This is a genomic window from Streptomyces sp. NPDC057486, assembly GCF_042802415.1.
GTDB classification, from domain to species: Bacteria; Actinomycetota; Actinomycetes; order Streptomycetales; family Streptomycetaceae; genus Streptomyces; species Streptomyces yanii.
In genome coordinates this window covers 1-55504 of sequence record NZ_JBHVEE010000044.1, presented here as the reverse complement: position 1 = coordinate 55504, position 55504 = coordinate 1, and the positions used below count along the sequence as shown (strand labels likewise).

The following is a 55504-nucleotide window of genomic DNA, read 5'->3' as shown; positions in this document are numbered from 1 at the left end:
CGGCGGCCTGTGGATGCCGAGCGCGACCTTCCCGCAGTGGCTCCAGAACATCTCCGAGTGGCTCCCGACCCACGCGTACGCTTCACTCGGCCAGGCAGTCGAGATGGGCGGCTCGCCGCATGCCAAGGACGTCGCCATCCTCTGCGTCTACTTCCTGCTCTTCGCGGGCGGCGCGGCCTGGCTCTACCGGAAGGACACCCTGAAGGCGTGAACGACGACGAGACGTTCGTGGGGATCGGGCGCCCGCCGACCGACCGCCGTCAGGTGGGCGTCAAACTGCTCTGGATCGGCATCTGGCTCGCGTTCATGAGCGCCCCGGTCAAGGACCTCATCGACGGCAACCACACCCCGTGGGCCACCGGGCTGGGAGCTCTCGGCCTGCTGGTCTTCGTCGGGACATACCTGGTCCTGGTCTTCCGCCACACCTCGAAGGCACTGGACCGCCGCCGGGTCGGGGCGGCGATCACCTTCCTCGGCGCGCTGGCAGCCGTCCTCTCCCTGTCGCTGGGCACCCCGTGGCTGGTCCTCTTCGTGTACGTCTCCGTCACCGTCGGGGCCACCCTGCCTCTGAGGACCGCCGGCTGGCTGATCCCCGTCGTCACCGCCGTACTCGTCGGCATCGGCCTGACCGGTGACCACCCGCGTGAGGTCATCACCGCCCTGGTCTTCCCCGCCCTGCTCGGCGGGTTCGCCATGACCGGCGTACGGCAGATGATCCGTACGACGATCGAGCTGCGCGAGGCCCGCGCCACCGTCGCCCAACTCGCCGCCAACGAGGAGCGGCTGCGGCTCGCCCGTGATCTGCACGACCTGCTCGGCCACTCCCTCTCCCTGATCACGCTCAAGAGCGAGCTGGCGGGGCGGATGCTCCCCGACCACCCCGAGCAGGCGGCGCTCCAGGTCGCCGACATCGAACAGGTCAGCCGCCAGGCGCTGGTGGACGTCCGCAGCGCGGTCACCGGCTATCGACGGCCCACGCTCCCCGGCGAGCTGGCCGGGGCCCGTACCGCACTCGTCGCCGCGGGCATCGTCGCCGACATCCCGACGGACGCCCCCGCCGAGCTGCCCGAGAAGCCGGAGGAGGTCCTCGCCTGGGCGCTGCGGGAAGCCGTCACCAATGTCGTACGCCACAGCGGCGCCCGCCGCTGCGCGGTCACGCTCACCCCCCGCCAGACGCTCGACGGCCGGGTCCTCGAACTCACGGTGGCGGACGACGGCCGGGGCGGCTCCGGAACGAAGGCGGGCAACGGCCTCACCGGCATCAGCGAACGACTCGCCACGATCGATGGCATGTTGACCACCCGGGCCACCGACTCCGTTTCCGGTAAAGGCTTCACACTCACCCTCAGTGTTCCACTCGGATCCGGCCTAGGATCCGGTGAATGAGCATGATCAGACTCCTCCTTGCCGAGGACCAGTCCATGGTGCGCGAGGCCCTTGCGGCGCTGCTCGGTCTGGAACCCGACATCGAGGTGGTGGCCCAGGTCGCCCGTGGTGACGAAGTCCTCGTGGCGGCTCGCGAGAATGCCGTCGATGTCGCCCTCCTCGACATCGAGATGCCGGGCATGACCGGCATCGAAGCGGCGGGCGTGCTGCGCCGGGAACTCCCGGCCGTGAAGGTCGTCGTCGTCACGACCTTCGGTCGCCCCGGCTATCTGCGCCGGGCGATGGAGTCGGGCGCGGACGCGTTCCTGGTGAAGGACGCGCCGGCGTCCCAGCTCGCGGAAGCGGTACGGAAGGTGCTCGCCGGCGAACGCGTCATCGATCCGACCCTGGCGGCCGCCGCGCTCGCCGACGGCGCGAGCCCACTGACCGAGCGCGAACGCGACGTGCTGCGCACGGCGGCCGACGGCTCCACCAACGCGGAGATCGCCGCAGCGCTCCATCTCTCGCAGGGCACGGTCCGCAACTACCTGTCCACGGCGATCCAGAAGACGACGGCACGCAACCGGGCGGAAGCGGTGCGGATCGCGAGCGAGAAGGGCTGGTTGTAGGGCCGCCCCCGGGGGTTCGGAACGGACGGAGAACGTCAGCTGCGGGGCAGCCGAGGGCTGTCCCGCAGTTCAGGTGGTTCAGGCGCGCGTCGCCTTGTCGAGATGGGCGAACACCACCACGTTGTCCTTGTAGTCCTTGGCCTTCCTGTCGTAGTTGCCGCCGCACGTGATCAGGCGGAGCTGGGCGGACGGGGTGTCGGCGTACACCCGCTTGTCGGGGAAGTTCGCCTTGCTGAAGGTCTCCACCGAATCGACCTTGAACGAGGCGACGCTGCCGTCCGCCCTCGTGATGTCGACCGTGGCGCCCGGTTTCAGGAACTGGAGCTGCAGGAACACCGCCGGGCCGGTCGTCGTGTCGACGTGGCCCGCGACGATGGACGCGCCGCGCTCACCGGGCGTCGCGCCGTCCTTGAACCAGCCCACCAGGTTCTTGTCGTTGGGGGGCGGGGCATTGAGCTGTCCGGTAGGGCCGATGGACAGGGGGGTGAAGGGGGCGTCGACGGCGATCGTCGGGATCCGGAGCCGCTTGGGCTTGGAAGCGGGCATGGACAGGCCCTGGAGAGAAGCGGAGGCCGAGGGGGTGGTGGGGGCTGGTGGGGCGGGTGCGGGGGCCGCGGGAACGTCGGGCCCGGGGATGGCGGGTGCGAGCACCGCGGGGGTGGTCAACGGCTTGTTGTCGTCCGAGACGCCGAGGGAGTTGTAGATCAGGAGCAGGCCCAGCCCTGCCGCTGCTGCGGGCCAGAGAAGGGCGCGGCCGATGGCGGGGGAGCCGGGCTGGGAGGGGGTGGAATCGGACGACTGCGGGGCGGCCATGGAAGCGTGCCTTTCTTCTGTCCTTCTTCTGTGTGGCATCGGTCGGTCGGTGCTCGGCCAGTCGGCGGAACCGGGGAAACGCAGCCGCCGCGACCGCCGCCCCGGGGGACGGCGACCGCGACAGCTGCGCGCGATCAGCGGTTCAGTCCGTTCAGGCCACCGCGCCGCCCGTGGCCTGACGGCGGCGCACCTTGTATGCACCGACGCCCAGCCCACCGATGAGCAGCGCCGAACCGGCAGCCAGACCGCCGCCGGTCATCGCGGTCCCGCCGCCACCGGTGTGGACGCCACCGCGGGGCTTGCCCTCGTCGCCGCCACGGCCGCCGCCGTAGCCGCCCTCGCTGCCGCCACGGCCGCCGCCGTAGCCGCCCTCGCTGCCGCTACGGCCGCCGCCGTAGCCGCCCTCGTCGCCGCCGCCGTAGCTGCCTTCGTCGTCGCCGCCGTAGCCGCCCTCGTCGCCGCCGCGGCCGCCCTTCTTCGAGTTGTCGTCGGAGGCGTTGCCGGGCTGCCACTCCTTGGCCACCGTCATGGCCATGGCGCCGCCACCGGTGTGGACGCCACCGCGAGGCTTCTCGCCCTTCTCGCCCTTGCCGCCGTGGTGGCCCTTGTCGCCGTGGTCGTCCTTGCGCCCGTGGTCGTCCTTGCGCCCGTGGTCGTCCTTGCGCCCGTGGTCGTCCTTGCCCTTGTTGCCGTGCTTCTCGGCCCAGCCGCCCTTGCCGTGGTCGGGCCGGGCGTCCTTGTCGCCGTAGCCGCCCTCGTCGTCGCCGCCGTAGCCGCCTTCGTCGTCGCCGCCGTAGCCGCCTTCGTCGTCGCCGCCGTAGCCGCCTTCGTCGTCGCCGCCGTAGCCGCCCTTGTCGCCGCCCCAGCTGCCCTTGTCGCCGCGGTCGTCTCCGCCCTTCTTCGAGTTGTCGTCGGAGGCGTTGCCGGGCTGCCACTCCTTGGCCACCATCATGGCCATGGCGCCGCCACCGGTGCGGACGCCACCGCGGGGCTTGTCGCCCTTCTCGCCCTTCTCGCCCTTGCCGCCGTGGTGGCCCTTGTCGCCCCAGCCGCCCTTCTCGCCCCAGCCGCCCTTCTCGCCGTGGCCGCCCTTGTCGCCCCAGCCGCCCTTCTCGCCGTCGTCGTCCTTCTCGCCGTGGTGGCCCTTCTTGCCGTGGTCGTCCTTCTCGCCGTGGTGGCCCTTGCCGCCGTTGTCGTCCTCGCGGTCGCCGCCGCGGTCGCCGTTGTCGTCGCCGCGGTCGCCGCCGCGGTCGCCGTTGTCGTCGCCGCGGTCATCGCCGCGGCCGCCGTGATCGTCACTGCTGGAGGAGGAACCGCCGTCCCAGTCATCGGCCAGCGTGATGGCATGGGCAGCAGGAGTGGTGATGGCGAGGACCGCGGTGATCGCGGCCGAAGCGAACAGTGTGCGGGCAGAGCGCATCTGAACACATTCCTTTCGACGCGACTGCGATGAGTGACGGGGTGCCGACTCAAGGTGACGCAGTTGCGACGTGATCCACCGTTAACCGGAACGCGACTCGGCGCCATCGGGGAGCTGTGCATTGGAGCTATGCCGTGGGCCCTTCGGGTGGCGATCTACCGATAATCACCCATCGGACTGCATATCGTGGCGTAATCAGGTTTGGCCCCGCACAGCCGCCTTTTTTCTGATGCTTCCTCATGGTGACGCGCCGTGCGATCGGTGCGGCGAGACCCTGACGGTCGGCCTGAACTCGCCTGCAGTAATGGCTGGTTGATGGTGTGCCCCGTGCGCGTGTGATCGCCTGGGGGTGTCCTCCGCGTCACTCGTGAGGCGCTGCGGGGCCGGTGCGAGGAGCGGCGCCAGTGGCGCGCAGGAGAGACCGGGCGCCCGCTCGGGCGACCTCCGGACATGCGCCGCTCCCCCTCCGACCCGATGGAGGCTTGCCGCACTCGGCCCGGAGCTTCAGCTGCCGTGTTCGGTACGGGAGACGGGGGTTCCGCCGTGGCGCCTGTGCACCGGGCCCGGCCTGCGACCGAGGTCCGAACGGCCGCCGGACCACCCCGGTCCCCCAAAGTTGCACACCCCTAATTCAGCAAGGCCCGCGCCGCTCGTGCCCGCCCCCGAACCATCTCCGCCGCCGCCGGCTCCACCGCTTCCACCAGCTCCGCGTACTCCTCCATCTCCTCCGCCCCGCGAAGGAACTGCCCGCTCTGTACCAGCAGCTGCGCCCGCTCGTAGCGCAGCCGCGCCGGATGCGAGGGCAGCAGCAGTGACAGTTCCACCGCCCACAGCGCCACCCGAGTGCACTCCGGGCGGACCGCCGCCCACGCCCTGATGTTGTTCAGGATCCGCAGCACGATCTCCAGCGGCCGGGCCGGCACCAGCATCGACGGCTCGAGCGGCGCCCCGGTCGCCCCCGTCACCAGCAATTCCGCGTCCTGGCCGGTCATCGGCCTGCCGCCGGCGAACGGGTCGGCCAGCACCTGTTCCGCCGGATCGCCGAACCCGACGACGAAATGACCCGGCAGCGCCACCCCGTACACCGGAGCGCCCGCCCGCCGCGCCACCTCGATCCACACCACCGACAGCAGGATCGGCAGCCCGCGCCGGCGCCGCAACACCTCGTGCAGCAGCGACGACTGCAGCCGTTGGTAGTCCGTCGACGAGCCCACGAACCCGCACCGCTCGCCGAGCAGTTCGGCCAGTGCCGAGGCCCAGGCGCGCCCGCCCCGTACCCCGTACGGAAGCAGTCCCGCAAGCCGGTCCAGTTCGATCTGTGCGGCGTCGATGCCGTCCGCGTCCAGGGCCGGGTCGGCCTCCGCGGCCAGCAGCAGGCAGAGCAACGCCAGGTCGGGCCGTTCGGCGCGCGCCTCCTCGGCGAACTGCTGCCGGGGGTTCAGCCGAGGGTTCATGGGGGACATGCTCCTGTCCCTAGGCGGACCGGAAGTGGTGGTACAGGTGATGGGTCACGAACCCCATCCGGTCGTACAGCGCATGTGCCCCCTCATTGTCCGCCTCCACCTGCAGCCACGCCGCCGACGCCCCCTCGTCCAGCGCCCGCCGGGCCAGTGCGGTCATGACCGCGGAGGCCAGACCCCGCCGCCGGTACGCGGCATCGACCTCGACAGCCATGAAGCCCGCCCAGCGCCCGTCCACGACACACCGTCCGATCGCGGCAGGCGCGTCGCCCGCCGCGTCACCCGGCACGGTCGCGAACCACACCGAGGGCCCGCTGCCCAGCACCTTCAGTACATGAGGGCCCGGAGTGTCGAAGCGCTGGTACCGGGAGAGCCACGCCTCGTCGATCCCCCGGCTCAGCCGCACCCGCGCGATGTCCGCGTCCAGATCGCCGATCGGCGCCAGAGCCGCGATCCGCACCTGCGCCGTGACCTCGCGCCGCCACCCGTGCTCCTCCAGCTCCGCGCACAGATTCTCCTGTGTGCCCTCCGCGCCCGTCGCGGTCTGGATGTAGGCGGGCAGCCCGCGGTCCTCGTACCAGCGCTCCACCCGCGCGAGCGCCTCGTCGAGCGGCACCCCGGGGTCGCCGAGCGGCAGCACGGAGTTGGCGCGCCGGGTGAAACCCTCCGCCGCGCGCAGCTGCCAGTCGCCGAGCGGTTCGCTCTCCACCGGCTGCCAGGCGCGGGCGCAGACGTGGGCGAGTTCCGCGAACGTGGCCGACGGGCCCCGGCGCCGGGCCGGCGCGGAGGGGACGACCTTGCCCGCCACCAGCGAGGATTCCGCGATGTGGACGGATTCACCGCTCTTCGGTGTGATCGACAGCACATGATTGTTCCAGGATGTGAGAACCCCGACGGTGTCGGTGAATCTCCAGCCCGCCGCGCCGCCTTCCGAACGACGTCGGACTGATACCCGTTTGCCCACGTCAGCCGGGGTAATCCGGACCTCAGCCCGTCCGCCCATGGTGAATTCCACAGCTCTCTCCGCCCCTCCTGTTCGGTTCGCGCCCAGGAACGGAGATACTAGGTGCGGGCATCGACGACGCCGCGCTCCCGCGCGAGAGCCAACGCCCTACCGAGGAGGAACGACAGCGTGACCTACGTCATCGCGCAGCCTTGTGTCGACGTAAAGGACAAGGCCTGCATCGAAGAGTGCCCCGTCGACTGCATCTACGAGGGCCAGCGGTCCTTGTACATCCACCCGGACGAGTGCGTCGACTGTGGAGCCTGTGAGCCGGTCTGCCCGGTCGAGGCGATCTTCTACGAGGACGACACCCCGGAGGAGTGGAAGGACTACTACAAGGCGAACGTCGAGTTCTTCGACGACCTCGGTTCGCCGGGTGGTGCCTCCAAGCTGGGTCTGATCGAGCGCGACCATCCGTTCATCGCAGCATTGCCGCCGCAGAACCAGTAACCAGCGGCCAGCACGTGCGCCGCCCCGGTCCCGTACGGCTCGTCACCGTGCGGGACCGAGGTGTTTTCCGGTCCGGGCCGCAGGCAGACCCGGCGCCGCACGAACCACCCGAATCACCTCGTCACCCTCGTACGAGAAAGCAGAGAGCCGTGTCCGCAGCAGTCTCCTCCCGCCTCCCGGTCTTCCCCTGGGACAAGCTCGCGCCCTACAAGTCGACCGCTGCGGCCCACCCGGACGGCATCGTCGATCTTTCCGTCGGCACGCCCGTCGACCCGGTGCCGGAGCTGATCCAGCAGGCGCTCGTCGCCGCCGCGGACAGCCCCGGCTATCCGACGGTGTGGGGGACGACCGAACTCCGCGACGCCCTCACCGGCTGGGTGGAGCGGAGGCTCGGTGCGGTCTCCGTGGCGCACGAGAACGTGCTGCCGGTCGTCGGCTCCAAGGAGCTCGTCGCCTGGCTGCCGACCCAGCTCGGCCTCGGCGCGGGCGACAAGGTGGCATACCCGCGGCTCGCCTACCCGACGTACGAGGTGGGTGCCCGGCTCTGCGGCGCCGAGCCCGTCGTCTACGACGACCCCACCGAGCTCGACCCGGCCGGACTCAAGCTGCTCTGGCTGAACTCGCCGTCCAACCCCACCGGCCGGGTCCTGTCCAAGGACGAGTTGACCCGGATCGTCGCCTGGGCGCGCGAGCACGACGTGCTGGTCTTCAGCGACGAGTGCTACCTGGAGCTCGGCTGGGAGGCCGAACCGGTCTCCGTGCTTCACCCCGACGTCTGCGGCGGCACGTACGAGGGCATCGTCGCCGTCCACTCCCTCTCCAAGCGCTCCAACCTCGCCGGATACCGTGCGGCGTTCATCGCGGGCGACGCGGCCGTCCTCGGCGAACTGCTGCTGATCCGCAAGCACGGCGGGATGATGACGCCCGCCCCGGTCCAGGCCGCCACCGTCGCGGCGCTCGGCGACGACGCGCACGTGGCCGAGCAGCGGACCCGGTACGCGGACCGGCGCACCGCGCTGCGGGCGGCGCTGGAGGCCCACGGCTTCCGGATCGAGCACAGCGAGGCGAGCCTCTACCTGTGGGCGACCCGCGACGAACCCTGCTGGGACACCGTGGCGTACCTTGCGGAGCTCGGCATCCTGGTGGCGCCGGGCGACTTCTACGGACCGGCGGGCGACCACTTCGTGCGGGTGGCGTTCACGGCGACGGACGAGCGTGTGGCAGCCGCGGTCAAGCGGCTGTCCTGACTCCGTACCGGACATGCGTGAGGGCCTCGGGAACGCGCATTCCCGAGGCCCTCACGCACATCCGGTACGGAGTCAGCCGATCGGCAGGCCCTGGGTGGGCAGGCCGTGCGTCGTCGGCAGACTGCCCTTGGCCGCCGCACCGGTGGCCCCGCCGACCAGCTCACCGGCGTTGCCCGCCGCCTCGCCGGCGACCTTCTGCGCCGCGGGGGCGGCCTTGCTGCCGACAGTCCTGCCCGCGGCCGGGACGGCCGTCCCGACGATCTTGCCGCCGGTGGCACCCGCGATCTTGGCACCCTGCTCGGACGCGCCGTCGACGGTCTTGCCGAGACCTGCGCCGTCGACGGTCGTCAGACCGCCGAGCTCCGGGGCCTGCGGGAGCTCCGCGGCACCTGCGGCGCCGGCCGCACCGACCACGGGGGCTGCACCCGCCGCGATCAGCAGCGCGGCACGGGCGATCCGACGGGTCAGGGGGAGGGACATGATGCTCCTTCGACGGGGTTGAGTCTGTCTGTCCGTTGACCGGACGCAGTGACAACCGTCGTGGGGGCGGGGGAGGTTGCGGTGGACCGAAGTAAAGAGTCGGTAATGCGTCACATAATCCGCAACGGAGGAACCCGGGCAAACATTGCATTCCCCAAAGGCTGAATGAGTCGTCACTTCCCTTTTCCCGCAAGGGAACCGGCGCATGAAGCGGAGGCCGTCGGAGGTGTGTGGCGGCGGCAGCTTCCCGACGGGCTGGATGGCCCCTACGAGGGATCCTCCGTACTAGCGAACGAGTCGCATGCGTACCTGTGTGGTGCCTGATTCCGCACGGTCCGTCCGCCAGCCCGAGCCGGTGCTCCATACCCGGCCCGCGTACGCGACCTCGTCGATGCCCAGTGATTCGGCCTGCGCCACCGCCCAGTGCGCGAGCTCCCAGCCGCGCTGCGCCCTGCCGCCGTCCCCGGCGGTTTGCGCCGCCTTCACCGGCACCGTGACCGTGCCCGCAGTCGCCGCCCCGCCCGACGCCCCGTCGCCCGCCTTGCCCGAGGAGGGCAGCACACTCTTGCCGAAGGCCCGTACCAGCGCCGACCGCACCTTTGCCGCATCGGCGGGCCCTGCCGCCGTCTGCGTCGGCGTGCAGGTCAGCGCGGCGGGCGTACGGCCGGTCAGCGCGGCGGACAGCAGCGCGGCATCCGGCTCGTGCTTCGCGTACGCCTGCGGGAAACCACTGCGCTGCACCCGCTGCGCGGCGACCGTCAGCGGCAGCCGCGAGTAACCGGGGACCTCGGCCAGATGCTGGTAGAACTTCCCGGCCGAGTAGACCGGGTCCAGGATCTGCTTCTCGGTGCCCCAGCCCTGCGAGGGGCGCTGCTGGAACAGCCCCAGCGAGTCCCGGTCGCCGTGCTCGATATTGCGCAGCCCTGACTCCTGCAACGCCGTCGCCAACGCGATCGTCACCGCACGCTCAGGCATCCCGCGCGTGGTGCCGACCGCGGAGATCGTCGCGGCGTTCGCGGCCTGCTCCAGGCTCAGCCGGTACGTACGTCCCCGGCCCGACGAACCGTCGGCGGACTGCACGGTGCACCGCTCGACGCCCTTGTTGCCCGAGATGTACTGAACGGTCAGGTAGCCGGCCAGGGCCACGAGCACGGCAAAGGCCGCCATGATGCGGAAGAGGCGACTGCGGCCGGTGTGTCGGCGGGCGGAGGAGGCGGTCCGGGGCACGCGCCCACCGTACTGGAGGGCCCGAGCGCGGCCGACGGCGAAGTCCCTCAGGGACTTTTCCTCCGGATCCTGCCGGACTCGCGGGGCCCCGGTCCGGCCTGGTCCACAAGGAAGTCCCCAGGCCCGTCCGGCGGGTCAGGGCCGCACAGGCCTTAGGGTCGGGGCCATGCCCGAAAGCACCCTTGACCTCACCCTGGACGGCCCGGCCCTCACCGCTCGCCTCGTCGACTTCCCGTCGGTCAGCGGGGACGAGAAGGAACTGGCCGACGCGATCGAGACGGCCCTGCGCACGCTCCCGCACCTGACCGTCGACCGGCACGGCAACAACGTCGTGGCCCGGACGAACCTCGGCCGGGACGAGCGCGTCGTACTCGCCGGACACATCGACACCGTGCCGATCGCCGACAACGTCCCGTCCCGGCTCGACGAGAACGGCGTGCTCTGGGGCTGCGGCACCTCCGACATGAAGTCGGGCGTCGCCGTCCAGCTGCGGATCGCCGCGACCGTGCCCGAGCCCAACCGCGACCTCACCTTCGTCTTCTACGACAACGAAGAAGTCGCCGCCCACCTCAATGGGCTCGGCCATGTCGCAGACGCCCACCCCGACTGGCTGGAGGGCGACTTCGCCGTCCTCCTCGAACCGTCCGACGCCCAGGTCGAGGGCGGCTGTCAGGGCACCCTGCGGGTCTTTCTCCGTACGGAAGGGGAGCGGGCGCACTCCGCGCGCAGCTGGATGGGGTCCAACGCCATCCACGCCGCCGCCCCGATCCTCACCCGCCTCGCCGCCTACGAACCGCGCCGGCCGGTCATCGACGGGCTGGAGTACCGCGAGGGTCTGAACGCCGTACGCATCGAGGCCGGCGTCGCCAACAACGTCATCCCGGACGCCTGCACCGTCGTCGTCAACTACCGGTACGCCCCCGACCGCAGCCCCGAGGACGCCCTCGCCCACGTCCACGAGGTCTTTGCGGACTGCGGCGTCGTCGAATTCACCGTCGACGACCACTCCGGCGCGGCGATGCCCGGCCTCTCCCACCCGGCGGCCAAGGCGTTCATGGAGGCGGTCGGCGGCACCGCGCAGCCGAAGTTCGGCTGGACGGACGTCTCCCGCTTCGGCGCGCTGGGCGTCCCCGCCGTGAACTACGGGCCCGGTGATCCGCTCCTCGCGCACAAGCGCAACGAGCACGTGGCGGTCGACCGGATCACCCACTGCGAGGACCGGCTCCGCTCCTGGCTCACCAGCTGACTCACGGCATACCCCTCCCCGTAACCTCCGTAGATCTACCCTGACCTGACACAGCACGTCGTCATGGCGTCACGTCGTCGGAGGGAGCAGGTCATGGGCATCCCCGAAGAAGCTCACGTCCCCGAGGAGCAGCGGCTCGGTCCGGTACTGCGCCGCAGGGAACAGGTACAGCCCGGTACCACCGATCAGCGCTTGCTGGATTCCGAGGGCGATTCCGAGTGGGTGCACACCGATCCCTGGCGGGTGATGCGCATCCAGTCGGAGTTCGTCGAGGGCTTCGGCGCGCTGGCCGAGCTGCCGAGCGCGATCAGTGTCTTCGGCTCGGCCCGCAGCCCGGCCGACGGCCCGGACTACGAGGCGGGCGTACAGATCGGCAAGGCGCTGGTCGAGGCCGGTTTCGCGGTGATCACCGGGGGCGGTCCGGGAGCGATGGAGGCGGCGAACAAGGGGGCGCGGGAGGCGAGGGGCATCTCGGTCGGCCTCGGTATCGAGCTGCCCTTCGAGTCCGGGCTCAACCCGCACGTCGACATCGGCGTGAACTTCCGCTACTTCTTCGTCCGCAAGACGATGTTCGTGAAGTACGCGCAGGGTTTCGTCGTCCTGCCCGGCGGCCTCGGCACACTCGACGAGCTCTTCGAGGCGCTCACCCTCGTCCAGACGGGCAAGGTGACCCGCTTCCCGATCGTGCTCTTCGGCACCGCGTACTGGGGCGGCCTGGTGGACTGGCTGCGGAACACGGTGGTGGCGCAGGGGAAGGCGTCCGAGAGGGACCTGCTGCTGTTCCACGTCACGGACGACGTGCACGAGGCGGTCGACCTCGTCACGAAGGAAGTCGGCCGCTGACCACGGTGAGTCCCTCCGGCGACTGAGGGGTGGGATCCGGAGCGGGGCCCCGGACCGGGCAGGGGCGGGCAGGGGAGGCGTCTGACGCAGCGGCCCCGGCTCGCGCCCGTCCCGCCCCGCTGCCTCACCGCCGCTACGCCAGCCCGCGCCGGGCCACCGCCGGCTCCCGGTGTCCCGCGATCGACGCCACCATGTCCAGCACCTGCCGCGTCTCCGCCACCTCGTGCACCCGGTAGACCTGCGCGCCCAGCCACGCCGAGACCGCGGTCGTCGCCAGCGTCCCGATCACCCGTTCCTTCACGGGCCGGTCGAGCGTCTCCCCGACGAAGTCCTTGTTGGACAGCGATACGAGGACGGGCCAGCCGGTCTCCGTCATCTCACCGAGGCGACGCGTCGCCTCCAGGGAGTGCCGGGTGTTCTTCCCGAAGTCATGACCGGGGTCGATCATGATGCCGTCCGGCCTGACCCCGAGCTCCACGGCCCGCTCGGCCAGCCCCACCGTCACCCGCAGGATGTCCGCCATCACGTCGTCGTACGCGACCCGGTGCGGCCGGGTCCGCGGTTCGGCTCCGCCCGCGTGCGTGCACACCAGCCCCGCTCCGTACCGCGCGGCCACCTCCGCGAGCTTCGGATCGACACCGCCCCACGCGTCGTTCAGCACATCGGCGCCGGCCTCGCAGACCGCCTCACCGACCTCGTGGCGCCAGGTGTCGACGCTGATCACCACATCGGGGTGACGCCGCCGCACCTCGGCGACGAACCCGACGGTGCGGCGGGCCTCCTCCGCGGCGGTCACCTCCTCGCCGGGACCGGCCTTCACCCCGCCGATGTCGATGATCGCTGCGCCGTCGGCGACGGCCTGCTCGACCCGGGCGAGCGCGGGCTCGTCGCGGAAGGTCGCGCCCTGGTCGTAGAAGGAATCCGGAGTACGGTTCACGATCGCCATGATCACTGGCTCGTGCGCCCCGAATTCGCGCCGCCCCAGCCTGAGCGCACCGCTTCGCATCCTGTGTTTCTCCTCTGGATAGATCGCCCACCGCCGCCTGCGACCCTAACTGTCGGTACCGCATGGCACGATCGGAGGCGGACAGGTTTCCGCCCAGGGGAGATGCGCGTGTTCTGGTTCTTGCTGCTGGCGATGGTGGTGGTCGTGGCCGCGGTCACCCTCGCGGTGGTCGGCGGAGGAAAGAGTGCCGTCCTGCAGGACGTGGCGCCCGAGCAGCTGACCGACCCGCTGCCCGCGACCCGTCCGGTCGGCCGCGCGGACGTCGAGGCGCTGCGGCTGCCGGTGACGGCACGTGGATACCGGATGGCGGACGTCGACGACGCACTCGGCCGGCTGGGCGCCGAGCTTGCCGAGCGTGACGCGCGGATCGCCGAGCTGGAGTCGGCGCTCGCCGGAGCGCAGGCGACGGCGGTGGGCGGTGTCGGGCTCCTCAAGGAGCCGCAGGACCGGCCGCGGCCCGAGCGGACACCCTGGGCGGCGCCGCAGTCCGGCCGGCAGCCCGACCAGGAGCCGGAGCCGCGTGCCTGGCCTCCGTCCGGACCCCGGTACGGACCGCAGTACGGGCCCCGGTCCGGATCCCGGCAGGAGCCGCCGCCCGGTCCGGAGTCCGGGCCCCGGTCCGGCGAGGAGCCGCGGCGATGAGCGGCGGCGCCGAAGCGGGCGCGGACGGCAGGCTGCGCTGTCCGTGGGGACTGTCCACCGATGACTACCTCGCCTACCACGACACGGAATGGGGCCGTCCCGTCCACGGCGACGACGCCCTGTTCGAGCGGCTCTGCCTGGAGGCGTTCCAGTCCGGGCTGTCCTGGCTGACGATCCTGCGCCGCCGGGAAGGATTCCGCAGCGCCTTCGCCGGGTTCAAGATCCGGGCGGTGGCGGATTTCACCGACGCCGACAAGGATCGCCTCCTGGCCGACGCCGGAATCATCCGCAACCGCGCGAAGATCGAGGCGACGCTGGCCAATGCCAAGGTGTTGGCCGCATGGCCGGACGGCGACCTGGACGAGCTGATCTGGTCGTACGCCCCGGACCCGGCCACCCGCCCCGCCCCGCGCGTCCTCGGAGACGTACCGGCGGTCACGCCGGAGTCCACCGCGCTCGCCAAGGACCTCAAGAAGCGTGGCCTGCGCTTCGTCGGCCCCACCACGGCCTACGCCCTGATGCAGGCGTGCGGCCTGGTCGACGACCACCTGGCCGACTGCGTGGCCCGGGGCACCGGGGCATAGCCACGCTGCGGGGCCGGCGGTGCCGTGGAGGAAGCCACCCACCGGTGAGCGACCGTCCACGGCACCGGCCCCTGCCAGGCCCTATCGCCCCAGATACTTCGGCTTCGCCTTGTCCAGGAAGGCCTGTACCGCGATGGTGTGGTCCTCCGAGGCGCCCGCCTTCGTCTGGAGTTCGTCCTCCTTCTCCAGCGTCTCGCCCAGCGTGTGCCCGGCGCCGTAGGCCAGCGACGCCTTGAGCGCGGCATACGCCACCGTCGGGCCGTCCGCCAGCTTGCGGGCCACTGCCAGGGCCTCCGCGGCGAGGTCGGCCGCGGGCACCAGCTTGTTCACGATGCCCAGCTCGTACGCGTCCTGAGCCGAGATCGACCGCGGGAAGAGCAGCAGATCGGCTGCGCGGCTCTGGCCGATCAGCCGGGGCAGCGTCCACGAGACACCTGAGTCCGCGGTGAGGGCGACCCCGGCGAACGAGGTGTTGAACGACGCGTTGTCGGCGACCACCCGGTAGTCGCAGGCGAGCGCGAAGCCGAAGCCCGCACCGGCGGCGACCCCGTTCACCCCGGCGACGACCGGCTTCTCCATCCCGGTGATCGCCCGCACGACGGGGTTGTAGTGCTCCTGCACGGTGCTCAGCGCATTGCCGGAACCCGATTCGCGGGTGGCGGTCAGCGTGGCGACGTGTTCCTTGAGGTCCTGGCCGACGCAGAAGGCGCGCGAGCCGGCCGCCGTGAGCAGAACCGCCCGGACAGCGGTATCGGCCGCGGCCGACTGCAGCGCGTCACGGAGGGCCACCTTGGCCGCTGTGTTCATGGCGTTCATCGCGTCGGGACGGTTGATCGTGATCGTCGCGAGTCCGTCCGTCACTTCGTAGAGCACGGTGTCGGCCACGTGGTCCGCCATTTGCTGTCCCCTCTGCGCCTCGGGCAATGCCTGTTCAGGCAAGCATGGCCGACATCATCGAGGCGGAACATGTGACCTGCGTCTAACAATTGCGCCCCGATGGAGGGGCGAGGGCGACGGAGTATCGCAGTCGGATCGCCGAATTGGGTGGTTTTGCGAGAGCGCGTTGCGCAAGCGATGCAGACCGATGTTGGTCATCGGGGTCTGTGATGCGGGATAATGGCCTGGAAGCAATGTGTTCGATGCCGGTGAGACAGCGCCTGTCATGGGGCCGCCGGTTGTTATGAGCTGGTTTCAGGAAGGGGAACGAGCATGGCGGCCATGAAGCCGCGGACGGGCGACGGCCCGCTCGAGGTGACAAAGGAGGGGCGGGGCATCGTCATGCGCGTTCCGCTCGAAGGCGGCGGTCGGCTTGTTGTGGAGCTGACTCCGGACGAGGCCGATGCACTCGGCGACGCCCTCAAGAAGGTCGTCGGCTGACGCGGAGGCGCCCACACTTCATCACTGCCCCGGCACGGACCCGTGCCGGGGCAGTGATGCATTCGGAACCAGTGCCGTGACCGGCAATGTTTGCCGGGAGGGGCACCAGCGCGTCGAAGGGCGTTCCCACTCCCTCCGAGGCTGTGGAGCAGGTCGGGGGGCGAGGGCGCCCGGCCGGCCCGGTGAGGGGAAAGGGGCTACGAGCGGTCACCCGCGCCGGACGGCGCAGAGCAACCCGTCGCCCACCGGCAGCAAGGTGGCCATCAGTTCCTGGCTCTCCCGCACCGCCCGCAACAGCTCCCGCAGCCGCAGTACCTCCGCCGGCTGCGCCGCGGAGTCGACCGTACGGCCGTCCGCGAAGACGCCTTCGAAGCAGACCAGACCGCCAGGTCGCAGCAGGCGCAACGATTCAGCGAGGCAGTCCAGGCTCTCCAGCCGGTCGCCGTCGCAGAACACGAGGTCGTATCCGCCGTCCGCGAGCCGCGGAAGTACGTCGAGGGCTCGACCGGGGATGAAACGGGCCCGATTGGCCGCGAACCCCGAAGCCCGGAAGGCCTCGCGGGCGAACTGCTGCCGCTCCGGCTCCGGGTCGACCGTGGTCAGCACCCCGTCCGGCCGCATCCCGTGCAGCAGATAGATGCCGGACACGCCGGTTCCGGTGCCGATTTCGGCCACCGCCTTGGCGTCGGTCGTGGCAGCGAGCAAGCGCAGCGCGGCGCCGGTGCCCGGTGACACCGAGCGGAGCCCTGCCTCCCGGGCCCGGTCTCTGGCCCAGCGCAGTGCTTCGTCCTCGGCGACAAAGGCGTCGGCGAACGCCCAGCTCGTCTGCCGGTTGGCGGTAATGACCCTCTCCTGTCCCCGTAGTTGGCGCAACGGTGACTGTATCCGCTGCACCCGGGAACCCGCAGATGGGACCGGGCGTTAGGAAGGGGCAGGGGAAAGCTCATGGATCCTGCCCGAAGATCGGGTCCGGGACCATGGGCCGGCGGTTCCGGGGACGATCCCGGACCCCAGCAGGAAAAAGGCTTATCCGGAGCTAACGGGCGAGGTGGCTATGGTAGGGGCTCCACTGGACACCACCAGAGCCGACAGGGGAGGTGCGGCTGCTCCTGTGGGTCGGGGACGAGTGCTGCGGCGCTTTCTCAGATCAGCGGGTGAGCCGAAATCCGTGACCAACATTGCTGACCGTTCTTCCAACGACTCCGCACCGACCGCGACCTTCGCCTCAGATGCGGACTCCCAGGCGTGGATGCCGCCCTCATGGGAAGAGATCGTCAGCACGCACAGCGGTCGTGTCTACCGCCTTGCCTACCGTCTGACGGGAAACCAGCACGACGCCGAGGACCTCACTCAGGAGGTCTTCGTCCGGGTGTTCCGTTCGCTGTCGACCTACACGCCCGGCACCTTCGAGGGCTGGCTGCACCGCATCACGACCAACCTGTTCCTGGACATGGTCCGTCGTAAGCAGCGGATCCGTTTCGACTCCCTCGGTGACGACGCCGCCGAGCGGCTGCCGAGCCGTGAGCCGTCTCCGCAGCAGGTCTTCAACGACACCCACTTCGACGCGGACGTGCAGCAGGCACTGGACACACTTGCGCCCGAATTCCGTGCCGCGGTCGTGCTCTGCGACATCGAGGGACTTTCGTACGAGGAGATCGCCGCGACCCTCGGTGTGAAGCTCGGTACCGTGCGCAGCCGTATCCACCGCGGCCGCTCGCACCTGCGCAAGGCTCTGCAGCACCGCTCTCCCGAGGCCCGCGCCGAGCAGCGCTCGCTGGCGGGAGCAGTGGTGGCAGGGGAGGGCGGGCCGGCGTGAGTGGCACAGGTCCGACCCCTGCGGAACAGCACCTGGGGGACCGCCTCGCCGCGCTTGTCGACGGTGAGCTCAAACATGATGCCCGCGATCGGGTGCTCGCCCATCTCGCGACCTGCGCGAAGTGCAAGGCCGAGGCTGCCGCCCAGCGGCGGCTGAAGAGTGTCTTCGCACAGTCCGCCCCGCCGTCGCCGTCCGAGGGGTTCCTCGCCCGGCTGCAGGGCCTTCCCGGGGGACCGGGCGGTGACGACGACCGCCAAGGAAGACCATTCGGCGGCTCCGGGCGCTTCGCCGACGGACTTTTCCCGGTGGTGCAGCCCCCCGGCAGCCGCACCGATCCGCCTTCGGGAACGTCGCCGCTGGACCGTTTCGGCTATCTCGGGACGCCGCACGGCTCGACGGCCGTGCTTCCGGTCGACGGATCGCGTTCGGCCTTCCGAATCCATGAGGTGGGCCGGGAAGGGGACCGGTCGCCGTGGCGCGGCCGCAGGTTCGCCTTCGCGGCGGCCAGCGCCGTCTCGCTGGCGGCCATCGCGCTGGGTGGCGCCCTGCCGACAGGAGCAGGTCCCGACGCCGCGACCCGCGCGGAGGGCGCCGGAAGCAACGTCACTCCGCTCGATGCCGCCGCGCGGGCCGAGAGCGGCAGCGTGACCAGCCGTCGCGGTGGCAGCGGCCTCGGCACGTACGGCGTGCCCGGCGGTGGTTCCACGACCGGTACCCCGGCCCAGCCGCCGAATGCCGCGGCACCTGTCCCCGCCCTGTTCGGCACCGGTCGGCTCACGGCCAACCCCTTCGCCGCGGCGGTACTGACGGATGTGTCCGGGTCCCCGCTGATACCTCCGACCACCGCCAGCCCGCTGTTCACGCACGCGCTCGGAAGCGGCCTGAACCCCGTTTCTCCCACGCCCTCGCCGACCGCGTCCCGGACGCCCACGTCGACGGCAGCCCTGCCCGCCTCCGCCGATCGTCGTCTGCCGCTTTCCGCCCGGCGCTGACGGGGGCCTGCGCAGCGATTCGCAAACCTGGTTGAATCCCCGGAGGAATTACCGGGAGGGACGTCCTTTCGGGCGCGTGCAGAGGCCAGTTGTGGCGGTTGCGGGGAGAACATGGACGACGGGAAGCCCACCGGGCCGAAGGCGAAGTGGTGGAGCCGCCCCACGGCGGGGCGCACCACCGCATCAGCGCCGCAGGACGCCCCCCTCCCGGCGGAGGACGTGCGGGCCGTGGACACACCGGCCGGTGACCTGGACACCACGGTCGTCGCAGACGTGAGCCCGGCGCCCGTACTCCCCGCCCAGTCGGCACCGCCCGAGCCCGTGGCGCCCGCACCACTGGTGGCACCCGCACCGGTGACGTCCGAGTCCGGGGTGCATGCACCCGCAGCGACGGCCCAGACGCCGGCGCCTGCGGTGAAGCCGTTGCACGAGCCCGATGAGTACAGCACCCCGCCGTACGGCGGCCCCGGCCCCTGGGCGCCCGCACCACCCGTACAGCGCCCGGTGCCGACACCGGCGCACGGCACTCCTCTGCCCCCCTCGTACGCAGGCACCGGCACGACCGACACAGGCATGCCCACGGCCCCCGCGCCCGTCCCGGCCCCTGCCCCGGCCTTCACGCCCCCGTCCCAGCCGCCGCAGTCCTCGCAGTGGGTGCAGTACGACCCCTGGGGTGCGCCCCGGCAGCCGCTGACCCACCCCGGCCCCCCTCTGGGGTCGGAGGGCGGGCGCAGGAAGAGCCGACGCGGCTCCCTGCTCGTCGGAGCACTGCTGCTTGCCCTGGTGGCGGGCGGCATCGGTGGCGGCATCGGTGCCTACGTCGAGCGCAACGGAGGTCTGACCACGGTCGAGCTTCCGCAGACCGCGAGGAACAGCGGCGGCCGCGCCCCCGACAGCGTCGCGGGCATCGCCGCCAGCGCCCTGCCCAGCGTGGTCACCCTCCATGTCAGTGGCACCACCGAATCCGGCACCGGCACCGGCTTCGTCCTCGACAAGTCGGGCCACATCCTCACCAACAACCATGTCGTCGCCCCGGCCGGCTCCTCCGGTTCCATCACGGTGACGTTCAGCGGCGGCGAGACCGCGCGCGCCGAGGTCGTCGGCAAGGACAGCGGTTACGACCTGGCCGTGGTCAAGGTCACCGGCGTCTCCGGACTCAAGCCGCTGCCGCTGGGCAATTCCGACAATGTGCAGGTCGGCGACCCGGTGGTGGCCATCGGCGCCCCCTTCGACCTGTCCAACACCGTCACCTCCGGCATCATCAGCGCCAAGGACCGGCCGATCACCGCGGGCGGCGAGAAGGGCGACGGCAGCGACATCAGCTACGTCGACGCGCTGCAGACTGACGCCCCGATCAACCCGGGCAACTCCGGGGGCCCGCTCGTCGACACCGACGCCCATGTCATAGGTATCAACAGCGCCATCCGCGCCGCCGACAACAGTTCGTCGACCGAGGGCGGCCAGGCCGGCTCCATCGGCCTCGGCTTCGCCATCCCGATCAATCAGGGCAAGCGGGTCGCCGAGGAGCTGATCAACACCGGCAGAGCCACGCATCCGGTGATCGGTGTGACCTTGGACATGAAGTACACCGGTGACGGTGCCAAGGTCGGTGCGAAGGGCGCGGCGGGCAAGCCCGCGGTGACACCCGGCGGTCCCGGGGCGAAGGCCGGCATCAAGCCGGGCGACATCATCACCGAGGTCGACGGGCAGCGGGTGCACAGTGGCGAGGAGCTGATCGTGAAGATCCGGGCGCACCGTCCGGGTGACCGTCTGGACCTCGGTTTGACCCGCGGTGGTAAAGACCTGTCCATGACTTTGACTCTGGGGTCGGCAACCGGCAGCTGACGCCCCCGGGACGCTACCGCCCGGACAGTTCGGGCGGGTACCGTGGTCCGGGTCCGGACCTCATCCGACCTGGGCTCGGGGAACACGAGGAGCAACAAGGTGTTCAATGACATAGGCGCACTAGAGCTGGTGACGCTCGTGATCCTCGGCGTGCTGATCTTCGGCCCGGACAAGCTGCCCAAGGTCATCCAGGACGCCTCACGCTTCATCCGCAAGATCCGCGAGTTCTCCGAGAGCGCCAAGGAAGACATCCGTACGGAGCTCGGCCCGGAGTTCAAGGACTTCGAGTTCGAGGACCTCAACCCGAAGACGTTCGTCCGCAAGCAGCTCATGGACGGAAACGACGATCTCGGGCTGAAGGAGATCCGCGAGAGCTTCGATCTCCGCAAGGAGATGGCCGAGGTCACCGACGCGGTCAACGGTCGCGAGAGCGCGTCCAAGGACTTGGCGGGCGGCGTGTCGGGCAGCGCGGCGATCACTGCGGCGAACGGCTCCCCGGGCGCCCCCGACCTGCTCAAGAAACGCGAGCAGCCTGCGAAGGACGAGCGTCCGCCCTTCGACGCAGACGCCACCTGACACCGGTCAATCCCGACTCGTCCGGACGGTATCGCTATTCTCCATCTGTCCGGTTGCGAGGACGCCCGAGGGGGGCGGGCCGCTGCGGACCCCTAGGGATTGAGGAGGCGGCCGGGCAGATGGAGACGACGAGTCGGGTAGGCGCGGAAGGTGCACCCAGCACAGTCACCGCAGAGGGTGTGCCGGCGACCCGGCGTACGGTCGACGGCTATCTGCAGGCGTCGTTCCCGTGGTACGGACTGGACGAGGCCTTCACCGGGCCGCGCTGGCTGATGCAGGTCGGCACGGCGGCGGACGGCACGGTGCAGCACGGTTCGACCGGGCACGGTGAGGAACCTCAGGTGCGTGACTCCGGCAGCGAGAAGCACCGGTTCGCGGCCGTGGTGACGGTGGCGAGCAGTCCCGTGCGGCGCAGTGGCGACGGTACGGGGGTGCTGGAGGCGACCACGGTGTCGTCGGCGGCGTGGCTGGCGGGCTCGGGTCTGCTGGCGTACACGTGGCCCCCGCAGTTGGACCACGCGCTGCGCGACGACTGGCTGGACCAGCAGACGGAGACGGCGTTCGAACTCGCCGACGATCTGGACGGGCCCGCATGGTCGGTGCTGTCCCTGCCGGTGGACGGTGTTCCGGTGCCGTTCCACTACCGGGAGTCCGAGTTCGGCTGGGTGCTGGCGGGGTCGGCACCGGGCGGGGTGCACATCGGCGCGTACGGGCGGGGGATGAGCGCGTACGGGCTGGGGTTCTCCGTGGTGGAGGACATCGCGACGTACGCGTAGCGGGTGCGGTGACCGGGGCGCCCGGTTGCCGCTCCGACCTCGATCGCCGGACGGCTCGACGGTGCCGCCGCGCGCCGTGGGATCGCTCGCCGAACGGGACCGACAGTGCCGCCGGGCGGGGCCCGATGCCCTGCCCGGCGGTTGTGTTGCGGCCCCGTCAGAGGGCCGCGGTTCAGAACTTGTTGCGGGGGGTGATGCCCAGCGACATGCCCGACAGACCGCGCCGGCGGCCACCCAGCCTGTCGGCGATCGTGCGCAGGGCCTTGCCGGCCGGGGAGTCCGGGTCCGAGAGGACCACCGGCTTGCCCTCGTCGCCGCCCTCGCGCAGGCGTACGTCGATCGGAATGGAGCCGAGGACCGGGACCTCCGCGCCGACCGTCCTGGTCAGGCCCTCGGCGACCTTCTGGCCGCCACCGGTGCCGAACACGTCGACCATCTCGTCGCAGTGCGGGCACGGCAGGCCCGACATGTTCTCGACCACGCCGACGATTTTCTGGTGGGTCTGCACGGCGATCGAGCCAGCCCGCTCGGCCACCTCGGCCGCGGCCATCTGCGGGGTCGTGACGACGAGGATCTCGGCGTTCGGCACGAGCTGGGCCACGGAGATCGCGATGTCACCGGTGCCCGGCGGCAGGTCGAGCAGCAGGACGTCCAGGTCGCCCCAGTACACATCCGCGAGGAACTGCTGCAGTGCGCGGTGCAGCATCGGTCCGCGCCACACCACCGGGGCGTTGCCCGGGGTGAACATGCCGATCGAGATGACCTTCACGCCGTGCGCCGACGGCGGCATGATCATGTTCTCGACCTGGGTCGGCCTGCCGTCGGCGCCGAGCATCCGCGGCACGCTGTGCCCGTAGATGTCCGCGTCCACGACGCCGACCTTGAGGCCGTCGGCCGCCATCGCCGCGGCCAGGTTCACCGTCACCGACGACTTGCCGACGCCGCCCTTGCCGGACGCCACCGCGTACACCCGGGTCAGCGAGCCGGGCTTGGCGAACGGCACCTCGCGTTCCGCCGTACCGCCGCGCAGCGACGACGCGAGCTCCTTGCGCTGTTCGTCACTCATCACGTCGAGCGTGACGTCGACCCGTGTGACGCCTTCGACCTTCGCCACCGCATCGGTCACGTTCTTGGTGATGGTCTCGCGCATCGGGCAGCCGGAGACAGTGAGATACACCGTGACAGCGACCGCACCGTCAGCCGCGATCTCGACCGATTTGACCATGCCGAGTTCGGTGATCGGTCGGTGGATCTCCGGGTCGTTCACTGTCGCCAGTGCTTCGCGCACCGCGTCTTCGGTAGCCATACCGACGATGTTACGGCGCCTGCCGCTACGCGCGAGTAGCCCTGTCAGCGGTCTTCGTCACTCTCGGCCGGGTACAGGGCCTGCTGGTCGTGCAGGTCCCTCGCGAGGTCGTCCAGTTCGGAGCGGATCCAGTCGCGCGTGGCGACCTCGCCGAGCCCCATCCGCAGCGACGCGATCTCCCGCGTGAGGTACTCGGTATCCGCGATGGAGCGCTCGTTCTGCTTGCGGTCCTGCTCGTAGGTGACCCGGTCGCGGTCGGCCTGCCTGTTCTGCGCGAGAAGGATCAGCGGGGCCGCGTACGAGGCCTGGAGCGACAGGACCAGAGTCAGGAAGATGAACGGGTACCCGTCGAACCGCCACCCCACGGGCGCGAAGGCGTTCCACAGCACCCAGACGATGATGACCAGTGTCATCCAGGCGATGAACCGCCAGGTGCCCAGGAAGCGGGCGATCCGTTCGGAGAGCCGGCCGAACGACTCGGGGTCGTACTCGGGCAGCAGCCGACGACGCGGGGACTTCGGCTGGTCCAGCCGGGAACGGGGCGGGCGCGCGATGCCCGAGGCCCCCGCCGGCGCCCCCTTCGAGCGGTCCTCACCGGCCACGCGCGATCTCCTCCCCGCCGTGGAAGTCGGTCTCCCGCCAGTCCTCGGGCAGCAGGTGGTCGAGGACGTCGTCGACGGTCACCGCGCCGAGCAGTGATCCGCTCTCGTCCACGACCGGCACGGAGACCAGGTTGTACGCGGCCAGATAGCTCGTCACGTCCGGCAGCGGAGTGTCCGGCGTGAGGGGGACGAGGTCGCTGTCGACGATCGAGCTGACCAGGGCGTACGGCGGATCCCGCAGCAGCCGCTGAAAGTGCACGGTGCCCAGGTATTTGCCGGTCGGCGTCTCGTCGGGGGAGCGGCACACGTACACCTGGGCGGCGAGCGCCGGGGACAGGTCCGCCTGCCGGACCCGCGCGAGTGCGTCGGCGACCGTCGCGTCCGGCCGCAGAATGATCGGCTCGGTGGTCATCAGACCGCCCGCGGTCCGCTCCTCGTACGACATGAGGCGTCGTACATCCGCCGCGTCGTCAGGCCGCATCAGCGTCAGCAGCCGCTCCTTGTCCGCCTCGGGCAGTTCGGAGAGCAGGTCGGCTGCGTCGTCCGGGTCCATGGCCTCCAGGACATCGGCGGCGCGCTCCTCCTGGAGCTTGCCGATGATCTCCACCTGGTCGTCCCCGGGCAGCTCCTCCAGGACGTCGGCGAGCCGGTCGTCGTCGAGCGCGGCCGCGACCTCGGCCCGACGCTTGGCCGACAGATGGTGCAGCGCGTTGGCCACGTCGGTCGGCCGGAGCTGCTCGAACGTGGCGACCAGTGATTCGGCGCCCTGACCGTCCTCCTCCAGTGAGAATCCGCTGACCGCCGACCATTCGACCGTCAGGGTCTCGCCCTTGCGGCGCAGCGCCCCGCCCTTGCCCTTGCGTACGAAGTACTTGTCGATCTCCCAGTCGCGGCGGGCCGGGAGCTGCGACACGGAGACATCGAGAACGGTGACCTCCTCGCCGGTCTCCAAGAGGCGGACCCGCCGGTCGAGGAACTCGCCGAGCACCAGGCGTTCGGTGGGCCGCTGTTCGAAGCGCCGCATGTTGACCACGCCGGTGGTGATGACCTGACCGGACTCGATACCCGTCACCCGGGTCATCGGGAGGAAGATGCGGCGGCGGCTGAGCACCTCGACGACCAGGCCGAGCAGCCGGGGCGGCCGGCCGCCGACCCGCAGCATCGCGACCAGATCGCGGACCCGGCCCACCTGGTCCCCGTTGGGGTCGAAGACCGGCACACCGGAGAGGTGCGAGACGAAGACCCGGGGGGCACCTGCCGCCATGCTCTGCGCCTCCTTCCGTCCCGTGGAGAAGGGCCGGTCCATTCAGGGATGATTTTCACCATTATGACGGGATCAGGCTAGCCCGTACCGCTCCGGGTCGTCCCGGTGAGCAGTCCGTACGGCTCTGCGCCGGACGGCGTGGGCGACACGGGTACGCTGCCGTCTGCCAGCCCCCGACATGCAGATGAGAGGCAGTGCGCCAGTGACCTCTTTTGTCCCGCCCGTCCGGACCCGCCGCCGGGCCGCTCTTGCCGTCGTGCTCTGTGCGGGGCTGACCGCAGCCCTGACGGGGTGCGGCGACGAGGACCCGGACAAGGGGACCAACGGCATCGGCAGGCTCTCGGCGGCCCAGATCGAGAAGAGGGCGCAGGCTGCGGCCGACTCCGCGGACGCGGTGCGGCTGGCCGGGACACTGGTCAGCAAGGGCGGCACGTACAAGCTCGACATGAGGCTCAAGGCGGACGGCGGCACGGGCTCCGTCACCTCGAGGACCAGCACGTTCGAGTTGCTGCGGATCGGTGACGAGGTCTATCTGAAGGCCGACTCCGGCTTCTGGAGCCATGAGGAGAAGGACAAGCAGAGCAGCCATTCCGGCGCGGCGGCGGGGGACAAGCTCCAGGACAAGTATGTGAAGGTCCCGCAGGACGACCCGACGTACAAGCAGCTGCGCGGCTTCACGGACATGAAGACCCTGCTCGACGGGATGCTCACACTGCACGGCAAGGTCAACAAGGGCGACCGCGGCAAGGTCGGCTCCGTCCGCACCATCCAGATCCTGGGCGGCAAGGGCGAGGGCGGGGCGCTCGACGTCTCGCTGAAGGGCACGCCGTATCCGCTGCGGTTCGCCCGTGGCGGCGGCGGGGGCACCATCACGCTCGCCGACTGGGGCACGGACTTCACGCTGGAGGCCCCGGCCAAGGATGACACCGTCGACTACGGGCAGCAGCTCCCCAGGTCGACCTCGTGACGCCGCGGCAGACGTGCGTGCCGAGCCCATGAACCCTGCGTGAACGAAAGACCCTCAGGGCCGTCCCGCAATCCCCGGCGGAACGACGGGACAGCCCTCAGCGGCGGCGCTTCAGCAGCAACCGCGGGAGCGCGTGAGGGACGGGACGGCGGGTGGTCGCCGGGGTCGGCAGCGGCGCCGCCGCGTGCGAGGTGTCCGGCAGCTCCGTGCGGGATTCGCCGGGCGCCAGCCGCAGCACCCGGCACGTGCTCGCCCAGCGCTCGGTCATCTGCTCGGCGTCCGGCGCGTTCAGCCGCTTGCCCTTGAGTTCGGCGACCGCCGCCTCCCACTCCTCGGAGTGCGGTGCGAGCTCCGTCACGGCGGCGGTCCAGGCGATCAGCCGGCCGCCCTTGTCCTTGCTGCGCACGGTCACCTCGGCGGCGGACCCGTCGGTGAGGCCGGCCGGGAGCGGCTGCTCGCCGGGGCCGTCCCCGACGAGATGGGCCGCGCCTTCGTGCCAGACGTGCCACAGCGCCCGCGCGGGCCCGGTGCCCCGTACCCAGATCAGGCCGGACTTCTTGGTGGCCTCCTCGACGAGGGCCGGTCCGAGCAGCGAGTCAGCGGCAGCAGCAGTCATGCCGTCAACTGTATTAGAGCCAGCCGTTGCGCTTGAGCGAGCGATGGATGGAGAAGCAGACGACCCCGATGACGCCCATCACCATCGGATAGCCGTACGTCCACCGCAGCTCCGGCATGTGCTTGAAGTTCATGCCGTAGACGCCGCAGATCATCGTCGGTACGGCGATGATGGCCGCCCAGGACGTGATCTTGCGCATGTCCTCGTTCTGCGCGACGGTCGCCTGTGCCAGGTTGGCCTGCAGGATCGAGTTCAGCAGTTCGTCGAAGCCGATGACCTCTTCGTGAACCCGTGCCAGGTGGTCGGCGACGTCCCGGAAGTACTTCTGGATGTCCGGATCGATCAGCCGCATCGGCCGCTCGCTGAGCAGCTGCATGGGCCGCAGCAGCGGGGAGACGGCCCGCTTGAACTCCAGGACCTCACGCTTCAGCTGGTAGATCCGGCTTGCGTCCGAGCCGCGCGGGCTGCCCTTCGCGGGGGTGGAGAAGACCTCGATCTCCACCTCGTCGATGTCGTCCTGGACGGCGCCGGCCACGGCGATGTAGCCGTCGACGACATGGTCGGCGATGGAGTGCAGGACCGACGAAGGTCCCTTGGCGAGCAGCTCCGGGTCGTCCTGCAGCCGGTGGCGCAGCGCCCGCAGCGAGCCGTGTCCGCCGTGCCGGACGGTGATGACGAAGTCCCGGCCGGTGAAGCACATCACCTCACCGGTCTCGACGACCTCGCTGGTCGCGGTGAGCTCGGCGTGCTCGACGTAGTGGATGGTCTTGAAGACGGTGAAGAGCGTGTCGTCGTACCGCTCCAGCTTGGGCCGCTGGTGGGCGTGGACGGCGTCCTCGACGGCGAGCGGGTGGAGGCCGAACTCCCGGGCGATCCCGGCGAATTCCTCCTCGGTCGGCTCGTGCAGGCCGATCCAGGCGAAGCCGCCGTCCTCGCGCACCCGAAGCATCGCTTCGTGCGGGGTCAGGCAGCCGGCGCTCTCCACGCGGCGTCCGTCGCGGTAGACCGCGCAGTCGACGACCGCGCTGGAGGCGGACGGGTCACGGGTGGTGTCGTAACTGCTGTGCAGGGCGTTGGTCTTGCGCAGGGACGGGCGCACGGCAGCGCGCAGGTCACGGATCATCGACATGGCTGGCTCCTTCACGGAGGGCCGTCGTCGGGCACGTGGAACAGCCCGGAATGGGGACGTGTGCTCACATCCGCAAAGCGGGCGGCACCGCGGCGGCGCGATGACGGCGTTCGCTACAGACAGGCAAAAAAGGAGTGCTCTTCCGTCGTGCGCAACGCCCTGAGTCCTGACGGGGGAGGCGTCAGATCACCGAAGAAGGGTGTGGGGCGGAAGAGCGGTTGGTACTGCACGATCGACTTCGGTCCATTGCAGCCCCACCTCCTCCAGCCGGTCCCCCGTGGGGGATGACGTGTTGTCGGGACTGAGAGCGACGCTTCTGCGTGCTGTCCCGACCAGCGGCCAAGACTATCAGCCGACTCCGGCCCAATCCCTTACTTTGCCCGTTCCATACGCGTCCTATGCTCGCAGCATGGAAGAAATTCTTGCTCTGGTCGAGGCCCGGCTCCGTACGGCTCTCGGTGAACCGGACGCGCGCGCCGCGGTGACGTTTCTCGGTACAGACCGGATCGAGGTACTCCGTTTCATCGACGGCGATGTGGTGCGCTACGCCACGCTCGGCATGTCCGCCCAGCCGATGTCCGATCCGACCGCGGCCCTCGCGGACCCGGTGAAGGGGCCGCGCGCCGAGCTCGTCCTCTCCGTGCGGGCCGGGCTCGCCGACACGGACAAGGTGCTCCGCCCACTGGCCGTGCTGGCGGCTTCCCCGCAGGTCGAGGGGTTGGTCGTGGCTCCCGGCGCCTCGCTGGACCTGGGTGAACCACTGTGGCCCGGGGCGCCGTTCAGCTCCGTGCTGGTCGCCGAGCCGGGCGGGCTGGTCGAGGACCTGGAACTGAACGAGCCTGCACCGCGCAGCGGCTCCGTGGGGGGCGGCGGCCGGGAGACGGGCGGGCCGATGGAGCCGGTGCGGTTCCTGCCGCTGCTGCCGATGACGCCCAACGAGGCGGCGTGGAAGCGGGTCCGCGGGGCGCAGGAGCTCCACGAACGGTGGTTGTCGCACGGGACGGATCTGCGGGATCCGCTGCGTACCTCCGTGGCCCTGGACTGAGACGAACGCCATACGTGCAGGGGGAAGCCCCGCCGCGCGGCCAGGAGGGGGAGCCGCGGGCGGGGCGGAACAGGGTTCGCGCAAGGGTCAGTTGGCGAAGGCGGTGACGCCGTCCTCGGTGGCGTGCTTCGGCTCCAGCTCCTGCGCCTCATGGGTCAGTGCCGTGCGCCGGACCCGGACGACGACCGCGCCGACGACGGCCGCGACCGCGGCGACCACGAACGGGATGTGGATGTTGCTCCATTCCTCGATCTTCGGGGCGAGGTACGGGGCGGCTGCCGCGGCGAACCAGCGGACGAAGTTGTAACCCGCGCTCGCCACCGGGCGTGGCGCGTCCGAGACGCCGAGCGCCAGCTCCGTGTAGACGGTGTTGTTCATGCCGATGAAGGCGCCCGAGACGATCGTGCAGACGATGGCTGTGGTGTGGTTGCCGTAGCCGAGGATCAGCAGGTCGGCGGCGAGCAGCACCAGTGAGGCGCCGAGCACCTTGAGCGAGCCGAGGCGCTTCTGCAGCCGGGGCGCGACGAGCACCGAGAAGACGGCGAGCAGCAGACCCCAGGCGAAGAAGACCGCTCCGGACTTGTACGGCGTCATGTTCAGCACGAACGGCGTGAACGCCAGGATCGTGAAGAACGCGTAGTTGTAGAAGAACGCCGAGGCCGCGACGGAGGCGAGGCCGCCGTGGCCGAGCGCCTTGACCGGGTCGAGCAGTGAGGTCCTGCGGGCGGGCTTCGGCTGTTCCTTCAGGAACGCCGTGATGCAGATGAAGCCGATCGCCATCAGGGCCGCGGTGCCGAAGAACGGATAGCGCCAGCTGGCGTCGCCGAGCAGCGCGCCGAGCAGCGGCCCGCACGCCATGCCGAGGCCGAGTGCCGATTCGTACAGCAGGATCGCCGCCGAACTGCCGCCCGCCGCCGCGCCGACGATCACGGCGAGCGCGGTCGAGACGAAGAGCGCGTTGCCGAGGCCCCAGCCGGCCCGGAACCCGACGAGTTCCGCCACGGACGACGAGGTGCCGGAGAGTGCGGCGAAGACGACGACGAGCGCGAGACCGGTCAGCAGCGTCTTGCGGCCGCCGATCCGGCTGGAGACGAAGCCGGTGACGAGCATCGCGACCGCGGTGATCAGGAAGTACGAGGTGAAGAGCAGGGACACCTGGCTGGGCGTCGCCTCGAGCCCCTTGGCGATGGACGGCAGAATCGGGTCCACCAGCCCGATTCCCATGAACGCGACAACAGAGGCGCCCGCGGTGGCCCAGACGGCCTTCGGCTGGCGCAGGATGCTGCCCGCTCCCTGATCGAACGGATCCTCTCCCTGCATGGGTCTTCTCGCTCTCCACTAGATCGGTGCGTTATGCACAGAATAAGTTAGAGAAGCTAATAATTGCAAGCTACATCTAATGCCCCTGGTGGGAGCCACGCTGCGGACGGGTGATCGTCCTTGACGCGGCGACAGCCGGGGAGGACCGTTGGTCGCTATGAGGGGCGAACCCAGTTGCCCGAAGTGCGGAGGCCGGGTCAGGGCGCCCGGTCTTTTCGCCGACACCTGGCAGTGCGCGGTGCATGGCGCCGTGTATCCGCTGCAGCCGGTGATCCCGCCCAGCGTCGAGGCGCTCGGGGTGGTGGTGGCCCGCGCCCAGGTGCCGGTGTGGATGCCCTGGCCGCTGCCGGTCGGCTGGCTGTTCACCGGTGTCTCGTACGCGGGCGACGACCGCAGCGGCGGCCGCGCCACCGTCGTCGCCTGCTCGGGCCCCGGTCCACTGGGCGGTATGGGCGAGCTGCTGCTCGTCGCCGAGGAGCTGGGGGTCGGACTCGGTGCGCGCTACGCCGGGATCGACGGCCCCGACCCCGGCCCGTACCTCCATGTCGACGGACCTCCCGACGCCAAGGTGCTCGCCGCCGGACGCCCCACCTCGCTCTGGCACGTCAAGGGCGCCCCCGAGGACCGGGCGGTCTTCGCCGGTGAGGCACGCGGGCTCTGGCTCTGGGCGATCGTCTGGCCCGAGCAGTCCGGGCTGCTGATGTACGACGAACTGATACTGACCGATCTGCGCGAGGCCGGGGCGGAGGCCGAACTCGTGCCGTGCGGGGCGCTCACACCACGGCTGCTCGACCGGCCCTGACCGCCGGACGCGCGCCCGGGCGTCGTCGTGACCGGCCGGGCGCTGTTCGAATGCCGGTTATCCTTGGGCGTCCCCCCTGTCCGGCTGCGAGCACTGGAGTACGCGTCGTGCGCATCGACCTGCACACCCACTCCACTGCCTCGGACGGCACGGACAGCCCCGCGGAGCTGGTGCGGAACGCCGCCGCCGCGGGCCTCGATGTCGTCGCCCTCACCGACCACGACACCGCCCGCGGCCATGCCGAGGCGATTGCCGCGCTCCCCGAGGGCCTCACCCTCGTCACCGGCGCCGAGCTCTCCTGCCGGGTCGACGGTGTGGGGCTGCACATGCTCGCGTACCTCTTCGACCCCGACGAGCCGGAACTGGCACGCGAACGCGAGCTGGTACGGGACGACCGGGTGCCGCGTGCACAGACCATGGTCCGCAAGCTCCAGGAACTCGGCGTCCCGGTCGAGTGGCAGCAGGTCGCCCGGATCGCGGGGGGCGGCTCGGTCGGCAGGCCGCACATCGCCACCGCGCTCGTCGAGCTCGGCGTCGTCGAGACGGTCTCGGACGCCTTCACGCCCGAGTGGCTCGCGGACGGCGGACGCGCCTACGCACAGAAGCACGAGCTCGACCCGTTCGACGCGATCCGGCTGGTCAAGGCCGCCGGTGGCGTCACCGTCTTCGCCCACCCGCTCGCCGTCAAGCGCGGCGAAGTGGTGCCCGAGGCGGCCATCGCACGGCTCGCCGCCGCGGGCCTCGACGGGATCGAGGTCGACCACATGGACCACGACGAGCCGACCAGGGCCCGGCTGCGCGGACTCGCCAAGGAACTGGGGCTGCTGGCCACCGGCTCCAGCGACTACCACGGCAGCCGGAAGACCGTACAGCTCGGCGACTACACCACCGACCCGGAGATCTACGGCGAGATCACCCGGCGCGCCACGGGAGCCTTCCCGGTGCCGGGCGCCGGCGGGCCCCGCAACGCGTAGGTACCTGTCCGCGCCTCTCACCCCTCCTCACCTCTTCTCGCACGCCCGGCCGCTCACGGCTGCGGGCTGCGCACGTCCCGTCTCGACCCGCTCTCTTCTCGCAAGGCCTCACTGTGTTCGACGTTGCTGTCTTCGGATCCCTATTTCTCACGCTTTTTGTGATTATGGATCCACCCGGAATCACCCCGATCTTCCTCGCCCTCACCGCCGGGCGGCCCGCCAAGATGCAGCGCAGGATGGCGCTCCAGGCGGTTGCCGTCGCCTTCGGCGTGATAGCCGTCTTCGGTGTGCTCGGTCAGCAGATCCTCGACTATCTGCATGTCTCCGTCCCCGCCCTGATGATCGCGGGCGGGCTGCTCCTGCTGCTGATCGCACTCGATCTGCTGACCGGCAAGACCGACGAACCGACGCAGACGAAGGATGTCAACGTCGCGCTCGTGCCGCTGGGAATGCCGCTGCTCGCCGGCCCCGGCGCGATCGTCTCGGTGATCCTTGCGGTGCAGCACGCCGACAGCTTCGGGAGTCAGGTCTCGGTCTGGACGGCGATCGTCGCCATGCACCTCGTGCTCTGGCTGACCATGCGCTACTCGCTGCTGATCATCCGCGTGATCAAGGACGGCGGCGTCGTCCTGGTGACGAGGCTCGCGGGAATGATGCTCTCGGCCATCGCCGTGCAGCAGATCATCAACGGAGTCACCCAGGTCATCCAGAACTCCTGACGCCGACCCGGACACCACAGCGCCCCCGTACGGACCGTCCGTGCGGGGGCGCTTCGTCTTTGTACGTCGGTGAGGCGTTACGAAGCCGAGTTCTCGGCCGGGCGGATATAGATGCGCTGGCCTATCGAAGCGGCCTGCTGCACGATCCGGTTGACGGAGGCGGCGTCCACGACGGTGCTGTCCACGGCGGTACCGTCGACATCGTCGAGTCGCATGATCTCGAAGCGCATAGGGCTTCCCTTCGTCTGATCCTCCTGCTGGAGAACTACTGGGAGGACGGGTGACCCGTCCGCAAGGATGTGGAGCGTCGGACATCGGCGTCCCGCGCTCCACAAGGTGTACAACGGCTTGCCACCAGCAAACATTCCCTACGCTAAGGAAATTTTTTGGATGTCTAAGTACCAGCGGGAAACCGGCCGTGCGCGGACAATGAGGTCCGCATGAACGAGGCGCAGATCGGCGAACGCCTGGACCGCACCAACGAGCTGCTCCAGCGCATGCTCGCCGAGGTGTCCAAAACCCCCTCGACCCACGCGATCTTCGTGGACGCGGGCTATGTGTACGCCGCGGCCGGGCTGCTCGTCACCGGCACGGAGGACCGGCGCTCCTTCGATCTCGACGCGGAAGGGCTGATCGAGGCCTTCATCGACAAGGCCCGCACCATCTTCGCGGACAGCAGACTTCTGCGCGTGTACTGGTACGACGGGGCCAGGCGCCGGATCCACACGGTCGAGCAGCAGTCCATCGCCGAACTTCCCGACGTCAAGGTCAGACTCGGCAACCTCAACGCCAACAACCAGCAGAAGGGCGTCGACTCACTCATCCGCACCGACCTCGAATCCCTCGCCCGGCACCGCGCGATCAGCGACGCGGCGCTCGTCGGCGGCGACGAGGACCTGGTGTCCGCGGTCGAGGCGGCGCAGGGGTACGGGGCCCGGGTCCACCTCTGGGGCATCGAGGCGGGCGAAGGGCGCAACCAGGCCGAACCGCTGCTCTGGGAAGTCGACAGCCAGCGCACCTTCGACCTGGACTTCTGCCGCCCGTATGTCACCAGACGCCCCGTCACCACGTACGAGGACGACACCCCGGCCCCCTCCCGCGAGGACGTCCGCTTCGTCGGTGCGCAGATCGCCGCCGCCTGGCTCTCCGCCCGCGGCCGCGACGCCCTCGCCGACCTGCTGCCCGGACACCCCTACCTGCCGGGCTCCGTGGACCAGGACCTGCTGGTCGAGGCCGAACGGCTGCTCCAGCACTCGCTGCGCGGCCACGCCCATCTGCGCCGGGCGCTGCGCGACGGCTTCTGGCAGCACCTGCAGGCGCAGTACTGAGCCAAGGGCTGTTCCGCCGTCCCTGCCGGGCGCACGACGACAGGCACGGCACCTCGTCGCGTTGTCGGAGCGTCCGAATCGGATCAGGTCGTCACACGCCGTCCCAGAAGGCGGCCAGCGCGGCGGCGGTCTGCTCCGGGCGGTCCGTGTTGGGGGAGTGCTCGGCGCCCGCGATCCGGCTGCGGTGCGCGCCGAGCCGCTGCGCCATCTCGTCGAGCAACGGCACCGGCCAGGTGTCGTCGCGCTCGCCGGAGAGCACATGGACGGGCAGTGGTACGGCGGCGAGTTCGGCTACCCGGTCCGGCTCCGTCGCCAGCTGCCGCCCGGTGGCGATCAGCTGGGCGGGACGGTGGCGCAGCCAACGCCGGCGAAGCCCCTCGCCGTCCGCTGCCGCCGCGTCCTCGGGCGGGTCGAGGGCGCGCATCGCGTCCCACACTTCGGCCATGCTCAGCGTCGCGAGCGCGTCGCTGAGCATCTTCACCTTGAGCTGCTGGGCCTCGACCACCTGTGCGGGGCCGGAGGACACCAGCGTCAGCGAACGGAACGGCGAGGCGTCGAGAAGGACGGCGGCGCGGGCGATCTGCCCGCCGAGCGAGTGGCCGAGGAGATGCACGGAGCCACCGAGTGCGTTGGCCTGCGCGAGCACATCACGAGCCAACTCGCTTTGTTCGTAGGCCTCCTGACGGTCCGTTCCATCTGTCTCGTACTGCCCGCGCCCGTCGGCGGCGACGATGCGGTAGCCGGCGGCGGAGAGCGGTTCGAGGAGCGCGATGAAGTCCTCCTTGCTGCCCATGTATCCGGGCAGCAGAAGGGCGGTGCCGCGCGGCTCGGTGGGCGGCGAGGCATCCAGCACGGCGAAGGCCCCGCGCGCGGTGGGCAGCGCGTGGGCGCGGGAGCAGGAGGGCGGGATGAAGGTGGGCGGCCGACTCATGACACGAGGCTATGTCCTCACACGCCCGACGGGCCGACTGCGTCCTCAAACGCCGGACGGGCCTGAGGATGTCCTCAGACCCGTCCGGCATGATCAAGCCCCTCCGGCAATCGAGGAGCGGGGTCGGGGGCGGAGCCCCGAACGACCATCGGCGTGTGCTCAGCCCTCGGTCCTGGCCGCAGTGCGCGGCGCCCGCCGCCTCCGCGGCTTGGCCTCGCCCTCCGCGACCGGAACCTCCACGACGCTCTCCGCCTTCGGCTTCGCCGCGGCCCGCGTCCGCCGACGCGGCCTCGCCGGCTCGGGCTCGGCGATCGGCGCGATCTGGAAGTCGACCTCGTCCTCGGCCGGCTTGGCGACGATCCGGGCGCGGCGCCGCGGCTTCGTCACCGTCTTCGCCTCCACCACCGGCTCGGCCATGGGCGCGATCTGGAAGTCGACCTCGTCCGCAGGCTTGGTGACGGTGCGGGCCCGACGGCGACGCGGCTTGGCCTCGGCCTCCGCCTCGACTGCCGGTGTCCCGACGACGGCCGGAGCCTCCGCCAGGGCCACGGCGGCCTCGGCCGCGACATCCGGGACCGCGACCCGCGTACGGCGACGACGGCGCGGCGTGCGCGGCTCCACCGGGGCGTCAGCGGCGGGCGCGGCCACCGCAGCCTGCGCGGGCTCCGTGGCCGGCGCCGGCACCGCGGCAGCAGTGCTCTCCGTGAGCGCGGATCCGCCCCGTGTACGACGACGCTGACGCGGCGTACGCGGCGCCCGCTCCTCCCGTACGGCAGGAGCCGACGCCGCGGACGACTTGCGGCCGCGGCCGCCCGTCTCGCCCAGGTCCTCGATCTCCTCGGCCCGCAGACCCGCACGGGTCCGCTCGGCGCGCGGCAGGACACCCTTGGTGCCGGCCGGGATGTCGAGCTCCTCGAACAGGTGCGGCGACGTGGAGTACGTCTCGACCGGGTCGTTGAAGTTCAGGTCCAGGGCCTTGTTGATCAGCTGCCAGCGCGGGATGTCGTCCCAGTCGACCAGCGTGATCGCGATGCCCTTGGCGCCCGCGCGGCCGGTCCGGCCGATGCGGTGGAGGTAGGTCTTCTCGTCCTCCGGCGACTGGTAGTTGATGACGTGCGTGACGCCCTCGACGTCGATACCGCGGGCCGCGACATCGGTGCAGACGAGCACGTCCACCTTGCCGTTGCGGAAGGCGCGCAGCGCCTGCTCACGGGCGCCCTGGCCGAGGTCGCCGTGGACCGCGCCGGACGCGAAACCGCGCTTCTCCAGCTGCTCGGCGATGTCGGCTGCCGTCCGCTTGGTGCGGCAGAAGATCATCGCCAGCCCACGGCCGTTGGCCTGCAGTATCCGCGAGACCATCTCCGGCTTGTCCATGGAGTGGGCACGGAAGACGTGCTGCGAGATGTTGGCGACGGTCGCGCCGTCGTCGTCGGGCGAGGTGGCGCGGATGTGCGTCGGCTGCGACATGTAACGCCGCGCGAGGCCGATGACCGCACCCGGCATGGTCGCCGAGAACAGCATCGTCTGGCGGGTCGGCGGCAGCATGGTGATGATCCGCTCGACGTCGGGCAGGAAGCCCAGGTCGAGCATCTCGTCGGCCTCGTCGAGGACGAGGGCACGCACGTGCGACAGGTCGAGCTTGCGCTGGCCGGCCAGGTCGAGCAGGCGGCCCGGGGTGCCGACGATCACGTCGACGCCCTTCTTCAGGGCCTCGACCTGCGGTTCGTACGCACGGCCGCCGTAGATCGCGAGAACGCGGACGTTACGCACCTTGCCGGCGGTCAGCAGGTCGTTGGTGACCTGCTGGCAGAGCTCACGCGTGGGGACGACGACCAGCGCCTGCGGCGCATCGGTCAGCTGCTCGGGCTTGGCCCGGCCCGCCTCGACGTCCGCGGGGACGGTGACGCGCTCCAGCAGGGGAAGACCGAAACCGAGCGTCTTGCCGGTACCGGTCTTGGCCTGTCCGATCACGTCGGAGCCGGAGAGTGCGACGGGGAGCGTCATCTCCTGGATGGGAAAGGGGGACACAATGCCGACGGCTTCGAGGGCCTCGGCCGTCTCGGGAAGAATCCCGAGGTCTCGGAACGTAGTCAGGGTGCTGCCTCTTCTGTGAGACGCGGTCCGAGGCGAACGCTGGGGGTCGTACCGTGCCGGGGTTGGTCATCCGGCCGTGGATGGGCCGGGTGGCGCGGGACCACTGCCGTCGCTCGAGCGCTCGTGCCGCTGAGGGGGCCCCTCATCTGCGGTCGTACGTGGTGTACGCCCCGCGCGGAGGGCTGTCGGGTCGGAGCCGATCGGGCCACCGACCGGGCATCCTCATTCAATTTCGCGCCACCGGTACATCCAAAATACTCAGTAACCGCAATACCACTGTACCCCGGATTCGCGCATGTGTGTTGGGCGAATTCATCGGAACGGTGTGATGGCACCGGCTGACCAGGCCCTTCCATCCTTCGACGGGCGGGCTATTCTGCGGTTCATGGAGACGCCTGACAACGCCACTGAAGCACCCGCACCCACCGGAATCGCCGCCCAGGACTGGGCCACCGCATCCGCTGAGCCGCAGTACCGTGCCGCGGTCGTGGATCTGCTGGGAGCACTCGCGTACGGGGAGCTGGCGGCCTTCGAGCGGCTCGCCGAGGACGCAAAACTCGCGCCGACGCTGGCCGACAAGGCGGAGCTGGCAAAGATGGCGTCCGCCGAATTCCATCACTTCGAGCGGTTGACGGACCGGCTGACCGCGATCGAGACCGAGCCGACCGCGGCCATGGAGCCGTTCGCCAAGGCGCTCGACGACTTCCACCGCCAGACCGCCCCGTCGGACTGGCTGGAGGGTCTGGTCAAGGCGTACGTCGGCGACTCGATCGCCAGTGACTTCTACCGTGAGGTCGCCGTACGCCTCGACTCGGACACCCGCTCGCTCGTCCTCGCCGTGCTGGACGACACGGGCCACGGCAACTTCGCCGTCGAGAAGGTGCGCGCCGCGATCGAGGCCGACCCGAGGGTCGGCGGCCGGCTCGCGCTGTGGGCCCGGCGGCTGATGGGTGAGGCGCTCTCCCAGGCCCAGCGGGTGGTCGCCGACCGCGACGCGCTGTCGACGATGCTGGTGGGCGGCGTGGCGGACGGGTTCGACCTGGCCGAGGTCGGCCGGATGTTCTCGCGGATCACCGAGGCGCACACCAAGCGGATGGCCGCGCTCGGACTGGCTGCCTGACAGACCGCCGACGGGCCCCCTCAGGCCGCCGCTGATCGGCTCAGGCGGCGGCCGCGCGGGCGGATCAGCAGCGACAGCGTCACCGCGCCGATCAGCACCGCGCCGATCAGGGTGGGCAGGACATGTCCGGGGCCCAGCACCGAATGCATCAGATACGCGCCGAACAGGGCACCCAGAGCACCGGTGGTGAAGACGGCACGGCCGGACGGGAGCCGACCGGGCAGCAAGCGGAGCGCCGCCCAGGAGAGGACGAGTCCGAGTGCGACGGAGCCGAGGGATTCCCAGATCACAGACGATCACCTCGCGGGTTGCGGAGGGGTGTCCCCCCATGCTTGCAGAGCGAAGGGGGAGGGCAAAACGGTCGTAGGCCGTACTACCCGTGGGATGCGGAACGCAACCCTCCCCGGGGCAGGTTCCGCACAGGTGCCGCACCGCGGAAACCGGCACTGAGCAGCGGCAGAACGCAGAAGCGGCCCGGCGGGGGTACACCCCTCCGGGCCGCTTCGCACTGCTGCGCGTCTGTCCCTACAGCGCGCCGAACCCTACTCGCCGCGTGCTCGGCTCGCCGATCTCCACGTAGGCGACCCGGTCGGCCGGCACCAGGACCTTGCGGCCCTTGTCGTCCTTGAGGCTGAGCAGCTGCGCCTTGCCGGTGAGAGCCTCGGCGACCGCGCTCTCGACCTCCTCGGCGGAAAGCCCGCTCTCCAGAACGATCTCCCGGGGTGCGTGCTGCACGCCGATCTTGACCTCCACGGCTATGTCCCTCCGACGGTCAGTCCTCATGCGCGTGAGCCGCGCCGTACGCACCACACATTAGCCCGGTGAGCGGAGCTGTCAGAGGTCGGCGGGCAACGCCCGCAGCGAACACGTACCGCGGACACGGAGGAGTGCCGACCGGACGTCAGTGCTGATCGATGCCGTGCAGGGGGAACCCGGCGATGCCACGCCAGGCCAGCGAGGTGAGGAGCTGTACCGCCGTGTCGCGCGGGATCCCCGACCGGCTGGACAGCCAGTACCGGGCGACGACCTGGGACACGCCCCCCAGACCGACCGCGAGCAGCATCGACTCGTCCTTGGAGAGCCCCGTGTCCCCCGCGATGACGTCGGAGATCGCCTCCGCGCACTGCAGCGAGACCCGGTCGACCCGTTCCCGTACCGCCGGCTCGTTCGTCAGGTCCGACTCGAAGACCAGCCGGAAGGCGCCGCCCTCGTCCTCGACATACGCGAAATAGGCGTCCATCGTCGCGGCGACACGGAGCTTGTTGTCCGTCGTCGACGCCAGCGCGGTACGCACCGCCTGCAGCAGCGATTCGCAGTGCTGGTCGAGCAGCGCCAGATAGAGCTCCAGCTTGCCCGGGAAGTGCTGGTAGAGCACCGGCTTGCTGACACCGGCCCGCTCGGCGATGTCGTCCATCGCGGCGGAGTGGTAACCCTGCGCGACGAAGACCTCCTGCGCGGCGCCCAGCAGCTGGTTGCGTCGGGCGCGGCGAGGCAGGCGAGTACCCCGCGGGCGCGCCGCCTCTGTCTGCTCGATGGCTGTCACGCCGCCTCCCAAAATTGTGATCGAACACAGCCTTTTTCTGCACGCTGCGCCGTACAGCCATCGTACTTTTGAGTAACCCGGGTGCGCGCGGCGCGGACGCAGAATTTCACGGACCGGACGGCTGCGGTAGCCACAGATTCGTCGACCTGCACGGCAAAGCGGGACGTATCAGCGGTAATCGTCCTCGTCCTCCGCGACGACGCGGGCCTGCTCCGCCGCATCCGCCTCATTTGCGGTGTCCCGGTCGATGTCCGTGAGCGGATCGTCGCTCCTCGGCTGGAGGTCGGCCTGCTGTTCGGCCGCGTCAGCCTCGGGTGCCTCCGGGTCCGGCTCGTCCGGCTGAATTCTCTCGAAGGTCTCCGGGTCGCTGGGGTCGACCGTCATGGTGACTCCCTTCCTTAGCTTCGAGCCTAGGAGCTAGCCCGGCACGGCGCTATGCGATCTGTGACCGCGAACACATGAACCACGGTGTGATCGTCTCGTAACATTGCCGCATGTCATCGACCGAGCTGCCGGGAGTCCGAGCCGCCGCTGCAGCGGCGGCCCCCACGGTGAGCGCCGTCCGGGTTGCCGAGGGGGAGGAGTTGCGCTCCGTCGCGCTCCCCGGCCTGACGCTGAACGTCCGCGCCCGGCCGTCGGAGCGGACCGGTCTGTCGCCCGCGCTCTACGTGCACGGGCTCGGCGGCTCCTCGCAGAACTGGTCGGCGCTGATGCCGCTGCTCCAGGACGTGGTGGACGGCGAGGCGGTCGACCTGCCCGGCTTCGGGGACTCCCCGCCGCCGGACGACGGCAACTATTCGGTCACCGGACACGCCCGCGCGGTGATCCGGCTCCTGGACGCGGGGGAGCGCGGTCCCGTCCATCTCTTCGGTAATTCGCTCGGCGGCGCGGTGGCCACCCGGGTCGCGGCCGTCCGCCCCGACCTGGTGAGAACGCTCACCCTCATCTCGCCGGCGCTGCCCGAGATCCGGGTGCAGTGGCCCGCCGTACCGACCGGACTGCTCGCCGTTCCGGGGGTCGCATCCCTGTTCTCCCGGATGACCAGGGACATGACGGCGGAACAACGGACGCGCGGAGTCATGGCACTCTGTTACGGCGATCCGGCACGCGTCTCCGAAGCCGGCTTCCGCGAAGCGGTGGCCGAAATGGAGAGACGGCTGGAACTGCCGTACTTCTGGGATGCGATGGCGCGCTCGGCGCGTGGCATCGTCGATGCGTACACGCTGGGCGGGCAGCACGGACTGTGGCGCCAGGCCGAGCGTGTGCTCGCACCGACCCAGCTCGTGTACGGCGGACGGGACCAGCTCGTCTCGTACCGGATGGCACGCAGAGCGTCCGCGGCCTTCCGCGATTCGCGGCTGCTGACACTGCCCGACGCAGGGCACGTGGCGATGATGGAGTACCCGGAAGCGGTCGCCCAGGCGTTCCGGGAACTGCTCGACGAATGCGGCGGGAGCTGATCCGGGGCGTGGGACGACATAGCCGAAAAGAGCCCCCAGCCAGCGAACGAGATATCGATGCCGGAGCGGCGGACCGGGGTGGCGCTCGTGAGGCGACCCGGCCGGAGCCCGGCAGTGGACGACGCAGGAAGGTGGCCGGAGTGCCGCCCGGCGCGGACGGGCACACCCCTTTCCAGGGGGTCCCGCAGGTGCGTGGCGGCCATCCCGAGCAGCGCGAGCCGGGGGGCGGCTGGGGGACCGGACCGCAGCCGGTGTTCGACGAGCAGGCTCCGGGGCGGCCGGGCGGCCCGGGGCTGCGGCCCGGGAAGCCGCAGATGCCTCGGCCCACAGCCCGGCCGATGCCGGAGGGGATGTCGGATCGGCAGCCCGAGGCCGGTACACGGTCGCTGATACCGGGTCCGCGACGGGAGTTCGTCGATGCCTTCGACGCACCGTCCGCGCCGCCCGCCCCCCGTTCCCCGTCCGCCCCGCCGGCCGACCCGTTCACCGCGGTCGGCGACGGGGAGGAGCAGCCGCCCCCCGGCGACGGCGATGCCCCACCGGTCACCAGGAGCAGCAAGGGGCGCACCTTCACCGGTGTCGCAGCCGCCGCCGTGACCACCGTGCTCGCGGTGGTCGTGGCCGGTCAGGTCGCACATGACAGCAGAGGGCGCGTCGGCATGGCGGCATCCGGCGCGGGCGTCGACCGGGACGGTGGCGAGGACACCTCCTCCCGTTCGGACGACCGGCCGACGCCGAAAGCGGTGGCGGCCGCGCCTCTCTCGTACGAGCAGAAGATGGCTGTGGCCTATCCGCTCGCTCCGGAACTCAAGGGTTCCGGACACTTCGAGACGGTCCCGGGAACGGCGAAGGCTCCGGGCAAGGGGCATAAGTATCGCTATCGGATCGACGTCGAGAAAGGTCTCGGCCTCGACGCCGGACTTTTTGCCGAGGCGGTCCAGAGAACCCTTAATGACGACCGCAGCTGGGCGCACGACGGCGCCATGACTTTCGAGCGGGTCTCCTCGGGCGATCCGGATTTCGTGATCACTCTGGCCAGCCCGGGAACCACCGGTGACTGGTGCGGGAAGTCGGGTCTCGATACGACCGAAGACAATGTCTCGTGCGATTCGGCGGCGACCGAGCGCGTGATGATCAACGCCTATCGCTGGGCGCAGGGATCATCGACGTTCGGCCCGAAGAAGCTCTTCTCCTACCGCCAGATGCTGATCAACCACGAGGTCGGCCACCGGCTGGGTCACAATCATGTGAGCTGCCGCACGCCGGGCGCACTCGCTCCCGTGATGCAGCAGCAGACCAAGTCCCTCGATGTCGACGGCATCAAGTGCCGCCCCAACGCCTGGGTTTATCCGGGCAGTTGAGCCCGGTCGGGCCGCCCGTCGGCCCCCGTCGACCGCCTCCCGGCCGATGCCCGCGACGAGGCCGGGCGTCCGGCCCCCGGAGAGGGTGTCCGACATGTGGGACGACTGTCTCATTCCGCGTTGACATCAAGGGGGCGGTCGCGCATATTTCTCGGCATGTCACGCAGCCCCGTCACCTTCGAACGCGCAGCCATAGAGCTGGCGCTCATCGGTGTGACCGGGCACAGCGTCGCCGACATTCACTGTTGCTGACGCCTGCCTGAGCGCGCGTCGACTCCCTTTCCCCGAGCCCTGTCCCGCAGGGAACGGCTCTTCCCGACTGCCGCGCCGGGCGTACTCCGTCCGCAGGCGCGGCAGTTTCGGTGTCCCGGTCCGGTTCGTTCTGATCCCTGACCGTTTGTTCCATCCCGCACCCTCGCTGCTGCCTGCACGGATCCTCGTTCAGCCTCCTTCCGTCAGCAGTACTCCGAGAGGTCATCTTCCGATGCGTCAACCGTCCGTCATATCGCGCCGCGTGGCAGCGGCCGTCGTGGTTCTCGTCGTGGGTTCGGGCGCCGCAGCGTGCGGGCCCCAGGACAGCAAGGGCAGCGACGCCGGCTCCGGCGCTGCGGGCAAGCCCGCCAAGGGCGGCACGCTCACCGTCCTCAACAGCAACGCGCAGGAGGACTTCGACCCCGCGCGGCTGTACACCTCCGGCGGCGGCAACGTCCCGTCCCTGGTCTTCCGTACGCTGACCACCCGCAACCGGGAGAACGGCGCGGCCGGCGCGAAGGTCGTGCCCGACCTGGCGACCGACCTGGGCACGCCCAGCAAGAACGCCACCGTCTGGACGTACACGCTCAAGGACGGCCTGAAGTACGAGGACGGCACAGCGATCACGAGCGCCGACATCAAGTACGGCATCGAGCGCTCCTTCGCTGCCGAACTCTCCGGCGGCGCGCCCTATCTGCGCGACTGGCTGATCGGCGGCGCCGACTACCAGGGCCCTTACAAGGACAAGAAGGGCCTCGCCTCGATCGAGACGCCCGACGCGAAGACGATCGTCTTCCACCTCAACAAGCCGGAGGGCGAGTTCCCCTACCTGGCGACGCAGACCCAGACGACCCCGGTGCCGAAGGCCAAGGACACCGGCGCGAAGTACGAGAACCATCCGATCTCCTCGGGTCCGTACAAGGTCGTCAGGAACGAGGGCGACGGCGAGCGCCTCGTCCTGGAGCGCAACACGTTCTGGTCGGCCGCCACCGACGAGGAGCGCAAGGCGTACCCGGACCGGATCGACGTACGCTCCGGACTCGACTCCGCCGTCATCAACCAGCGGCTCTCCGCCTCCCGGGGCGCCGACGCCGCCGCCGTCACCACCGACACCAACCTCGGCCCGGCCGAGCTCGCCAAGGTCACCGGCGACAAGAAGCTCGCCGCCCGCGTCGGCACCGGCCACTTCGGCTACACGAACTACATCGCCTTCAACCCGAAGGTGAAGCCGTTCGACAATCCGAAGGTGCGCGAGGCGATCTCGTACGCCGTCGACAGGTCCTCCGTGATCAACGCGGCCGGCGGTTCCTCGCTCGCCGAGCCCGCCACCACCTTCCTGCCGGAGCAGGCGTCCTTCGGCCACAGCGCCTACGACGCCTTCCCGGCCGGCAGGACAGGCAACGCGGCCAAGGCCAAGGAGCTGCTGAAGGAGGCCGGTTACGCCAAGGGCCTGACCATCACCCTCACGCACTCCAACGAGAAGAACTTCGCCACCAGCCCGGAGATCGCCACCGCGATCCAGGAGGCGCTGAAGAAGGCCGGGATCACGGTCGAGCTGGAGGGCCTGGAGGGCAACGCCTACTCGGACAGGATCCACGACGTGAAGAGCGAGCCCGGCTTCTTCCTCACCGGCTGGGGCGCCGACTGGCCGTCCGGCGGTCCGTTCCTCGCGCCGATCTTCGACGGACGCCAGATCGTCAAGGACGGCTACAACTTCAACGCCTTCCAGCTCGACGACCCCTCCGTGAACAAGGAGGTCGACGAGATCAACAAGCTGACCGACCTGAGCGCGGCCGCGAAGCGCTGGGGCGCGCTCGACAAGAAGATCGGTGAGCAGGCGGTGACCGTGCCGCTGTTCCACCCGGTCTACAAGCGCCTGTACGGCGAGGCCGTCAAGAACGTCGTCATCAGCGACTGGACCGGCGTGCTCGACATCTCGCAGGTCGCGGTCAAGTAACCATGGCCGAAGCTCTGCTGGTCGAGGAGGCGGGCGTCGCTGCGGCGGCCCCCGCCTCCGGGGCCTCCTCGTTCCGGCGGCGGCTGCGCGCGCGGCGCTCCGCCGTCGTGGCGGCCGTGATCGTCGCCCTGCTGGTCCTGGTCGCGCTCGCCGCGCCGCTGCTGGCGGGCATCGAGGGCCAGGACCCCACCACGTACCACGCGAACCTCGTCGACTCCGCCACCGGCGGCGTACCGCTGGGATCGTTCGGCGGCATCAGCGCCGAGCACTGGCTCGGCGTCGAACCGCTCACCGGCCGCGACCTGTTCGCCCGAGTCGTGTACGGGGCGCGGGTCTCGCTCGGCGTCGCGCTGGCCGCGACCCTGCTCCAGGTGATCGTCGGTGTGGTCGTCGGTCTCGCCGCCGGACTCGGCAACCGGTTCGTCGACCAGGCGCTCAGCCGCGTCACCGACATCGTCGTCGCCCTGCCCGTCATGGTGATCGCGCTCGGTGCGCTCGCCGTCGTCCCCGCCGGCTTCCCGCGCCCGGTGCTGATCGCCGCGATCGTCGGGCTGGTCGGCTGGTCCGGCATCTCCAAGATCGTGCGCGCCCAGACCCTCGCGCTGAAGTCGCTCGACCATGTGGCCGCCGCCCGGCTCAGCGGCTGGGGCGGTGCGCGGATCGCCCGGCGCGAACTGCTGCCCGCGCTCGCCGCACCCGTCATCACGTACGCCGTGCTGCTCTTCCCCGGCAACATCGTCGTCGAAGCGGCGCTGTCCTTCCTCGGCGTCGGCATCAAGCCGCCCACGCCGTCCTGGGGACAGATGCTCAGCGACGCCGACACCTGGTACCAGGCGGCGCCCACCTATCTGCTGATCCCCGCCCTGCTCATCTTCATCACCGTGCTGGCGCTGACCGTCCTCGGCGAAGGCGTACGCAACGCGCTCGACCCGCGTGTCGCCTCGCGGCTGCGGATCGGCACCGGACGCAAGAAGGAGGCCGGAGGATGACCCGGTTCCTGCTGCGGCGCCTCGGCGGGGCGCTGTTCGTGCTCCTCGCCCTCAGCGTCGTCGTCTACGCCGCGTTCTACGTCGCCCCGGGCAACGTCGCACAGATCGCCTGCGGGCCGCGCTGCTCACCCGCCCAGGTGGCGCAGGTCAGCGACCAGCTCCGGCTCGGCGACCCGCTGTACGTGCAGTACGCGCACTTCCTCCAGGGGATCTTCGTCGGCCACGACTACTCGACCGGCACCGGGATCCTGCACTGCCAGGCCCCCTGCCTCGGCCGCTCCTACCAGGACGACCAGCAGGTCACCCAGATGATCCTCACCAAGCTCCCGGCCACCGCCTCGCTCGCCATCGGCGCCTTCGTGCTGTGGATCCTGCTCGGCGTCGGCACCGGACTGCTCTCGGTGTGGCGGCGCGGCCGGGCGACCGAGCGGATCCTCACCGGACTGACCCTGGCCGGCATGGCCACGCCGGTCTTCGTCATCGGTCTGCTGCTGATCATCGTGTTCTGCTCGGCGCTGCAACTGCTGCCGTTCCCCGACTACGTACCGCTCACCGAGAACCCGGAGCAGTGGGCCTGGAACCTGCTGCTGCCCTGGGTCTCGCTGGCGCTGGTCTCCGCCGCTCCGTACGCCCGGATGACCCGGTCGTCGATGCTGGAGACCCTCGCCGAGGACCATGTGCGCACCTTCCGCGCATACGGGGTGAGCGAACGAGGCCTCGTCGGACGGCATGCGCTGCGCGGCGCACTCGGCCCCGTGATCGCGCTCGGCGCGCTGGACATCGGCTCGATGTTCGGCGGCGCCGTCCTCACCGAATCGCTGTTCAACATCCCCGGCGTCGGACGTGAACTCGTCGACGCCGTGAAGAACGTCGACCTTCCGGTCGTCGTCGGCCTGGTGCTCGTCACCGGCTTCTTCGTCGTCCTTGCCAATGCCGTCGCGGACATCCTGCAGGCGATGGCCGACCGTCGGGTGGTGCTCTCATGAGCCTCGTCGAGGTCTCCGATCTGACGATCTCCTTCGACGGCGCGGCGGGCGCCCGGGCCGTGGACGGACTCTCCTTCACGCTGGAGGCGGGCGCCGCGCTCGGTGTCGTCGGTGAGTCCGGCTCCGGCAAGAGCGCGTCGGCGTACGCCCTGCTCGGACTGCACCGGGGGACAGGAGCCACCGTCGGCGGCTCGGTCCGCGTCGCGGGCGTGGATGTACAGGCCGCGACGGACGCGGAACTGCGGGCGCTGCGCGGCGCGAGGGCCGCCATGGTCTTCCAGGATCCGCTGTCGTCCCTGGATCCGTACTACGCGGTCGGCGACCAGATCGCCGAGGTGTACCGGGTCCACACGCGTGCCTCACGGCGGGCGGCGCGGGCGCGGGCCGTGGAGGTCCTCGACCGGGTCGGCATCCCCGACGCGGCACGGCGTTCCCGGTCCCGGCCGCACGAGTTCTCCGGCGGGATGCGGCAGCGCGCCCTCATCGCGATGTCGCTCGCCTGCGAGCCGCAGCTGCTGATCGCCGACGAACCGACGACCGCGCTGGACGTCACCGTCCAGGCCCAGATCCTCGACCTGCTGCACCAGCTGCGTCATGAAACGGGCATGGGACTGCTGCTGGTCACCCACGACGTGGGCGTCGCGGCGGAGAGCGTCGACGACGTGCTGGTCATGCAGGCGGGCCGGGAGGTGGAGAGCGGGCCGGTCGCCGACGTGCTCGGTGCGCCCCGTCGGCCGTACACGCGCGAACTCCTCTCCGCGGTGCCGCGGGTGGACGCGAAGCGGGCGAAGCCGGCCGCGGCGCCGGGCGTGAAGGGCGCGGTGCCGGTCCCGGCGCCGCGGGATGCGGGTGGTGGCGAGCCGCTGCTCGAAGCCGTCGGCCTGCGGCGCGAATTCGGGCGCGGCAGCGACCGGGTCATCGCCGTGGACGATGTCTCCCTCACCGTCCACCGCGGCGAGACACTCGGCATCGTCGGCGAGAGCGGCAGCGGCAAGACGACGCTCGGCCGGATGCTCGTACGCCTCCTCGACCCGACCGGCGGCAACCTCCGCTACGGGGGTGTGGAGATCGGCTCCCTGTCCGACAAGGCACTGCGGCCGTACCGGCGCGAGCTCCAGATGGTCTTCCAGGACCCCGTCGCCTCGCTCAACCCGCGCCGCTCGATCGGCGAATCCGTCGCCGATCCGCTGCGCGCCGCGGGCGTGCTCGACGACACCAGGATCCGGAGTCGTGTCCAGGAACTGCTGGAACGCGTCGGGCTCGACCCCGACCGGTACGACCGCTACCCGCACGAATTCAGCGGCGGACAGCGCCAGCGCGTCGGCATCGCCCGCGCACTCGCCGCCGGCCCCGAGCTGATCGTCTGCGACGAACCGGTCTCCGCGCTCGATGTCACCACCCAGGCGCAGGTCACCGCACTCCTCGCCGAACTCCAGCGGGAACTGGGGCTCGGGCTGGTCTTCATCGCCCATGACCTGGCCGTCGTCCGGCAGGTCAGCGACCGGGTCGCGGTGATGCGACAGGGCCGGATCGTCGAACAGGGCAGCGTCGACGAGGTCTACGGGGCGCCGCAGGATCCGTATACCAGGCAGCTCCTCGCCGCCGTACCCGCGCTCGATCCGGCACTCGCGACGGTGCGCCGGGCGGCCCGCAAAGAGCTGGCCGCAGCCTGACCCTGCGTGACCGACCATCCTCTTAGCGCGACGGAACGCTACGGGGGTGGGAAAGTTACGACTGTTCACCCCTTTCGGTGGCGCGATGGACAACCGTCCGTCGCGCCACCGGCATATCCGCTTACGGTCGTCCCGCTGTGAGTCGCCAAAACCATCGGCGGCTGCCCACAAGGAAGATCGGGGGTGCGCTCGTGCGGATCGGACTCCTCACCGACGGTGGTTATCCATATGCGACCGGTGAGTCCAGGCTCTGGTGCGACCGTCTGGTGCGCGGGCTGACCCAGCACGAGTTCGACCTCTACGCGCTCAGCCGTTCCGCCGAGCAGGAGGCGCAGGGCTGGGTACAGCTTCCGATCCAGGTCAGCCGGGTGCGGACGGCGCCGCTGTGGATGACCGACGAGGACATTCCGGGCGGCCACGTTCCCAAAGGGCTGCTCGCCCGGCTGGTGACCGGAGGGGGCGGGCGGTCGTACGGACGGCGCGAGCGGCGCCTGTTCACCGCGCACTTCACGGCGCTCGCCACGTCGATCTGCACGTCGGACGCGACCGCGGAGGGCGGCGATGCCGGGTCGACGGCCGACGCCGCCGACGCACAGTTCACCGACGGGCTGTACGGACTCGCCGAACTGGCCCGCGAACACGGCGGACTTCCCGCGGCGCTCCGCTCCGAGACAGCTGTGCGCGTACTGGAAGCAGTTTGCCGCGCCCGGGGCACCGGGCGGACCGTCCAGGCAGCGACCGTCCCCGACCTCCTCGCCCTCGCCGCGGAACTGGACCGCGTCCTGCGCCCGCTCTCCCTCGACTGGTACGACGAGGAGAGCCTCGGTGCGGTCGACCTCTGCCACGCGGCGTCCGGCGGGGCAGCGGCCCTGCCCGGGCTGTTGGCCAAACGCTTCTTCGGCGTCCCGCTGCTGGTCACCGAGCACGGCGTGCAGTTGCGGGCACACTACCTCGCAGCGACCGGCACGGCCCTGGGCGCGCCGGTACGCGCCCTGCTCGCCGGGTTCCACGGACGGCTCGCCACCGAGGTCTACCGGCAGGCCGCGCTCATCACCCCCGGCAACACGCACGCACGCCGCTGGCAGGAACGGTGCGGCGCCGACCGTGCCAAGCTGCGCACGGTCTATCCCGGCATGGACGCCGCCCGCTTCGCAGCCCTGGGGGAGAGCAACGACGAGGGCGGTCCCGACACCCTGGTCTGGGTCGGCCGGATAGATCCGTCCAAGGACCTGATCGCACTGCTGCACGCCTTCGCACGGGTACGGAAGGCCGAACCGGACGCCCGGCTGCGGATCATCGGCGCACCGGCACCGGGTGCGGAAGGCGCCACGTACCTCGCGCACTGCCGGGCACTCGCCGCCCAGCTCTTCCCCGACGAGGCCGCCGACGCACATGCCGTGGGCGACAACCCGGTCTCCTTCGAGGACATCGGCGGCGCCGAGGTCTCGGACCTCGCCGAGGCGTACGCGGCGGGCGGGATCGTCGTCCTCTCCAGCGTCGTCGAGGGCTTCCCGATCAGTCTGGTCGAGGCGATGTTCTGCGGACGGGCCACGGTGTCGACGGATGTCGGCGCCGTCGTCGAGGTCATCGGCGGTACGGGTCTCGTGGTGCCCCCGCGCAACCCCCGGGCGCTCGCCGACGCGTGCATCACGCTGCTGCGCGACCCCGAGCGCCGTGCACGTCTCGGCGCGGCGGCGCGCGCCCGCGCCCTCGAACTCTTCACCGTCGAACAGAACCTCGCGGCATTTCGCGGCATTTACCTGGAACTGATCTCCCACTCCCCGGTGCGCAGGGAGGCGGACGGCGTCCCACGCCCGTTCGCATCTCCGCCCGAGGCCCAGGTCCTCGGCAGCTGGACGGTTCCCGCGCACACCCCGAGCTGGGCCACCGAGGGCGTGTGCGCGAGTGCGCTCGGGACGGCGGACCGCGATGGGTGAGCAGCAGACGGACAGAAGGACGAGCCGGTCCGGCGGACTCGGCATGGATCACGGAGGATTTCCCATGGGCGGCCGCCCGACCGAGGCGCTCGACGTCCCCGGCACCACGACGACCGGCAGGAGCTGGGACCCCCACTCGGAAGCCCTGGTCTCCGAACCCCGGGGCACGGAGATTTCCGTCCCGGCCCGGGAGCGGCCCGGGACGGGGGCGATGCCGGGCCTTGCGGGGGTGGGACCGCTGCGAACGGTGGCGGTGATGGAGCATTCGTCGACGAGAGGGGCGACCGGGGGGCCGGACTCCCCGCAGGAACGGGACCCGGACTCGGATTCGCTGCGGGACCCGGCGCCGGATCGGGAATCGGCGCCGGTGCCGGACGTGACCGGGAGTCCGGCAGCCGACTTCCCCGCGACGGCCGACGAGTCCCCTGCCGCCACGGGCGGGGCACTCACCGGCGTCGGAACCGCCGATGTCCGTGCGGACCCCGAAGAGCGCGCACAGCCTGGCGCCGGCGCTGCGCAGGGCGCCGGTGCTGTGGCGGAGAGCGCAGGCGCGTCCGAGGAGGGTGCCCTCGCGGAGGCCGAGGCCGGTACGGCGCCCGAGGCCGGAGCTCTCGAGCAGGCCCCGACCCCTGCCGGGCCCGCCGCCTGCGCCCCGGGTGCGGCCAGGACCGGGACGCGGACCGACACGCCGGCCGAGATGCGGACGCAGACACCGCCCCGGACACACCCCGAGACCGACGACGCACCCGCACCCACCCCCCGGGCCCCCGAGATCGCACACACCCGTGCCACCCCCGCACGCAAGCTCAGTGGATTCCGGCGCGGGCCCGTCGATCCTGTGAAGACCCTCATGCACCACCACCGCGACCTGTGCGAACGCGCCGTCGACCCGCTGGAGATCGCCGCCGGGCTCGAAGCCCACGGGGTCACCGACCGCACCGCCGCCCGTTACCGGCACCGCGATGTCTTCTCGCTCGCCGAGGAGCTCTACGCGCGGGTGCCCGCCGTCACGGGGGAGCCGGCGCGCGCGGTGCCTCCCGCGCCGGTGCGCGACATCGAGACGCGCGCCGTCTGGTCGCTCCTCGCGCTGCTGCCCGGTGCGGCCTGCACCGCGACCGCCGTCGTCCTGAAACTCACCGAGGGAACACTCGGCGGCGGGGCACGGCTCACCGTGTCCCTCAGCGGGGCACTCGTCGCGTTGATCGGGCTCGGCCTCTGCCTGCGGAGCGGCCCCCTGCGCGTCCCGGAGAGCCGCTCCTCGGCGGCAGCCACCCTGTATGCGGGCTGGCTCCTCGGCTACGTCCTGTACGGCCAGGCGCTGCTCGACCAGGTCCTCAGCGGCGGCCCGGAAGGACCCTGGGCGCTCACCCCCGCGCCCCTGTTGGGGCTTGCGCTCGCCGTCGCTCCCGCCGCCTGGTGCGCGCACCTCTTCTCCGTACACGCACAGCGCAGACTCACCGGCAGTCGCGCACTGGAGGAGTTCGCCGCAAGGGCGCGCCCCCTCCTCCTCGGGACCGTCGCCCTCTTCCTCTGCGTGCTCTCGGGGCTGCTCCGCCTCGCCGAACTCGGGTACGGAGGCGGCGGCAGCCTCGTCGCGGCCGCCGCACTCGGCGTACTCCTCCTGCTCGCCCGGCTGCTGACCGTCCACGGCTTCCCGGAGGCCGCCACCACCGGACTCGCCGCCGCCTGCGCCGTCGAAGCGGCCGCCCCCGCCCTGATCCTGGCTGGGCGGCTGCCCGGCCTCGATGTCCTCGCCCGCCCCGTCCACGCGGTCATCGAGGCGGGCGGTACCGGAGCCGTACCCGCGATCGCCTGCGGCGCAGCCGCGCTCGGGCTGCTGATCCACGCCACCGTCGCCCTCTCCAGGGCGTCCGCCCACACCACCGCATAAGCCGCGATGAAGAGCCACTTCCTGTGCGACTCCCGCGGAGCCGACGCCGCGGGTCCTTGTCCCTCGGCGCCCGCCTTTGGACCCGACAGGCACTTACCGCCCACCACCTCCCCAAGGAGACACCGGACATGACCCCCCAATCCCCCGCACCGGCAGCCCGCCGTCGGCACGAAGGGGGCACCCGATGAGGGTTCTGCTGCTCGGAGCCAACGGGTTCCTCGGCCGGTTCGTGGCCGACCGGCTGCTCGCCGACCCCGCCGTGCACCTCACGGCGCTCGGCCGCGGCGACGACGCCGACGTACGGTTCGACCTCGCGGGCGGTTCCCCCGGAGCACTCACCCGATTCCTGGACGCCGTTCACCCCGGCGTCGTCGTCAACTGTGCGGGCGCCACCCGAGGCGGCGCCCGGGACCTGACCCGGCACAACACCGTCGCCGTCGCCACCGTCTGCGAGGCGATGCGGCGCAGCGGCTGCAGCGCCCGCCTCGTCCAGCTGGGCTGCTCCTCGGAGTACGGACCCTCGCAGCCCGGCTCCTCGACGGCGGAGGACGCCATCCCGCGCCCGGGTGGGCCGTACGGCGTCTCCAAGCTCGCCGCCACCGAACTCGTCCTCGGCTCCGGCCTCGACGCGGTCGTGCTGCGGGTCTTCTCGCCGGTCGGCCCCGGAACCCCGGCCGGCTCCCCGCTGGGCCGGCTCGCCGAGGCGATGCGCCGTGCCATGCAGTCCGGCGACGGCGAGCTGAAGCTCAGCGGCCTCGGGGTGCAGCGCGACTTCGTCGACGTACGGGACGTCGCCCGCGCCGTGCACGCCGCCTCGCTCTCCGCCGCGCAGGGAGTCGTCAACATCGGCACCGGCCGTGCCGTACGGCTCCGTGACGCCGCCGCCGTGCTTGCCAAGGTCGCGGGCTACCCGGGTGCGCTCCACGAGCTGGACACGCCCCCCGCACGGATGCCCATCGGCGCGCCCCGCACCTCCTCCGAGTCCGTCATCGAACACCTCTCGGCGACCCCGTCCCCGTACCCCGACGGCTGCGGCGCCTGGCAGCAGGCAGACGTGCGCACCGCCCGCGACCGGCTCGGCTGGCGGCCCCGGATCAACCTGGAGGAGTCCCTCGCCGACATCTGGATGGAGGCGGCATGCCGCATCTGACCAGCGCCGGAACGGCACGCAGGACCGGCGGCGCCGATCAGCTCGGCTTCGGCGTCCCCGGCTACGCGCATCCGCTGCTCGCCCCCACCGAATGGGCCGAACTGACCCGCCCCGGCACCCACCTGCACTGGGCGGTCCTCAACATCGACAGCGGTCCCGGCGCCCGGCCCGACCCGCACTGTCTGGAAGCCGCGGGCCGGCTCCGCAACGCCCGCGAACGGGCCCTGGACGGCGAGACCGCGCAGGACATCGTCCGGGCAGGGGGAGGCCGGCTGCTGGGCCACCTCGATCTGGCCCACGGTGACCGTCCGTTCGACGAGCTGATCACCGACGCGCAGTCCTTCCTCGACTGGTACCTCGTCGACGGCTTCTACCTGGACCGGTGTCCCGCCGACCGCGCCGATCTCCCGGCGGTCCGCCGTCTCACCGGCACGCTCGACACGCTTCTCGAGGACGGGCTGCTGGTGCTCGGGCACGGGACCCATCCGTATCCCGGCTACGCCGAGACCGCCGACCAGCTGGTCACCTTCTCCGGGGCCTGGACCGACTACCGTTGGTCGCAGGTGGCGGAGTGGACCGCCGCCTATCCGCCAGGACGCTTCGCGCACTTCGTGCACGGTGTTCCGCGCACCCACCTCGACGAGGCCATGCGCATCGCCCGCTGGCAGGGCGCGGGCACGATCTTCTTCACCGACCGCACCGTGCGGAGGGGAAGCAAGGGGCAAACCGATCCATTCACGGCGCTGCCCGGGTACTGGGACGAAATCGTCTCGCGGATCGGACCTGGTATCTCGGAATGAGAGGGGGCGTGGCAGTGTTACGGCAAGAACAACCGTACGTAGATGAAGTACGTAGAAACCGACCACCTGCATTGTTGAGGTTCCTGTGTCGCTGCCACCCCTGGTCGAGCCAGCTGCTGAGCTCACCGTCGACGAGGTCCGCAGGTACTCCCGCCACCTGATCATCCCGGATGTCGGGATGGACGGGCAGAAGCGGTTGAAGAACGCGAAGGTGCTCTGTGTGGGCGCCGGCGGTCTCGGTTCGCCGGCCCTGATGTACCTGGCCGCCGCCGGTGTCGGCACGCTCGGCATCGTGGAGTTCGACGAGGTCGACGAGTCGAACCTGCAGCGCCAGATCATCCACAGCCAGTCCGACATCGGCCGTTCCAAGGCGGAGTCCGCCAAGGACTCGGTCCTCGGCATCAACCCGTATGTGAACGTGATCCTTCACGAAGAGCGGCTCGAGGCCGAGAACGTGATGGAGATCTTCTCCCAGTACGACCTGATCGTGGACGGCACGGACAACTTCGCCACCCGCTATCTCGTCAACGACGCTGCGGTACTGCTGAACAAGCCGTACGTGTGGGGTTCGATCTACCGCTTCGACGGCCAGGCGTCCGTCTTCTGGTCCGAGCACGGTCCCTGCTACCGCTGCCTCTACCCGGAGCCGCCGCCGCCCGGCATGGTCCCGTCCTGCGCCGAGGGCGGCGTCCTGGGCGTGCTCTGCGCGTCCGTCGGTTCCATCCAGGTCACCGAGGCCATCAAGCTGCTCGCCGGTGTCGGCGACCCGCTGGTCGGCCGACTGATGATCTACGACGCCCTGGAGATGCAGTACCGCCAGGTCAAGGTCCGCAAGGACCCCGACTGCGCGGTCTGCGGCGAGAACGCGACCGTCACCGAACTCATCGACTACGAGGCCTTCTGCGGCGTCGTGTCCGAGGAGGCCCAGGAGGCGGCGCTCGGCTCCACGATCACTCCGAAGCAGCTCAAGGAGTGGATCGACGCGGACGAGAAGATCGAGATCATCGACGTCCGTGAACCGAACGAGTTCGAGATCGTCTCGATCCCCGGCGCGACGCTGATCCCGAAGAACGAGTTCCTGATGGGCAACGCCCTCCAGGACCTCCCGCAGGACAAGCGCATCGTCCTGCACTGCAAGACCGGCGTCCGCAGCGCCGAGGTCCTCGCGGTCCTCAAGTCGGCGGGCTTCGCCGACGCGGTGCACGTCGGTGGCGGCGTGATCGGCTGGGTCAACCAGATCGAGCCCGAGAAGCCGGTGTACTAGCGCCCCTCCCGGCACGCTTTGCCCCGTCGCGACGCCCGGCACGCACGCTCGGACGACGCTCCTCTTGGGGCAAACATCGCCGGTCGCGGCACTAGGGCGTGTGTCGGAAGTCCCGCCTGCCCGGCGACGCCCGGCACGCACGCTCGCTGCGTTGTCGGGGTCGTCCACGTACGTCCAGTACGAGGACGACCCTCCGCCTTGCGATCGCACGCACCGGACGCCGCCGG

The 55504-nt window shown here is 70.7% G+C and carries 56 protein-coding genes (1 of these 56 cut by a window edge); 34 read left to right on the top strand and 22 right to left on the bottom strand.

Going from position 1 to position 55504, the window contains the following annotated elements:
* The 3 genes in view from ACFU6I_RS21455 to ACFU6I_RS21445 are tightly spaced (each overlapping or abutting the next) and all read left to right on the top strand, a layout consistent with a single transcriptional unit that may run on beyond the window.
* Positions 1-211: the final stretch of an ABC transporter permease gene (locus ACFU6I_RS21455; RefSeq protein WP_384369022.1), read on the top strand. The gene continues 545 nt to the left of window position 1, outside the view; 211 of the gene's 756 nt are visible here — the last part of the coding sequence; its start codon lies off the left edge, out of view; the stop codon is at positions 209-211.
* Entirely contained in the window at positions 208-1386 is a 1179-nt protein-coding gene (locus ACFU6I_RS21450; RefSeq protein WP_384369019.1) for a sensor histidine kinase, read from the top strand. Before ACFU6I_RS21455 ends, ACFU6I_RS21450 begins: the two co-directional genes overlap by 4 nt.
* Entirely contained in the window at positions 1383-1994 is a 612-nt protein-coding gene (locus ACFU6I_RS21445; RefSeq protein ID WP_384369016.1) for a response regulator transcription factor, read from the top strand. The genes ACFU6I_RS21450 and ACFU6I_RS21445 overlap by 4 nt, the downstream gene beginning before the upstream one ends.
* A gap of 78 nt (positions 1995-2072) precedes the next feature.
* Here the strand turns inward: ACFU6I_RS21445 and ACFU6I_RS21440 are convergent, their stop codons facing one another.
* From ACFU6I_RS21440 to ACFU6I_RS21425, 4 genes are all read right to left on the bottom strand, one after another.
* Positions 2073-2807, bottom strand: a complete 735-nt coding sequence (locus ACFU6I_RS21440; RefSeq protein ID WP_384369013.1) for a class F sortase — start codon at positions 2805-2807, stop codon at positions 2073-2075.
* Positions 2808-2958: 151 nt separating this feature from the next.
* Positions 2959-4227, bottom strand: a complete 1269-nt coding sequence (locus ACFU6I_RS21435; RefSeq protein ID WP_384369010.1) for a hypothetical protein — start codon at positions 4225-4227, stop codon at positions 2959-2961.
* A 626-nt stretch (positions 4228-4853) separates the two neighbouring features.
* Complete coding sequence (locus tag ACFU6I_RS21430; RefSeq protein ID WP_384369007.1) at positions 4854-5681, bottom strand: tetratricopeptide repeat protein; 828 nt, start codon at positions 5679-5681, stop codon at positions 4854-4856.
* Positions 5682-5700: 19 nt separating this feature from the next.
* Positions 5701-6702 carry a GNAT family N-acetyltransferase gene (locus tag ACFU6I_RS21425; RefSeq protein WP_384369004.1) on the bottom strand — a complete coding sequence of 334 codons (1002 nt, stop codon included), beginning with the start codon at positions 6700-6702 and terminating at the stop codon, positions 5701-5703.
* Between the two features lie 117 nt (positions 6703-6819).
* Between ACFU6I_RS21425 and fdxA the strand changes: the two genes are divergently transcribed.
* Together fdxA and ACFU6I_RS21415 are read left to right on the top strand one after the other, a co-directional pair.
* Entirely contained in the window at positions 6820-7140 is a 321-nt protein-coding gene (gene fdxA, locus ACFU6I_RS21420) for a ferredoxin (protein WP_037688837.1), read from the top strand.
* Positions 7141-7289: 149 nt separating this feature from the next.
* Positions 7290-8387: a bifunctional succinyldiaminopimelate transaminase/glutamate-prephenate aminotransferase gene (locus ACFU6I_RS21415; RefSeq protein ID WP_384369001.1), complete on the top strand. Its 1098-nt coding sequence runs from the start codon at positions 7290-7292 to the stop codon at positions 8385-8387.
* A 72-nt stretch (positions 8388-8459) separates the two neighbouring features.
* Here ACFU6I_RS21415 and ACFU6I_RS21410 read toward each other — a convergent pair whose 3' ends face one another.
* Both ACFU6I_RS21410 and ACFU6I_RS21405 read right to left on the bottom strand, forming a co-directional pair.
* A complete protein-coding gene (locus tag ACFU6I_RS21410) occupies positions 8460-8867 on the bottom strand; it encodes an ATP-binding protein (RefSeq protein WP_384368998.1) in 408 nt (135 codons plus the stop codon).
* Between the two features lie 285 nt (positions 8868-9152).
* A complete protein-coding gene (locus tag ACFU6I_RS21405) occupies positions 9153-10094 on the bottom strand; it encodes a hypothetical protein (protein ID WP_384368995.1) in 942 nt (313 codons plus the stop codon).
* Between the two features lie 166 nt (positions 10095-10260).
* On the opposite strand from ACFU6I_RS21405, the gene dapE reads away from it, so the two are divergent.
* Both dapE and ACFU6I_RS21395 read left to right on the top strand, forming a co-directional pair.
* Positions 10261-11340: a succinyl-diaminopimelate desuccinylase gene (gene dapE, locus ACFU6I_RS21400; RefSeq protein WP_384036892.1), complete on the top strand. Its 1080-nt coding sequence runs from the start codon at positions 10261-10263 to the stop codon at positions 11338-11340.
* A 93-nt stretch (positions 11341-11433) separates the two neighbouring features.
* On the top strand, positions 11434-12183 hold the full coding sequence (locus ACFU6I_RS21395) for a TIGR00730 family Rossman fold protein (RefSeq protein ID WP_345510532.1): 750 nt from the start codon (positions 11434-11436) through the stop codon (positions 12181-12183).
* 133 nt (positions 12184-12316) lie between these two features.
* On the opposite strand, the gene folP is transcribed toward ACFU6I_RS21395, so the two are convergent.
* The gene (gene folP, locus ACFU6I_RS21390; RefSeq protein ID WP_384036896.1) at positions 12317-13189 is read right to left on the bottom strand and encodes a dihydropteroate synthase; all 873 of its coding nucleotides are present in this window, start codon (positions 13187-13189) and stop codon (positions 12317-12319) included.
* 108 nt (positions 13190-13297) lie between these two features.
* Between folP and ACFU6I_RS21385 the strand changes: the two genes are divergently transcribed.
* A complete protein-coding gene (locus tag ACFU6I_RS21385; RefSeq protein WP_384368992.1) occupies positions 13298-13831 on the top strand; it encodes a DivIVA domain-containing protein in 534 nt (177 codons plus the stop codon).
* Positions 13828-14415, top strand: coding sequence for a DNA-3-methyladenine glycosylase I (locus ACFU6I_RS21380; protein ID WP_384368990.1), 588 nt, complete (start codon positions 13828-13830; stop codon positions 14413-14415). Before ACFU6I_RS21385 ends, ACFU6I_RS21380 begins: the two co-directional genes overlap by 4 nt.
* An 81-nt stretch (positions 14416-14496) precedes the next feature.
* On the opposite strand, the gene ACFU6I_RS21375 is transcribed toward ACFU6I_RS21380, so the two are convergent.
* Positions 14497-15312, bottom strand: coding sequence for an enoyl-CoA hydratase/isomerase family protein (locus tag ACFU6I_RS21375; RefSeq protein WP_384368987.1), 816 nt, complete (start codon positions 15310-15312; stop codon positions 14497-14499).
* Positions 15313-15624: 312 nt separating this feature from the next.
* Here ACFU6I_RS21375 and ACFU6I_RS21370 point away from each other — a divergent pair, with 312 nt between their 5' ends.
* Positions 15625-15792 carry a DUF3117 domain-containing protein gene (locus tag ACFU6I_RS21370; protein ID WP_003966491.1) on the top strand — a complete coding sequence of 56 codons (168 nt, stop codon included), beginning with the start codon at positions 15625-15627 and terminating at the stop codon, positions 15790-15792.
* Between the two features lie 207 nt (positions 15793-15999).
* On the opposite strand, the gene ACFU6I_RS21365 is transcribed toward ACFU6I_RS21370, so the two are convergent.
* Positions 16000-16665, bottom strand: coding sequence for an O-methyltransferase (locus ACFU6I_RS21365; protein WP_037688857.1), 666 nt, complete (start codon positions 16663-16665; stop codon positions 16000-16002).
* A 181-nt stretch (positions 16666-16846) separates the two neighbouring features.
* On the opposite strand from ACFU6I_RS21365, the gene sigE reads away from it, so the two are divergent.
* The 5 genes from sigE (at position 16847) to ACFU6I_RS21340 (ending at position 21797) form a co-directional block, all read left to right on the top strand.
* Positions 16847-17608, top strand: a complete 762-nt coding sequence (gene sigE, locus ACFU6I_RS21360; RefSeq protein ID WP_384368984.1) for an RNA polymerase sigma factor SigE — start codon at positions 16847-16849, stop codon at positions 17606-17608.
* Positions 17605-18600, top strand: coding sequence for a zf-HC2 domain-containing protein (locus ACFU6I_RS21355; RefSeq protein ID WP_384368981.1), 996 nt, complete (start codon positions 17605-17607; stop codon positions 18598-18600). The genes sigE and ACFU6I_RS21355 overlap by 4 nt, the downstream gene beginning before the upstream one ends.
* A gap of 111 nt (positions 18601-18711) precedes the next feature.
* Positions 18712-20445, top strand: coding sequence for a S1C family serine protease (locus ACFU6I_RS21350; RefSeq protein ID WP_384368978.1), 1734 nt, complete (start codon positions 18712-18714; stop codon positions 20443-20445).
* Between the two features lie 99 nt (positions 20446-20544).
* Complete coding sequence (locus ACFU6I_RS21345; protein WP_384368975.1) at positions 20545-21021, top strand: sec-independent translocase; 477 nt, start codon at positions 20545-20547, stop codon at positions 21019-21021.
* A gap of 119 nt (positions 21022-21140) precedes the next feature.
* Entirely contained in the window at positions 21141-21797 is a 657-nt protein-coding gene (locus tag ACFU6I_RS21340) for a hypothetical protein (protein WP_384368972.1), read from the top strand.
* Between the two features lie 172 nt (positions 21798-21969).
* Here the strand turns inward: ACFU6I_RS21340 and ACFU6I_RS21335 are convergent, their stop codons facing one another.
* Genes ACFU6I_RS21335 through ACFU6I_RS21325 form a run of 3 tightly spaced genes read right to left on the bottom strand, consistent with a single transcriptional unit; the run spans position 21970 to position 24969 of the window.
* Positions 21970-23103 (bottom strand): Mrp/NBP35 family ATP-binding protein, encoded by a 1134-nt coding sequence (locus ACFU6I_RS21335; protein WP_345510522.1) that lies wholly within the window; start codon positions 23101-23103, stop codon positions 21970-21972.
* Positions 23104-23147: 44 nt separating this feature from the next.
* On the bottom strand, positions 23148-23705 hold the full coding sequence (locus ACFU6I_RS21330) for a DUF1003 domain-containing protein (protein ID WP_384368969.1): 558 nt from the start codon (positions 23703-23705) through the stop codon (positions 23148-23150).
* The gene (locus ACFU6I_RS21325; protein WP_384368966.1) at positions 23695-24969 is read right to left on the bottom strand and encodes a magnesium transporter MgtE N-terminal domain-containing protein; all 1275 of its coding nucleotides are present in this window, start codon (positions 24967-24969) and stop codon (positions 23695-23697) included. Before ACFU6I_RS21325 ends, ACFU6I_RS21330 begins: the two co-directional genes overlap by 11 nt.
* A gap of 202 nt (positions 24970-25171) precedes the next feature.
* Between ACFU6I_RS21325 and ACFU6I_RS21320 the strand changes: the two genes are divergently transcribed.
* Positions 25172-25936: a hypothetical protein gene (locus ACFU6I_RS21320; protein ID WP_384368963.1), complete on the top strand. Its 765-nt coding sequence runs from the start codon at positions 25172-25174 to the stop codon at positions 25934-25936.
* A gap of 97 nt (positions 25937-26033) precedes the next feature.
* Here ACFU6I_RS21320 and ACFU6I_RS21315 read toward each other — a convergent pair whose 3' ends face one another.
* Both ACFU6I_RS21315 and ACFU6I_RS21310 read right to left on the bottom strand, forming a co-directional pair.
* Entirely contained in the window at positions 26034-26552 is a 519-nt protein-coding gene (locus ACFU6I_RS21315; RefSeq protein ID WP_384368960.1) for a hypothetical protein, read from the bottom strand.
* A gap of 13 nt (positions 26553-26565) precedes the next feature.
* Positions 26566-27681, bottom strand: a complete 1116-nt coding sequence (locus ACFU6I_RS21310) for a magnesium and cobalt transport protein CorA (RefSeq protein WP_384368957.1) — start codon at positions 27679-27681, stop codon at positions 26566-26568.
* 409 nt (positions 27682-28090) lie between these two features.
* Between ACFU6I_RS21310 and ACFU6I_RS21305 the strand changes: the two genes are divergently transcribed.
* Positions 28091-28726, top strand: coding sequence for a suppressor of fused domain protein (locus ACFU6I_RS21305; protein WP_384368954.1), 636 nt, complete (start codon positions 28091-28093; stop codon positions 28724-28726).
* Positions 28727-28813: 87 nt separating this feature from the next.
* Here ACFU6I_RS21305 and ACFU6I_RS21300 read toward each other — a convergent pair whose 3' ends face one another.
* Positions 28814-30046, bottom strand: coding sequence for an MFS transporter (locus tag ACFU6I_RS21300; protein WP_384368951.1), 1233 nt, complete (start codon positions 30044-30046; stop codon positions 28814-28816).
* 157 nt (positions 30047-30203) lie between these two features.
* On the opposite strand from ACFU6I_RS21300, the gene ACFU6I_RS21295 reads away from it, so the two are divergent.
* The 3 genes from ACFU6I_RS21295 (at position 30204) to ACFU6I_RS21285 (ending at position 32541) form a co-directional block, all read left to right on the top strand.
* On the top strand, positions 30204-30848 hold the full coding sequence (locus tag ACFU6I_RS21295; RefSeq protein ID WP_345510513.1) for a DUF6758 family protein: 645 nt from the start codon (positions 30204-30206) through the stop codon (positions 30846-30848).
* Between the two features lie 107 nt (positions 30849-30955).
* Positions 30956-31822, top strand: coding sequence for a PHP domain-containing protein (locus tag ACFU6I_RS21290; protein ID WP_384368948.1), 867 nt, complete (start codon positions 30956-30958; stop codon positions 31820-31822).
* Positions 31823-31935: 113 nt separating this feature from the next.
* Complete coding sequence (locus ACFU6I_RS21285; protein WP_266981808.1) at positions 31936-32541, top strand: MarC family protein; 606 nt, start codon at positions 31936-31938, stop codon at positions 32539-32541.
* 77 nt (positions 32542-32618) lie between these two features.
* Here the strand turns inward: ACFU6I_RS21285 and ACFU6I_RS21280 are convergent, their stop codons facing one another.
* Positions 32619-32771 (bottom strand): hypothetical protein, encoded by a 153-nt coding sequence (locus ACFU6I_RS21280; RefSeq protein ID WP_167747282.1) that lies wholly within the window; start codon positions 32769-32771, stop codon positions 32619-32621.
* A 210-nt stretch (positions 32772-32981) separates the two neighbouring features.
* On the opposite strand from ACFU6I_RS21280, the gene ACFU6I_RS21275 reads away from it, so the two are divergent.
* The gene (locus tag ACFU6I_RS21275; RefSeq protein WP_384368945.1) at positions 32982-33869 is read left to right on the top strand and encodes an NYN domain-containing protein; all 888 of its coding nucleotides are present in this window, start codon (positions 32982-32984) and stop codon (positions 33867-33869) included.
* Between the two features lie 91 nt (positions 33870-33960).
* On the opposite strand, the gene ACFU6I_RS21270 is transcribed toward ACFU6I_RS21275, so the two are convergent.
* The gene (locus ACFU6I_RS21270; RefSeq protein WP_384368942.1) at positions 33961-34800 is read right to left on the bottom strand and encodes an alpha/beta fold hydrolase; all 840 of its coding nucleotides are present in this window, start codon (positions 34798-34800) and stop codon (positions 33961-33963) included.
* A gap of 159 nt (positions 34801-34959) precedes the next feature.
* On the bottom strand, positions 34960-36804 hold the full coding sequence (locus tag ACFU6I_RS21265; RefSeq protein ID WP_384368940.1) for a DEAD/DEAH box helicase: 1845 nt from the start codon (positions 36802-36804) through the stop codon (positions 34960-34962).
* A 475-nt stretch (positions 36805-37279) separates the two neighbouring features.
* On the opposite strand from ACFU6I_RS21265, the gene ACFU6I_RS21260 reads away from it, so the two are divergent.
* Positions 37280-38014, top strand: a complete 735-nt coding sequence (locus tag ACFU6I_RS21260; RefSeq protein WP_384368937.1) for a ferritin-like fold-containing protein — start codon at positions 37280-37282, stop codon at positions 38012-38014.
* Positions 38015-38034: 20 nt separating this feature from the next.
* Here ACFU6I_RS21260 and ACFU6I_RS21255 read toward each other — a convergent pair whose 3' ends face one another.
* The 4 genes from ACFU6I_RS21255 to ACFU6I_RS21240 form a co-directional block, all read right to left on the bottom strand.
* Positions 38035-38304, bottom strand: a complete 270-nt coding sequence (locus tag ACFU6I_RS21255; RefSeq protein WP_384368934.1) for a hypothetical protein — start codon at positions 38302-38304, stop codon at positions 38035-38037.
* A gap of 235 nt (positions 38305-38539) precedes the next feature.
* Entirely contained in the window at positions 38540-38767 is a 228-nt protein-coding gene (locus ACFU6I_RS21250) for a DUF3107 domain-containing protein (protein WP_384368932.1), read from the bottom strand.
* Between the two features lie 148 nt (positions 38768-38915).
* Complete coding sequence (locus ACFU6I_RS21245) at positions 38916-39557, bottom strand: TetR/AcrR family transcriptional regulator (RefSeq protein ID WP_266981795.1); 642 nt, start codon at positions 39555-39557, stop codon at positions 38916-38918.
* 168 nt (positions 39558-39725) lie between these two features.
* Positions 39726-39941 carry a hypothetical protein gene (locus ACFU6I_RS21240; protein WP_345510504.1) on the bottom strand — a complete coding sequence of 72 codons (216 nt, stop codon included), beginning with the start codon at positions 39939-39941 and terminating at the stop codon, positions 39726-39728.
* A 110-nt stretch (positions 39942-40051) separates the two neighbouring features.
* Here ACFU6I_RS21240 and ACFU6I_RS21235 point away from each other — a divergent pair, with 110 nt between their 5' ends.
* The 12 genes from ACFU6I_RS21235 (at position 40052) to moeZ (ending at position 55277) form a co-directional block, all read left to right on the top strand.
* Positions 40052-41017, top strand: coding sequence for an alpha/beta fold hydrolase (locus ACFU6I_RS21235; protein WP_384368929.1), 966 nt, complete (start codon positions 40052-40054; stop codon positions 41015-41017).
* Positions 41002-42378, top strand: a complete 1377-nt coding sequence (locus tag ACFU6I_RS21230; protein ID WP_384368926.1) for a DUF3152 domain-containing protein — start codon at positions 41002-41004, stop codon at positions 42376-42378. The genes ACFU6I_RS21235 and ACFU6I_RS21230 overlap by 16 nt, the downstream gene beginning before the upstream one ends.
* A gap of 156 nt (positions 42379-42534) precedes the next feature.
* Entirely contained in the window at positions 42535-42630 is a 96-nt protein-coding gene (locus tag ACFU6I_RS21225) for an Ms4533A family Cys-rich leader peptide (protein WP_323135872.1), read from the top strand.
* 232 nt (positions 42631-42862) lie between these two features.
* Positions 42863-44587: an ABC transporter substrate-binding protein gene (locus ACFU6I_RS21220; RefSeq protein ID WP_384368923.1), complete on the top strand. Its 1725-nt coding sequence runs from the start codon at positions 42863-42865 to the stop codon at positions 44585-44587.
* A gap of 2 nt (positions 44588-44589) precedes the next feature.
* Positions 44590-45576 carry an ABC transporter permease gene (locus tag ACFU6I_RS21215; RefSeq protein ID WP_384368920.1) on the top strand — a complete coding sequence of 329 codons (987 nt, stop codon included), beginning with the start codon at positions 44590-44592 and terminating at the stop codon, positions 45574-45576.
* Positions 45573-46562: an ABC transporter permease gene (locus tag ACFU6I_RS21210; protein WP_384368917.1), complete on the top strand. Its 990-nt coding sequence runs from the start codon at positions 45573-45575 to the stop codon at positions 46560-46562. The genes ACFU6I_RS21215 and ACFU6I_RS21210 overlap by 4 nt, the downstream gene beginning before the upstream one ends.
* A complete protein-coding gene (locus ACFU6I_RS21205) occupies positions 46559-48235 on the top strand; it encodes a dipeptide ABC transporter ATP-binding protein (protein WP_384368914.1) in 1677 nt (558 codons plus the stop codon). The genes ACFU6I_RS21210 and ACFU6I_RS21205 overlap by 4 nt, the downstream gene beginning before the upstream one ends.
* A gap of 191 nt (positions 48236-48426) precedes the next feature.
* Positions 48427-50172 (top strand): glycosyltransferase, encoded by a 1746-nt coding sequence (locus tag ACFU6I_RS21200; RefSeq protein ID WP_384368911.1) that lies wholly within the window; start codon positions 48427-48429, stop codon positions 50170-50172.
* A 697-nt stretch (positions 50173-50869) separates the two neighbouring features.
* Complete coding sequence (locus ACFU6I_RS21195; protein ID WP_384369055.1) at positions 50870-52063, top strand: hypothetical protein; 1194 nt, start codon at positions 50870-50872, stop codon at positions 52061-52063.
* Positions 52064-52247: 184 nt separating this feature from the next.
* Positions 52248-53213 (top strand): NAD(P)-dependent oxidoreductase, encoded by a 966-nt coding sequence (locus tag ACFU6I_RS21190; RefSeq protein WP_266981777.1) that lies wholly within the window; start codon positions 52248-52250, stop codon positions 53211-53213.
* Positions 53201-54013, top strand: coding sequence for a spherulation-specific family 4 protein (locus tag ACFU6I_RS21185; RefSeq protein ID WP_384368908.1), 813 nt, complete (start codon positions 53201-53203; stop codon positions 54011-54013). Before ACFU6I_RS21190 ends, ACFU6I_RS21185 begins: the two co-directional genes overlap by 13 nt.
* 85 nt (positions 54014-54098) lie before the next feature.
* Positions 54099-55277 (top strand): adenylyltransferase/sulfurtransferase MoeZ, encoded by a 1179-nt coding sequence (gene moeZ / locus ACFU6I_RS21180; protein ID WP_384368905.1) that lies wholly within the window; start codon positions 54099-54101, stop codon positions 55275-55277.
* The last annotated feature ends 227 nt before the right edge of the window (positions 55278-55504 follow it).

What these genes read in the sequence shown, in the direction of transcription:
- ACFU6I_RS21445 (WP_384369016.1), top strand. Translation starts at nt 1,383, where the DNA reads ATGAGCATGATCAGACTCCTCCTTGCCGAGGACCAGTCCATGGTGCGC.
- ACFU6I_RS21440 (WP_384369013.1), bottom strand. Translation starts at nt 2,807, where the DNA reads ATGGCCGCCCCGCAGTCGTCCGATTCCACCCCCTCCCAGCCCGGCTCC.
- ACFU6I_RS21435 (WP_384369010.1), bottom strand. Translation starts at nt 4,227, where the DNA reads ATGCGCTCTGCCCGCACACTGTTCGCTTCGGCCGCGATCACCGCGGTC.
- ACFU6I_RS21430 (WP_384369007.1), bottom strand. Translation starts at nt 5,681, where the DNA reads ATGAACCCTCGGCTGAACCCCCGGCAGCAGTTCGCCGAGGAGGCGCGC.
- ACFU6I_RS21410 (WP_384368998.1), bottom strand. Translation starts at nt 8,867, where the DNA reads ATGTCCCTCCCCCTGACCCGTCGGATCGCCCGTGCCGCGCTGCTGATC.
- dapE (WP_384036892.1), top strand. Translation starts at nt 10,261, where the DNA reads ATGCCCGAAAGCACCCTTGACCTCACCCTGGACGGCCCGGCCCTCACC.
- ACFU6I_RS21395 (WP_345510532.1), top strand. Translation starts at nt 11,434, where the DNA reads ATGGGCATCCCCGAAGAAGCTCACGTCCCCGAGGAGCAGCGGCTCGGT.
- folP (WP_384036896.1), bottom strand. Translation starts at nt 13,189, where the DNA reads ATGCGAAGCGGTGCGCTCAGGCTGGGGCGGCGCGAATTCGGGGCGCAC.
- ACFU6I_RS21380 (WP_384368990.1), top strand. Translation starts at nt 13,828, where the DNA reads ATGAGCGGCGGCGCCGAAGCGGGCGCGGACGGCAGGCTGCGCTGTCCG.
- ACFU6I_RS21375 (WP_384368987.1), bottom strand. Translation starts at nt 15,312, where the DNA reads ATGGCGGACCACGTGGCCGACACCGTGCTCTACGAAGTGACGGACGGA.
- ACFU6I_RS21370 (WP_003966491.1), top strand. Translation starts at nt 15,625, where the DNA reads ATGGCGGCCATGAAGCCGCGGACGGGCGACGGCCCGCTCGAGGTGACA.
- sigE (WP_384368984.1), top strand. Translation starts at nt 16,847, where the DNA reads ATGGTAGGGGCTCCACTGGACACCACCAGAGCCGACAGGGGAGGTGCG.
- ACFU6I_RS21350 (WP_384368978.1), top strand. Translation starts at nt 18,712, where the DNA reads ATGGACGACGGGAAGCCCACCGGGCCGAAGGCGAAGTGGTGGAGCCGC.
- ACFU6I_RS21340 (WP_384368972.1), top strand. Translation starts at nt 21,141, where the DNA reads ATGGAGACGACGAGTCGGGTAGGCGCGGAAGGTGCACCCAGCACAGTC.
- ACFU6I_RS21335 (WP_345510522.1), bottom strand. Translation starts at nt 23,103, where the DNA reads ATGGCTACCGAAGACGCGGTGCGCGAAGCACTGGCGACAGTGAACGAC.
- ACFU6I_RS21325 (WP_384368966.1), bottom strand. Translation starts at nt 24,969, where the DNA reads ATGGCGGCAGGTGCCCCCCGGGTCTTCGTCTCGCACCTCTCCGGTGTG.
- ACFU6I_RS21315 (WP_384368960.1), bottom strand. Translation starts at nt 26,552, where the DNA reads ATGACTGCTGCTGCCGCTGACTCGCTGCTCGGACCGGCCCTCGTCGAG.
- ACFU6I_RS21310 (WP_384368957.1), bottom strand. Translation starts at nt 27,681, where the DNA reads ATGTCGATGATCCGTGACCTGCGCGCTGCCGTGCGCCCGTCCCTGCGC.
- ACFU6I_RS21305 (WP_384368954.1), top strand. Translation starts at nt 28,091, where the DNA reads ATGGAAGAAATTCTTGCTCTGGTCGAGGCCCGGCTCCGTACGGCTCTC.
- ACFU6I_RS21300 (WP_384368951.1), bottom strand. Translation starts at nt 30,046, where the DNA reads ATGCAGGGAGAGGATCCGTTCGATCAGGGAGCGGGCAGCATCCTGCGC.
- ACFU6I_RS21295 (WP_345510513.1), top strand. Translation starts at nt 30,204, where the DNA reads ATGAGGGGCGAACCCAGTTGCCCGAAGTGCGGAGGCCGGGTCAGGGCG.
- ACFU6I_RS21280 (WP_167747282.1), bottom strand. Translation starts at nt 32,771, where the DNA reads ATGCGCTTCGAGATCATGCGACTCGACGATGTCGACGGTACCGCCGTG.
- ACFU6I_RS21275 (WP_384368945.1), top strand. Translation starts at nt 32,982, where the DNA reads ATGAACGAGGCGCAGATCGGCGAACGCCTGGACCGCACCAACGAGCTG.
- ACFU6I_RS21270 (WP_384368942.1), bottom strand. Translation starts at nt 34,800, where the DNA reads ATGAGTCGGCCGCCCACCTTCATCCCGCCCTCCTGCTCCCGCGCCCAC.
- ACFU6I_RS21265 (WP_384368940.1), bottom strand. Translation starts at nt 36,804, where the DNA reads ATGACGCTCCCCGTCGCACTCTCCGGCTCCGACGTGATCGGACAGGCC.
- ACFU6I_RS21260 (WP_384368937.1), top strand. Translation starts at nt 37,280, where the DNA reads ATGGAGACGCCTGACAACGCCACTGAAGCACCCGCACCCACCGGAATC.
- ACFU6I_RS21240 (WP_345510504.1), bottom strand. Translation starts at nt 39,941, where the DNA reads ATGACGGTCGACCCCAGCGACCCGGAGACCTTCGAGAGAATTCAGCCG.
- ACFU6I_RS21235 (WP_384368929.1), top strand. Translation starts at nt 40,052, where the DNA reads ATGTCATCGACCGAGCTGCCGGGAGTCCGAGCCGCCGCTGCAGCGGCG.
- ACFU6I_RS21230 (WP_384368926.1), top strand. Translation starts at nt 41,002, where the DNA reads ATGCGGCGGGAGCTGATCCGGGGCGTGGGACGACATAGCCGAAAAGAG.
- ACFU6I_RS21225 (WP_323135872.1), top strand. Translation starts at nt 42,535, where the DNA reads ATGTCACGCAGCCCCGTCACCTTCGAACGCGCAGCCATAGAGCTGGCG.
- ACFU6I_RS21220 (WP_384368923.1), top strand. Translation starts at nt 42,863, where the DNA reads ATGCGTCAACCGTCCGTCATATCGCGCCGCGTGGCAGCGGCCGTCGTG.
- ACFU6I_RS21215 (WP_384368920.1), top strand. Translation starts at nt 44,590, where the DNA reads ATGGCCGAAGCTCTGCTGGTCGAGGAGGCGGGCGTCGCTGCGGCGGCC.
- ACFU6I_RS21210 (WP_384368917.1), top strand. Translation starts at nt 45,573, where the DNA reads ATGACCCGGTTCCTGCTGCGGCGCCTCGGCGGGGCGCTGTTCGTGCTC.
- ACFU6I_RS21205 (WP_384368914.1), top strand. Translation starts at nt 46,559, where the DNA reads ATGAGCCTCGTCGAGGTCTCCGATCTGACGATCTCCTTCGACGGCGCG.
- ACFU6I_RS21195 (WP_384369055.1), top strand. Translation starts at nt 50,870, where the DNA reads ATGCGGACGCAGACACCGCCCCGGACACACCCCGAGACCGACGACGCA.
- ACFU6I_RS21190 (WP_266981777.1), top strand. Translation starts at nt 52,248, where the DNA reads ATGAGGGTTCTGCTGCTCGGAGCCAACGGGTTCCTCGGCCGGTTCGTG.
- ACFU6I_RS21185 (WP_384368908.1), top strand. Translation starts at nt 53,201, where the DNA reads ATGCCGCATCTGACCAGCGCCGGAACGGCACGCAGGACCGGCGGCGCC.